38 protein-coding genes and 1 pseudogene (1 of these 39 cut by a window edge) are annotated in these 57,671 nt (G+C 59.9%); 19 read left to right on the top strand and 20 right to left on the bottom strand.

The genetic code is table 11. The features are described 5' to 3' along the window. The 8 genes from pilP to hemE all read left to right on the top strand — a co-directional run. Positions 1-464, top strand: the 3' portion of a protein-coding gene (gene pilP / locus LT42_RS18285) for a type 4a pilus biogenesis lipoprotein PilP (RefSeq protein WP_037016021.1). 64 nt of this gene lie to the left of the window's left edge; the window shows 464 of its 528 coding nt (coding positions 65-528); the start codon falls outside the window, past its left edge; the stop codon is at positions 462-464. A gap of 53 nt (positions 465-517) precedes the next feature. Then, positions 518-2,593, top strand: coding sequence for a type IV pilus secretin PilQ (locus LT42_RS18280; protein ID WP_037017528.1), 2,076 nt, complete (start codon positions 518-520; stop codon positions 2,591-2,593). 4 nt (positions 2,594-2,597) lie between these two features. Further along, positions 2,598-3,116, top strand: a complete 519-nt coding sequence (gene aroK / locus LT42_RS18275) for a shikimate kinase AroK (RefSeq protein WP_037016018.1) — start codon at positions 2,598-2,600, stop codon at positions 3,114-3,116. A gap of 132 nt (positions 3,117-3,248) precedes the next feature. Next, positions 3,249-4,352 carry a 3-dehydroquinate synthase gene (gene aroB / locus LT42_RS18270; protein WP_037016015.1) on the top strand — a complete coding sequence of 368 codons (1,104 nt, stop codon included), beginning with the start codon at positions 3,249-3,251 and terminating at the stop codon, positions 4,350-4,352. 10 nt (positions 4,353-4,362) lie between these two features. Then, entirely contained in the window at positions 4,363-6,000 is a 1,638-nt protein-coding gene (locus LT42_RS18265; protein WP_037016012.1) for an AAA family ATPase, read from the top strand. Between the two features lie 359 nt (positions 6,001-6,359). Next, on the top strand, positions 6,360-10,805 hold the full coding sequence (gene gltB / locus LT42_RS18260; protein ID WP_037016009.1) for a glutamate synthase large subunit: 4,446 nt from the start codon (positions 6,360-6,362) through the stop codon (positions 10,803-10,805). 114 nt (positions 10,806-10,919) lie between these two features. Next, a complete protein-coding gene (locus tag LT42_RS18255; RefSeq protein WP_037016006.1) occupies positions 10,920-12,338 on the top strand; it encodes an FAD-dependent oxidoreductase in 1,419 nt (472 codons plus the stop codon). A 219-nt stretch (positions 12,339-12,557) separates the two neighbouring features. Then, the gene (gene hemE / locus LT42_RS18250; RefSeq protein ID WP_037016003.1) at positions 12,558-13,622 is read left to right on the top strand and encodes a uroporphyrinogen decarboxylase; all 1,065 of its coding nucleotides are present in this window, start codon (positions 12,558-12,560) and stop codon (positions 13,620-13,622) included. Between the two features lie 54 nt (positions 13,623-13,676). On the opposite strand, the gene LT42_RS18245 is transcribed toward hemE, so the two are convergent. The 3 genes and pseudogenes from LT42_RS18245 to LT42_RS18240 form a co-directional block, all read right to left on the bottom strand. After that, positions 13,677-13,976, bottom strand: a complete 300-nt coding sequence (locus LT42_RS18245; RefSeq protein WP_037016001.1) for a HigA family addiction module antitoxin — start codon at positions 13,974-13,976, stop codon at positions 13,677-13,679. Between the two features lie 13 nt (positions 13,977-13,989). After that, positions 13,990-14,268, bottom strand: a pseudogene (locus LT42_RS25380) (type II toxin-antitoxin system RelE/ParE family toxin). Between the two features lie 102 nt (positions 14,269-14,370). Next, entirely contained in the window at positions 14,371-15,636 is a 1,266-nt protein-coding gene (locus LT42_RS18240) for an MFS transporter (RefSeq protein ID WP_052075329.1), read from the bottom strand. Positions 15,637-15,750: 114 nt separating this feature from the next. On the opposite strand from LT42_RS18240, the gene LT42_RS18235 reads away from it, so the two are divergent. Next, positions 15,751-16,644 (top strand): LysR family transcriptional regulator, encoded by an 894-nt coding sequence (locus LT42_RS18235; protein ID WP_037015999.1) that lies wholly within the window; start codon positions 15,751-15,753, stop codon positions 16,642-16,644. Between the two features lie 109 nt (positions 16,645-16,753). Here the strand turns inward: LT42_RS18235 and LT42_RS18230 are convergent, their stop codons facing one another. Then, complete coding sequence (locus LT42_RS18230; RefSeq protein ID WP_037015996.1) at positions 16,754-17,242, bottom strand: hypothetical protein; 489 nt, start codon at positions 17,240-17,242, stop codon at positions 16,754-16,756. Between the two features lie 323 nt (positions 17,243-17,565). Here LT42_RS18230 and LT42_RS18225 point away from each other — a divergent pair, with 323 nt between their 5' ends. Then, positions 17,566-18,348 carry a ParA family protein gene (locus tag LT42_RS18225; protein WP_037015994.1) on the top strand — a complete coding sequence of 261 codons (783 nt, stop codon included), beginning with the start codon at positions 17,566-17,568 and terminating at the stop codon, positions 18,346-18,348. A gap of 28 nt (positions 18,349-18,376) precedes the next feature. Here LT42_RS18225 and LT42_RS18220 read toward each other — a convergent pair whose 3' ends face one another. Both LT42_RS18220 and trxC read right to left on the bottom strand, forming a co-directional pair. Beyond that, complete coding sequence (locus LT42_RS18220; protein ID WP_037015991.1) at positions 18,377-18,757, bottom strand: PAAR domain-containing protein; 381 nt, start codon at positions 18,755-18,757, stop codon at positions 18,377-18,379. A 135-nt stretch (positions 18,758-18,892) separates the two neighbouring features. Continuing rightward, entirely contained in the window at positions 18,893-19,327 is a 435-nt protein-coding gene (trxC, locus tag LT42_RS18215) for a thioredoxin TrxC (RefSeq protein WP_037015988.1), read from the bottom strand. Between the two features lie 369 nt (positions 19,328-19,696). On the opposite strand from trxC, the gene LT42_RS24925 reads away from it, so the two are divergent. The 3 genes from LT42_RS24925 (at position 19,697) to LT42_RS24920 (ending at position 22,123) form a co-directional block, all read left to right on the top strand. Continuing rightward, a complete protein-coding gene (locus tag LT42_RS24925) occupies positions 19,697-20,623 on the top strand; it encodes a hypothetical protein (RefSeq protein ID WP_152597694.1) in 927 nt (308 codons plus the stop codon). Positions 20,624-20,748: 125 nt separating this feature from the next. Then, positions 20,749-21,198: a hypothetical protein gene (locus tag LT42_RS18200; RefSeq protein ID WP_037015982.1), complete on the top strand. Its 450-nt coding sequence runs from the start codon at positions 20,749-20,751 to the stop codon at positions 21,196-21,198. A gap of 67 nt (positions 21,199-21,265) precedes the next feature. After that, a complete protein-coding gene (locus LT42_RS24920; protein ID WP_052075327.1) occupies positions 21,266-22,123 on the top strand; it encodes a hypothetical protein in 858 nt (285 codons plus the stop codon). Between the two features lie 29 nt (positions 22,124-22,152). Here the strand turns inward: LT42_RS24920 and selO are convergent, their stop codons facing one another. Genes selO through LT42_RS18180 form a run of 3 tightly spaced genes read right to left on the bottom strand, consistent with a single transcriptional unit; the run spans position 22,153 to position 28,811 of the window. Beyond that, positions 22,153-23,616, bottom strand: a complete 1,464-nt coding sequence (gene selO / locus LT42_RS18190) for a protein adenylyltransferase SelO (protein ID WP_037015979.1) — start codon at positions 23,614-23,616, stop codon at positions 22,153-22,155. 48 nt (positions 23,617-23,664) lie between these two features. Next, positions 23,665-27,033 carry a mechanosensitive channel MscK gene (gene mscK, locus LT42_RS18185; protein ID WP_037015976.1) on the bottom strand — a complete coding sequence of 1,123 codons (3,369 nt, stop codon included), beginning with the start codon at positions 27,031-27,033 and terminating at the stop codon, positions 23,665-23,667. Positions 27,034-27,068: 35 nt separating this feature from the next. Further along, positions 27,069-28,811, bottom strand: a complete 1,743-nt coding sequence (locus LT42_RS18180; protein ID WP_037015973.1) for a potassium/proton antiporter — start codon at positions 28,809-28,811, stop codon at positions 27,069-27,071. A 294-nt stretch (positions 28,812-29,105) separates the two neighbouring features. Here LT42_RS18180 and LT42_RS18175 point away from each other — a divergent pair, with 294 nt between their 5' ends. Next, on the top strand, positions 29,106-31,649 hold the full coding sequence (locus LT42_RS18175; protein WP_037015970.1) for a dermonecrotic toxin domain-containing protein: 2,544 nt from the start codon (positions 29,106-29,108) through the stop codon (positions 31,647-31,649). 15 nt (positions 31,650-31,664) lie between these two features. On the opposite strand, the gene LT42_RS18170 is transcribed toward LT42_RS18175, so the two are convergent. Together LT42_RS18170 and putA are read right to left on the bottom strand one after the other, a co-directional pair. Continuing rightward, entirely contained in the window at positions 31,665-33,467 is a 1,803-nt protein-coding gene (locus LT42_RS18170) for an acyl-CoA dehydrogenase (RefSeq protein WP_037015968.1), read from the bottom strand. 300 nt (positions 33,468-33,767) lie between these two features. Further along, complete coding sequence (putA, locus tag LT42_RS18165) at positions 33,768-37,721, bottom strand: trifunctional transcriptional regulator/proline dehydrogenase/L-glutamate gamma-semialdehyde dehydrogenase (protein WP_037015965.1); 3,954 nt, start codon at positions 37,719-37,721, stop codon at positions 33,768-33,770. 430 nt (positions 37,722-38,151) lie between these two features. Between putA and putP the strand changes: the two genes are divergently transcribed. Further along, positions 38,152-39,636 (top strand): sodium/proline symporter PutP, encoded by a 1,485-nt coding sequence (putP, locus tag LT42_RS18160; RefSeq protein ID WP_037015962.1) that lies wholly within the window; start codon positions 38,152-38,154, stop codon positions 39,634-39,636. A gap of 56 nt (positions 39,637-39,692) precedes the next feature. On the opposite strand, the gene LT42_RS18155 is transcribed toward putP, so the two are convergent. Continuing rightward, positions 39,693-40,364: a polysaccharide lyase family 7 protein gene (locus tag LT42_RS18155; protein WP_037015959.1), complete on the bottom strand. Its 672-nt coding sequence runs from the start codon at positions 40,362-40,364 to the stop codon at positions 39,693-39,695. A gap of 317 nt (positions 40,365-40,681) precedes the next feature. Here LT42_RS18155 and LT42_RS18150 point away from each other — a divergent pair, with 317 nt between their 5' ends. From LT42_RS18150 to LT42_RS18140, 3 genes are read left to right on the top strand one after another with little or no spacing between them, the layout of a single operon-like run. Beyond that, complete coding sequence (locus LT42_RS18150) at positions 40,682-42,823, top strand: putative bifunctional diguanylate cyclase/phosphodiesterase (RefSeq protein ID WP_037015957.1); 2,142 nt, start codon at positions 40,682-40,684, stop codon at positions 42,821-42,823. 39 nt (positions 42,824-42,862) lie between these two features. After that, a complete protein-coding gene (locus LT42_RS18145) occupies positions 42,863-43,381 on the top strand; it encodes a YgjP-like metallopeptidase domain-containing protein (protein ID WP_037015955.1) in 519 nt (172 codons plus the stop codon). A 31-nt stretch (positions 43,382-43,412) separates the two neighbouring features. Beyond that, positions 43,413-43,709, top strand: coding sequence for a winged helix-turn-helix domain-containing protein (locus LT42_RS18140; protein ID WP_037015953.1), 297 nt, complete (start codon positions 43,413-43,415; stop codon positions 43,707-43,709). 122 nt (positions 43,710-43,831) lie between these two features. On the opposite strand, the gene LT42_RS18135 is transcribed toward LT42_RS18140, so the two are convergent. After that, positions 43,832-44,290, bottom strand: coding sequence for a GNAT family N-acetyltransferase (locus LT42_RS18135; protein WP_037017519.1), 459 nt, complete (start codon positions 44,288-44,290; stop codon positions 43,832-43,834). Between the two features lie 205 nt (positions 44,291-44,495). Between LT42_RS18135 and LT42_RS18130 the strand changes: the two genes are divergently transcribed. Beyond that, entirely contained in the window at positions 44,496-45,233 is a 738-nt protein-coding gene (locus LT42_RS18130) for a substrate-binding periplasmic protein (RefSeq protein WP_037015949.1), read from the top strand. Here the strand turns inward: LT42_RS18130 and yccS are convergent. The 7 genes from yccS to betA form a co-directional block, all read right to left on the bottom strand. Further along, a complete protein-coding gene (gene yccS / locus LT42_RS18125) occupies positions 45,214-47,421 on the bottom strand; it encodes a YccS family putative transporter (RefSeq protein ID WP_037015944.1) in 2,208 nt (735 codons plus the stop codon). The two genes, LT42_RS18130 and yccS, sit on opposite strands and share 20 nt — an antisense overlap. 317 nt (positions 47,422-47,738) lie before the next feature. Next, a complete protein-coding gene (locus tag LT42_RS18120; protein WP_037015942.1) occupies positions 47,739-48,917 on the bottom strand; it encodes a BaiN/RdsA family NAD(P)/FAD-dependent oxidoreductase in 1,179 nt (392 codons plus the stop codon). A gap of 65 nt (positions 48,918-48,982) precedes the next feature. Beyond that, complete coding sequence (dbpA, locus tag LT42_RS18115) at positions 48,983-50,362, bottom strand: ATP-dependent RNA helicase DbpA (protein WP_037015940.1); 1,380 nt, start codon at positions 50,360-50,362, stop codon at positions 48,983-48,985. Between the two features lie 86 nt (positions 50,363-50,448). Continuing rightward, on the bottom strand, positions 50,449-51,891 hold the full coding sequence (mdtD, locus tag LT42_RS18110) for a multidrug transporter subunit MdtD (protein WP_052075326.1): 1,443 nt from the start codon (positions 51,889-51,891) through the stop codon (positions 50,449-50,451). Positions 51,892-52,086: 195 nt separating this feature from the next. Then, a complete protein-coding gene (locus tag LT42_RS18105) occupies positions 52,087-53,412 on the bottom strand; it encodes a TldD/PmbA family protein (RefSeq protein WP_037017513.1) in 1,326 nt (441 codons plus the stop codon). Then, positions 53,412-54,854 (bottom strand): TldD/PmbA family protein, encoded by a 1,443-nt coding sequence (locus LT42_RS18100; RefSeq protein ID WP_037015937.1) that lies wholly within the window; start codon positions 54,852-54,854, stop codon positions 53,412-53,414. The genes LT42_RS18105 and LT42_RS18100 overlap by 1 nt, the downstream gene beginning before the upstream one ends. Before the next feature lie 1,050 nt (positions 54,855-55,904). Further along, positions 55,905-57,608, bottom strand: a complete 1,704-nt coding sequence (gene betA / locus LT42_RS18095) for a choline dehydrogenase (protein WP_037015933.1) — start codon at positions 57,606-57,608, stop codon at positions 55,905-55,907. Between the last annotated feature and the right edge of the window lie 63 nt (positions 57,609-57,671).

The following is a 57,671-nucleotide window of genomic DNA, read 5'->3' as shown; positions in this document are numbered from 1 at the left end:
CGGATGAATTTGACGATCTGAAGCAGTACATGGGCGAGGTTCGCGCGCGTCCGGTCGGCACCATTGAGCCAATGCCCAAGTTCCGGCCATATGAAGCCTTTACCTATGCGGCGGCGAGCCTGCGCAGCCCGTTTCAGCCGCCGGTCAAAATCGATCTGGTCAACCGTCAAAGGGGCTCGCATCTGGTCCAGCCCGATCCGACCCGGGTCAAGCAGTTCCTTGAGGGCTTCAACATCGATTCCTTTGAAATGGTGGGTACGTTGAGTAACGAAAGCGGGACGTTCGCGTTGCTTCGCGGGGCGGGCGGCGTGCATAGGGTGAAAGTGGGCGATTACCTGGGCCGCAACGATGGCCGGATTACGGCAATCAGCGATTCCGCAGTTCAGGTGATGGAAATCGTGCCGGATGGTGAGGGGGCGTGGCTGGAGCGCCCGCTCAGCATCTCGCTCAAGGAACGCTCATGAAGACGGCAAGCAAGCGCAGCACCTTCGAATCTGCACAGTGGTGGAATGTGAACATGAACAGGATTCTTTCGATTATCAGCGTGTCGCTAGGGATGGCGCTGCTTTCACCGATTCTTCAGGCAGCGAACCTCAAGACGCTGGACGTAGCAGCACTGCCGGGGGATCGAGTCGAATTGAAGTTGTCCTTCGATGGCCCAGTGGCGGCGCCGCGTGGTTACACCACCGAGCAACCGGCGCGGATCGCGCTTGACCTGCCGGGTGTCACCAGCCAGTTGGCGATCAAGAGCCGTGACCTGGGTTCAGGCAATGCGCATAGCGTGGTGGTCGTCGAGGCCAAGGATCGCACGCGGGTGATCATCAACCTCACCACGCTCGCGCCGTACAGCTCTCGGGTAGAAGGCAACAACCTGTTCGTGGTCGTGGGCCAGGGTGCGGCTGCGGCGCAAGGTTCACAGCCCAGTACCGCCCTGGGCGCGCCGCGGGTGAGCGTGCCCCCCGCGCAATCGAAGCCTGTTGCCCGTTCCTACGCTCCCGGCCCGCGGTCGGTGAAAAATGTCGATTTCCAACGCGGAGAGCTCGGCGAGGGCAACGTCATCATCGAACTGAGCGACACCGGTATTGCTCCGGATATTCAGGAGCAGGGCGGCAAGATTCGCGTCGACTTCGCCAAGACTCAGTTGCCGGATCCGTTGCGCGTGCGCCTCGACGTGAAGGATTTCGCCACGCCGGTGCAATTCGTCAATTCAAGTGTCAGCGGCGACAAAGCCAGCATTTCGATCGAGCCGTCTGGCGCGTTCGATTATTCCGCCTACCAGACGGAAAACAAGCTGACCATCAGCGTGCGTCCATTGACCAACGAGGATCAGGAGCGCCGTAACTCGGAAAAACTGGTCTATACCGGCGAGAAACTGTCGCTGAATTTCCAGGACATCGATGTCCGGTCGGTTCTGCAGCTGATCGCCGATTTCACCAACCTCAATCTGGTTGCCAGTGACACGGTCCAGGGCGGTATCACCCTGCGCCTGCAAAACGTGCCGTGGGATCAGGCGCTGGATCTGGTGCTTAAAACCAAAGGTCTGGACAAGCGCAAGATCGGTAATGTTTTGCTGGTCGGGCCCGCTGATGAGATCGCCGCCCGTGAGCGCCAGGAGCTGGAGTCGCTGAAGCAGATTTCCGAGTTGGCGCCGCTGCGTCGTGAGTTGCTGCAAGTGAACTACGCCAAGGCTGCCGACATCGCCAAGCTCTTTCAGTCGGTGACCAGTGCGGAATCGAAAACCGACGAGCGCGGCTCGATCACGGTCGATGAGCGTACCAACAACATCATTGCCTATCAGACTCAGGATCGCCTGGATGAGCTGCGCCGCATCGTTTCGCAGCTGGATATCCCGGTGCGTCAGGTCATGATCGAGGCGCGCATCGTTGAAGCGAACGTCGACTATGACAAAGCTCTGGGCGTGCGCTGGGGCGGATCGAGCAATCGGGGGAATTTCACCACTGGCGGCAATGGCACAGTCACCGGCGCAGCGGCGACCAACGGACCTTATGTGGACATGGGCGTGACCGATGCCACCTCGTCGATCGGTCTGGGTTTCCTGACCAATAACACGATTCTCGATCTCGAACTGACGGCGATGGAGAAGAGCGGGAATGGCGAAGTCGTTTCGCAGCCGAAGGTGGTTACGTCGGACAAGGAAACCGCGAAAATCCTGAAAGGTACGGAGGTGCCGTATCAGGAGGCCAGTTCGAGCGGCGCGACGTCGGTGTCGTTCAAAGAGGCTTCGCTGTCGCTGGAAGTAACGCCACAGATCACCCCGGATAACCGCATCATCATGGAGGTCAAGGTCACGAAGGATGAACCGGACTACGTGAACACGGTGCTCGGAGTTCCGCCCATCAAGAAAAACGAGGTCAATGCCAAGGTGTTGGTGGCCGACGGCGAGACCATAGTTATTGGCGGGGTGTTCTCCAACACGCAAAGTAAAGTCGTCGACAAGGTGCCATTTTTGGGCGATGTGCCGTATGTTGGCCGCCTTTTCCGGCGCGATGTGGTCTCGGAGTCAAAATCCGAGCTATTGGTCTTCCTCACTCCGCGTATCATGAACAACCAGGCGATTGCTGTGAGTCGTTGATTCTGTGCGAAATTTAATACTTGTGGGGCCGATGGGGGCGGGTAAGAGCACCATCGGCCGCTTGCTGGCCAAAGAGCTTCGACTGCCGTTCAAGGATTCCGACAAGGAAATCGAACTGCGAACGGGCGCCAATATTCCCTGGATCTTCGATAAAGAAGGTGAGGCAGGCTTTCGCGACCGGGAGCAGGCAATGATTGCCGAGCTCTGCGCGCTCGATGGCGTTGTGGTGGCTACCGGCGGCGGCGCGGTCATGCGCGAAGAAAACCGCCGCGCATTGCACGCCGGTGGTCGAGTGGTGTATCTGCATGCCTCGGTCGAGCAGCAAGTGGGCCGGACTTCCCGGGACCGCAACCGGCCATTGCTGCGCACCGCCGACCCCGCGCGCGTGCTGCGCGAACTGCTGGCTATCCGCGATCCGCTGTACCGGGAAATCGCCGATGTGATCATCCAAACCGATGAGCGGCCGCCCCGAATGGTGGTCATCGACATCCTTGCCCTTCTGGCCGAGCTTCCTCCCCGTTAAAGCGCAGACGGAAATGCGCTATCCTCGGCGACCATAAAAAGCGGGGTCGTGAAATGGCCTTGCGCCATAGCCAGTGTTGGCGTTTCGTGACGCACAGACACAGGCAACCAATTGTTAACAGCGTGGGGACACATGCAGACACTCAAGGTCGAGCTTGGCGAACGCAGCTACCCGATTCACATCGGCGAAGGCTTGCTGGATCAGCCCGAGTTGCTCAAGCCATACATAGCCGGGAAACAAGTGGCGATCGTTTCAAACGCCACGGTCGCTCCGCTGTACATGGAGCGCCTTACTCAATCCCTCGCCGGTTACAACGTCTTGCCGATTGTGCTTCCCGACGGCGAAGCCTTCAAAAACTGGGAAACCCTGCAAACCATTTTCGACGCGCTGCTGACTGCACGCCATGATCGTCGCACCACCGTGATTGCGTTGGGCGGTGGCGTGATTGGGGACATGGCCGGCTTCGCGGCTGCCTGTTATCAACGTGGTGTGGAGTTTATTCAGGTACCGACCACGCTGTTGTCTCAGGTAGATTCATCGGTCGGTGGTAAAACCGGCATTAATCACCCGCTCGGCAAAAACATGGTCGGCGCGTTCTACCAGCCAAATGCAGTCTTGATCGACACAGCTTCGCTGAACAGCTTGCCCGAACGGGAACTGTCGGCCGGTCTCGCCGAGGTCATCAAATACGGTCTCATCTGTGACGAACCCTTCCTGACATGGCTCGAAGAGAACGTGGACAAGCTTCGCGCGCTGGATCAGGTCGCGCTGACCACAGCCATCGAGCGTTCTTGCGCGGCCAAGGCTGGGGTGGTGGGTGCCGATGAGCGGGAATCCGGTGTGCGTGCCACACTCAACCTGGGCCACACGTTCGGCCATGCCATCGAAACGCACATGGGATATGGCGTATGGCTGCACGGCGAGGCGGTGGCGGCAGGTACGGTAATGGCCCTTGAAATGTCCGCACGTCTGGGGTGGATCACCGAGCAAGAGCGCGACCGTGGCATCCGTATTTTTCAGCGTGCCGGTTTGCCGGTCGTTCCGCCTGAAGACATGACGCCCGAGCATTTCCTCGAGCACATGGCGGTGGACAAAAAGGTCATAGACGGTCGTCTGCGCCTGGTGCTGTTGCGTCGCATCGGCGAGGCAGTAGTGACCGACGAATATCCACAAGAAGTACTACAGGCCACACTGGTCGCGGATTACCGCGCCTTGGTGGATCAGCTTAGAGGTTAATGAGAAATCCATGACTAGTTTGCACGCCGATGAGGCCTTCCTCGGTCATTACCAGTTGAGTCATGACCCCTTTGCAACGCGGGTCCCCGGCTTCAAATTCTTCCCTGCACAGCGCAAGCCCGTGCTGGGTCAGCTGCATCATCTCGCACGCTACAGCCAGTTGCTGTTGGTGGTCACGGGCCCCCAGGGCAGCGGCAAGACGTTGCTGCGTCAGGCGCTGGTGGCGAGCACCAACAAGCAGTCGGTGCAAAGCGTCGTGGTCTCGGCACGCGGTGCAGGCGATGCGACAGGCGTGTTGCGCCAGGTTGCGCAGGCGCTGAACGTCGCACAGGCGGAAATGCGCCCGATCCTGTCACAAGTCGTGCAGCTGGCGCTGACAGGCCAGGAGGTCTACATCCTGGTGGACGATGCCGAACAACTGGGCGAATCCGCACTCGAAGCGTTGTTGGGATTGGCGGCAGGCACCCCGGAAGGGCGCCCGCATGTCTTCCTGTTCGGCGAGGCTTCGATCATTGATCGCCTGGATCAATTGTGCGCCGAGAGCGGTACGGAGGAAGAACGCTTCCACGTTATCGAGCTCGCGCCGTATACCGAAGAAGAAACCCGTGAGTATCTGGCTCAGCGTCTCGACGGCGCCGGGCAGGGCGTTGGATTGTTCAGCGCCGAGCAGATCAGCGATATCCATGAGCAGTCCGGTGGATGGCCAGGTGCGATTAATCAGGTCGCGCGTGATTCGATGATCGAAGCCATGATTGCCAGCCGCTCTGCGGTCAAGCGTCCAAGTATGGGGTTCAAGATGCCTAAGAAACACGTGTTGGCTTTGGGTGGGGTTGTTGTCGCGGCGGTCCTCGCTGCGTGGTTGATTCCAGGTCGCAGCAACGCACCCGCTACGGCGCCAGCCAACTCTCAGGCTCAACTGCCTCTGGGTCAGGGCCAGGCGCCGGCTCAACAATCGAACAACGGTGGCCCGGCGATCGAGTTCGCCGGCAATTCGCAGCCAATGCCGTTGCCGATGAACGGGAGCTCGCAACCGGTGACACGCACACCTCTGGCTGAAGCGGCGGGCTCGGGTGAAGGAGACGGTGAAGACGGCGGTGCCGCCGCCAATCAATCGCTGCAGCCGCCGACGGTAACCACCACTGCGCCACCTGCGGGTGCATCGGCAGGGCCTGCTCCAAGCATGGCGCAGCAGCCGGTTCCAGCGCCACGCCCGGCGCCCGCCGCCAAGCCTACACCTGCTCCGGCGCCCGCTCCTGCCGCCAAGCCTGCGCCTGCGCCGACTCAGGTGGCGACTGCCAAGCCTGCTCCGGCCCCGGCAGCCAAGCCTGCTGCTCCGGCAGCTGCAGCGTCTGGCGCAGCGGGCAGTGGCTGGTATTCAGGTCAGGCCCCGACCCATTACGTGGTGCAGATCCTCGGCACCAGCTCTGAAACCACCGCCCAAAGTTACGTAAAAGAGCAGGGCGCCGAGTACCGTTATTTCAAGAAAACCCTGCAGGGCAAGCCTCTGTATGTGGTGACCTACGGCAGTTTCGCTGATCGCAATGCAGCGCTTACCGCTATCAAGGCCTTGCCAGAGAAGGTTCAGGCTGGTAAACCTTGGCCTCGTACCGTCGGCAGCATCCAACAGGAACTCGCTGCCGCACGCTGATGACGCAGGGACCTTATCCGGGTCCCTCGCTTGGCTCCCCCGATTATCACGCATGAGCGTGCTGCCAATGAGCAGCGCGCCTTGCGCTGTCTGCGTCTCAGACACACATTGATCTTCGGGCTCTCATTGGTCAGACTCGCAAAATAGCTCTGGCTAGCACGAGAATCGATATAAAACCTTTCATGAATGCGACATAAATTTGCGACAGTTCGTCGCCAAATTTGTGAGGACTTGTGTCGCTGTGTACAATGACCTCCCTTTTGCTCCCGCAAAGCCGGCGTACGTTCGGCGTGGATGGTAAATGGTTGAATTGAAAAGAAATTTGTCTCGTTAAGAGGCAGCCTGGTGAGAATGTGTCTATGAAAGCAGGTCTGTACCATCCGGAAGAATTCAAGGATAACTGTGGTTTCGGCCTGATCGCCCATATGCAAGGCGAGCCCAGTCATCACCTGTTGCAGACGGCTATCGAAGCCCTGACCTGCATGACCCACCGTGGTGGTATCAATGCCGACGGCAAGACCGGCGACGGTTGCGGTCTATTGATGCAAAAGCCCGACGCTTTCCTGCGTGCGGTGGCTACCGAGCACTTTGGTGTCGATCTGCCGCGCCAGTATTGCGCAGGCATGGTGTTCCTCAATCAGGACGACGCCAGGGCCGAAGCGGCCCGCGAGAACATGAACCGTGAAATCCTGGCGGCCGGGCTGACGTTGATCGGCTGGCGTCAGGTGCCGATCGACACCAGCGTGCTGGGCCGGCTGGCGCTTGAGCGTCTGCCGAAGATCGAACAGGTGTTCATCGGCGGTGAAGGACTCAGCGATCAGGAGTTCGCGATCAAGCTGTTCTGCGCACGTCGTCGCTCTTCGGTGGCCAATGCCGCCGACACCGACCATTACATCTGCAGCTTTTCGCACAAGACCATCATCTATAAAGGCCTGATGATGCCGCGTGATCTCACGGCATTTTTCCCGGACCTCAACGACGAACGCCTGCAAACCGCGATCTGCGTGTTTCACCAGCGTTTCTCGACCAATACCCTGCCGAAGTGGCCGCTGGCTCAGCCATTCCGCTTCCTCGCCCACAACGGCGAAATCAATACGATCACCGGTAACCGCAACTGGGCACAGGCCCGTCGCACCAAGTTCAGCAACGACTTGATGGACCTCGACGAACTGGGCCCGTTGGTCAACCGCGTGGGTTCCGACTCTTCGAGTATGGACAACATGCTGGAGCTGATGGTCACCGGCGGAATCGACCTGTTCCGTGGCGTGCGCATGCTCGTGCCGCCTGCGTGGCAGAACGTCGAGACCATGGACCCGGACCTGCGCGCATTTTACGAATTCAACTCCATGCACATGGAGCCGTGGGACGGCCCGGCGGGCATCGTCATGACCGAAGGCCGTCATGCGGTCTGTCTGCTCGACCGCAACGGCCTGCGCCCTGCACGCTGGGTCACGACCAAGAATGGCTATATCACTCTGGCGTCGGAAATCGGCGTCTGGAACTACAAGCCCGAGGACGTGATTGCCAAAGGCCGGGTCGGGCCGGGTCAGATCTTTGCCGTGGACACCGAAACCGGTCAGATCCTCGACACCGATGCCATCGACAGCCGTCTGAAGTCGCGCCATCCCTACAAGCAGTGGCTGCGAAAAAATGCGCTGCGCATTCAGGCGACGCTGGAAGACCACGACCACGGCTCGGCGTTTTACAACCCGGATCAGCTCAAGCAGTACATGAAAATGTTCCAGGTCACGTTCGAAGAGCGTGATCAGATCCTGCGCCCGCTGGGTGAGCAAGGTCAGGAAGCGGTCGGATCCATGGGCGATGACACGCCAATGGCGGTGCTGTCGCGTCGTGTTCGGACCCCCTACGACTATTTCCGTCAGCAGTTCGCGCAGGTCACCAACCCGCCGATCGACCCGCTGCGCGAAGCCATCGTCATGTCGCTGGAAGTCTGCCTCGGTGCCGAGCGCAATATTTTCCAGGAGTCGCCGGAGCACGCTTCTCGCGTGATTCTCAGCTCGCCGGTTGTTTCTCCGGCCAAGTGGCGCTCGCTGATGACCCTTGATCGTCCGGGCTTTGATCGTCAGATCATCGACCTGAACTACGACGAGGCCATGGGCCTGGAAGCGGCCGTGCGCAACGTCGCGGATCAGGCTGAAGAAGCCGTGCGTTCGGGCAAGACCCAGATTGTCTTGAGCGACCGCCATATCGCGCCGGGCAAGTTGCCGATCCACGCATCGCTTGCCACCGGCGCGGTTCACCACCGCCTGACCGAAAAAGGCCTGCGCTGCGACAGCAACATCCTGGTCGAGACCGCTACAGCACGCGACCCGCACCATTTCGCCGTATTGATCGGCTTCGGTGCGTCGGCGGTGTATCCGTTCCTGGCCTACGAAGTGCTGGGTGACCTGATCCGCACCGGTGAAGTGCTGGGCGATCTATACGAGGTCTTCAAGAACTACCGCAAAGGCATCACCAAGGGCCTGCTGAAAATTCTCTCGAAAATGGGGATTTCCACCGTGGCGTCGTACCGTGGCGCGCAACTGTTCGAGGCCATCGGGCTGTCCGAAGAAGTCTGCGAGCTGAGCTTCCGGGGTGTGCCAAGCCGCATCAAGGGTGCTCGTTTCGTCGACATCGAAGCTGAGCAAAAAGCGCTGGCCTTCGAAGCCTGGAGCGCGCGCAAGCCGATCCAGCAGGGCGGCCTGCTGAAGTTTGTCTATGGCGGCGAGTACCACGCCTACAACCCTGACGTGGTGGCGATGCTGCAAGCCGCCGTACAGCAGGGCGATTACAGCAAGTTCAAGGAATACACAGCGCTGGTGGACAACCGTCCCGTGTCGATGATCCGCGACCTGCTCAAGGTCAAGGAGCTTGATACACCGCTGGGCATTGATGAGATCGAGCCCCTCGAAGGCATTCTCAAGCGTTTTGACTCGGCGGGTATTTCGCTGGGCGCACTGTCGCCTGAAGCTCACGAGGCGCTGGCAGAAGCGATGAACCGTCTGGGTGCGCGCTCCAACTCTGGCGAGGGCGGCGAAGATCCGGCGCGCTACGGGACCATCCGCAGCTCCAAGATCAAACAGATCGCGACGGGTCGTTTTGGCGTGACGCCTGAATACCTGGTCAATGCCGACGTGCTGCAGATCAAGGTTGCGCAAGGCGCCAAGCCGGGCGAGGGTGGGCAGTTGCCAGGCGGCAAGGTCAATGGCTTGATCGCCAAGCTGCGCTATGCGGTACCGGGCGTGACGCTGATTTCGCCACCGCCGCATCACGACATCTACTCGATCGAAGACCTGTCGCAGCTGATTTTCGACCTCAAGCAGGTCAATCCGGCGGCGCTGGTATCGGTCAAGCTGGTCGCCGAGGCGGGTGTGGGCACGATTGCGGCAGGTGTGGCCAAGGCCTACGCCGACCTGATCACTATTTCCGGCTACGACGGCGGCACCGGTGCATCTCCGCTGTCGTCGATCAAATACGCAGGTTCGCCGTGGGAAATCGGTTTGGCCGAGACCCACCAGACCCTGCGCGGCAACGACCTGCGCGGCAAAGTCCGTGTGCAAACCGACGGCGGTCTGAAAACCGGTCTAGACGTGATCAAGGCCGCCATTCTCGGCGCTGAAAGCTTCGGCTTCGGCACCGCGCCAATGATCGCGCTGGGCTGCAAATACCTGCGCATCTGCCACCTGAACAACTGCGCCACCGGCGTGGCCACGCAGAACGACAAGCTGCGCAAGGATCACTACATCGGCACGGTCGACATGGTGATCAACTTCTTCACCTACGTGGCCGAAGAAACCCGTGAGTGGCTCGCCAAGCTGGGTGTGCGTTCGCTGGAAGAGCTGATCGGGCGTACAGACCTGCTGGAAATCCTGCCGGGCGAAACCGCCAAGCAGCAGCATCTGGACCTGACGCCGCTGCTGGGCAGCGATCACATCCCGGCCGACAAGCCGCAGTTCAGTCAGGTTGATCGCAACCCGCCGTTCGACAAAGGTCTGCTGGCCGAGAAAATGGTCGAGCTGGCGATCTCGGCCATTCAGGGCAAGAGCGGTGGCGACTACGAACTGGATATCTGCAACTGCGACCGCTCCATCGGCGCGCGGATTTCTGGCGAGATTGCCAAGCTGCACGGCAATCAGGGCATGAATGATGCGCCGGTGACGTTCCGCTTCAAGGGCACCGCCGGGCAGAGCTTCGGCGTGTGGAATGCCGGCGGCCTGAACATGTATCTGGAAGGCGACGCCAACGACTACGTCGGCAAAGGCATGACCGCGGGCAAGTTGGTGATCGTGCCGCCAAAAGGCAGCCCGTTCAAAACCCAGGACAGCGCGATCATCGGCAACACGTGCCTGTACGGCGCAACCGGCGGCAAGTTGTTCGCGGCGGGCACGGCGGGCGAGCGTTTCGCGGTGCGTAACTCCGGCGCTCACACGGTTGTCGAGGGCACTGGCGACCATTGCTGCGAGTACATGACCGGCGGTTTCGTCTGCGTCCTCGGCAAGACCGGCTACAACTTCGGCTCTGGCATGACCGGTGGCTTCGCTTACGTGCTCGATCAGGACAACACGTTCGTTGACCGGGTCAACCACGAGCTGGTCGAAATCCAGCGCATCAGCGGTGAAGCGATGGAGGCCTATCGCAGCCATCTGGAGCGCGTGCTGGCTGAATACGTCACGGAAACCGATAGCGAGTGGGGCCGCAATCTCTGGGAAAACCTGGATGACTATCTGCGCCGCTTCTGGTTGGTGAAGCCGAAAGCTGCGAGCTTGAAGTCACTGTTGTCCAGCACCCGCGCGAATCCGCAATAAAGCAGCCGCAAGCTGCAAGTTTGGAGCGTCAAACTTGTAGCTCGTGTACCGAATGAATTTGATTTTCTTGCAGCTTGAAGCGTGTCGCTTGAAGCTGCCGCGAAGAGGCTCCAAATGGCTGAACGTCTCAGTAACGACTTCCAGTTCATCGAAGTCGGGCGTAAAGACCCGAAAAAGAAACTGCTGCGGCAACGCAAGAAAGAGTTCGTGGAGATCTACGAACCCTTCAAACCTCAGCAGTCGGCCGATCAGGCCCACCGTTGCCTGGGTTGCGGCAACCCTTATTGTGAATGGAAATGCCCTGTGCATAACTTCATTCCCAACTGGCTCAAGCTCGTCTCGGAAGGCAACATCCTGGCGGCGGCCGAGCTGTCGCACCAGACCAACACGCTGCCGGAAGTCTGCGGCCGTGTCTGTCCGCAGGACCGTCTGTGCGAAGGTGCGTGCACCCTTAACGACGGCTTCGGTGCTGTCACCATCGGGTCGGTCGAGAAATACATCACCGACACCGCATTTGCCATGGGCTGGCGCCCGGACATGTCCCGCGTCGTACCGACCGGCAAGCGCGTGGCGATCATTGGTGCAGGCCCTGCGGGGCTGGGCTGCGCCGACATTCTGGTACGCGGTGGCGTGGCACCGGTGGTCTTCGACAAGAACCCGGAAATCGGCGGGCTGCTGACGTTCGGCATTCCCGAGTTCAAGCTTGAGAAGAGCGTATTGAGCAACCGCCGCGAAGTCTTCACCGGGATGGGTATCGAGTTCCGCCTCAATACCGAGATCGGCAAAGACATCACCGTCGAGCAGTTGCTGGAGGAGTACGACGCGGTGTTCATGGGCATGGGCACTTACACGTACATGAAAGGCGGCTTCCCTGGCGAAGACCTGCCGGGGGTGCACGACGCGCTGGATTTCCTCATCGCCAACGTCAACCGTAACCTGGGTTTTGAAAAGTCGCCGGAAGATTTCGTCGACATGAAGGGCAAGAAAGTCGTTGTACTCGGCGGTGGTGACACAGCAATGGACTGCAACCGCACCTCGATCCGTCAAGGCGCCAAGTCGGTAACCTGCGCTTACCGCCGCGATGAGGAGAACATGCCAGGTTCGCGCAAGGAAGTGAAAAACGCCAAGGAGGAAGGCGTGAAGTTTCTTTATAACCGTCAGCCTATCGCGATTGTCGGCGAAGACCGGGTCGAGGGTGTGAAGGTGGTTGAAACGCGTCTTGGCGAGCCTGACGCACGAGGCCGTCGCAGCCCCGAGCCGATCCCCGGCTCCGAAGAGATTATCCCGGCCGATGCCGTGGTCATCGCGTTCGGGTTCCGCCCGAGCCCGGCGACCTGGTTCGATCCGCAGGGTATCCAGGTCGACAGCCAGGGCCGCGTGGTAGCGCCGGAACAGGGCCAGTTCAAGCACCAGACCAGTAACCCGAAGATTTTCGCGGGCGGCGACATGGTGCGTGGATCTGACCTGGTGGTGACGGCAATCTACGAAGGCCGTAACGCCGCGGAAGGGATTCTGGATTACTTGGGCGTCTGACGACGCTGCCGTCTGTAGGAGCCGGCTTGCTGGCGAAGAAGGCCGACGCGGTTCGCCAGATGCACTGCGTCAGTTGGGTTCGCCAGCAAGCCGGCTCCTACAAAACCAACGCCGCGCATTGATGCGACAAATCGCCCCGATAAATAAAAGGCACGGCACCGACCGTGCCTTTTGCGTTGGTGTCTGAGAAAATGCCCGCACTTTTTTCCGGATACCAACATGACTGCCCTGAAGAACGACCGTTTCCTTCGCGCCCTGCTCAAGCAGCCTGTTGACGTCACTCCCGTGTGGATGATGCGCCAGGCCGGCCGCTATCTCCCCGAGTACCGCGCCAGCCGCGCCAAGGCCGGGGACTTCATGAGCCTGTGCATGAATCCGGCGTTCGCTTGTGAGGTAACCCTGCAGCCACTTGAGCGTTATCCCCTCGACGCTGCCATTTTGTTTTCAGACATTTTGACCGTGCCCGACGCCATGGGCCTGGGGCTGTATTTTGAAACCGGCGAGGGCCCGCGCTTCCGAAAAACCGTCACTACCCTGGCTGACATCGAGGCCTTGCCAATTCCTGACCCTCAGAAAGACCTGGGGTACGTCATGGACGCGGTCAGCACCATTCGCCGCGAGCTCAATGGCCGAGTGCCGCTGATTGGCTTCGCCGGCAGCCCGTGGACCCTGGCGACGTACATGGTCGAAGGCGGCTCGTCCAAAGACTTCCGCAAATCCAAAGCCATGCTCTACGACAATCCGCAGGCGATGCACTTGCTGCTCGATAAACTCGCGCAATCGGTGACGGCTTACCTCAATGGCCAGATCCTGGCAGGGGCGCAGGCGGTGCAGATCTTCGACAGTTGGGGCGGAAGCCTTTCGGCCGCGGCGTATCAGGAGTTTTCACTGGCCTATATGCGCAAAATCGTTAACGGCCTGATCCGCGAGCATGATGGCCGTAAAGTGCCGGTTATCCTGTTCACCAAAGGTGGCGGCATGTGGCTTGAAAGCATCGCCGACGCCGGCGCCGATGCTCTGGGTCTGGACTGGACCTGCGACATCGGCGAAGCCCGCCGCCGCGTTGGCAGCAAAGTCGCGTTGCAGGGCAATATGGACCCGACCGTGCTTTACGCCAACCCTCAGGCCATCCGCCAGGAAGTCTCCAACATCCTCGCCAGCTACGGCAGCGGCACTGGCCATGTCTTCAACCTCGGCCACGGCATCACACCGGAAGTTGATCCGGCCAATGCTGGCGCTTTCATTGAGGCCGTTCACGAAATGTCGGCGAAGTATCACCAGTAAGCGGTTCCCCAACATGAAAGCGCCCGGCACATGCCGGGCGTTTTTGTATAGGGTTCAGGCTGCGGTGATCGTCGGAGCAACATACAGCGGCGTGATGGGCGGCTGCTCGCGGTGCTCGGCTTGCCAAAGGTCGTGGCTCATTTGTACCGCTAGCCAAAAGCGAGCGGTGCTTAGACCTGCGCGTTCCAGTCGTACCGCTAAATCTGGACTGATCGGCGCACGGCAGTTAATGACCCGCGACAACATCTCGCGAGAAAAATGAAGCCGCCGTGCCATTTCGGCAATCTTGATGTTCATCTCCGGTAGCATTTCCTGGATCATTTCGCCAGGGTGGGGAGGGTTGTGCATTCTCATGCAGGAACTCCTGTCAGTGGTAATCGAGATAGTCGACGAGCTCAACATCCTTCTCGATGAATCTAAAAATAATTCGCCAGTTCCCGCTCACTGATACTGACCAAAACTGCGTCAAGTTGCCTTTCAGTGGATGCAGTTTCAATGTGGATTAAGCCAGTTCATTAGGTCCCTCAGCGATTTCTAGCGCTCCCAAAATAAATCGCAGGCGGTTCGCATGAGCCGCGCGAATCCCTCGCGTCGTTCCGGTGTGGAAAAAAGCCCTGAGGCCTTTATGTTTGAAGGTTCTGATCATCGCAGCTAAGCGTGAATTAACTGTCCACGCTTAGCTGTCAGGCGATATGGATGGGAAGGATGTGAAACGATGCCGCGATTTGTATGAAAACGCACGCCTTCATCAGACCTGCACATTCACCGCCAACGGCTTCACTTTCGCCAGTTTCAGCGCGACACCGAGCGCGATCAGCAGCAGCAGGCCAATAAAGGCGCCGATACCGTTCCAGCCCGCGTAGTGCCAGAACACGCCGCCGCCTGTCCCGGCAACGCTGGAGCCGACGTAGTAGCTGAACAGGTACAGCGACGAGGCCTGGCCTTTGGCCTTGATGGCGCGGCGGCCGATCCAGCTGCTCGCAACAGAGTGTGCGCCGAAGAAGCCGAAGGTGAACATCAGCACCCCAATGACCACGACCGCCAGGGGCGTGAACAGCGTCAGCACCACGCCGACAAGCATCAGCACAATCACCGCCCACAGTACGTTGCGCCGGCCCAGTTGGTCAGCCAGCGCACCGATCTTTGCCGAGCTGTAAATGCCCGACAGGTACACGACCGAAAACAGGCCAACCACGGCCTGACTCAGGTTGTACGGGTCGGCCAGCAGGCGGTAACCGATGTAGTTAAACAGCGTCACAAACGCGCCCATCAGCAGGAAGCCTTCCAGGAACAGCCACGGCAGGCCGGCGTCACGAAATTGCAGAACGAAACCTTCCAGCAGGCTACGGCCATTGAGCGGGCGGGCGCGGAAGTTGCGCGAAGGCGGCAGGATTTTCCAGAACACACAGGCCGCGCCCAGCGCGATCACGCCCATGATCAACAGCGCCGTATGCCAGCTGACGTAGTCACTCAACACCCCGGTAATCACCCGGCCGCTCATTCCGCCAATCGCGTTGCCCCCGATGTAAAGCCCCATGGCCAAACCGATGTGCTGCGGGTGAATCTCCTCACTGAGGTACGTCATGGCCACGGCAGCGAGCCCGCTTAATGACAGACCTACGAACGCACGCGTAATCAGTACGCCTTCCCACGTCGGCATCAGCGCGCTGGCGATGGTGAAAAGGGCGGCGGAAAACAAGGAAAAAACCATGACCGACTTGCGGCCGAGGCGATCAGAAACGGGGCCGGTGATCAATAGCCCGATGGCCAGCATTGCGGTAGACACTGACAGTATGAGGCTGCTCTGGGCTGCATTGATGGAGAAGTCCCGCGAGAGCACGGGCATCATCGGTTGCACACAGTAGAGCAGGGCGAACGTCGCGAAACCGCCCGAGAAAAGGGCCAAAACGGTACGAAGGAAAGCGGGGGTGTCTTTTTCGATATACATATCACCCAGCGGGATAGCCGCTTCGACGGTATCGGCAGGCGTGGTGGCGGATGCAGCAGTATTCACGGGTGACCTCAGACAGGGAGCGGACGCAATGGCAAAAGAATATAGTCGGCCAACGATTGCTTCCAATATATTGTTCGACCTGTTTGATAGGTTTGACGACTCAATGAGGTGAGTGTGGAATTACGCCATCTGCGTTACTTCATCGCAGTTGCTGAAGAGCTGCATTTTGGTCGGGCTGCTCACGCGCTGGGCATTTCACAGCCACCGTTGAGCCAGCAGATTCAAGCGTTGGAGCAGGAGCTGGGCGCGCGTTTATTCGAGCGGACCAATCGTCGGGTCGAGCTCAGCGAAGCGGGCCGGCTTTTCCTCGACGAAGCGCGGCTGGTGCTGGCGCAGGTTGGAAAAGCGTCGGACGTGGCTCGCCGTGCACAATTGGGCGAGCTGGGCGAACTGAAAATCGGTTTCACAGCGTCCGCGCCGTTCACGTCGAGCATCCCGCAGGCGATCTTCGCGTTTCGGCAGCGCTATCCTGCTGTCCACCTGGCGCTTCAGGAAATGAGCAGCCGCGAAGTTGCCGAGCGGCTTGAAAACGAGTCGATGCAGGTCGGCATCATGCGGCCCCTGCCGTTACCGGACTCACTGGTGGCCGTGGAGTTGCTGCGCGAACCGTTGGTGGCCATCCTGCGCTCGGATCATCCGCTTGCCGAAGGTTCGGAGCGTGGTATTCATTTGCGCGAACTGGCCAGTGAACCGTTTGTGTTCTTCCCGCGCAGCTACGGCAGCGGGCTCTATGCGCAGTTGCTCGATCTGGCACGCGAAGCGGGCTTCAGCCCGTTGTTCACCCAGGAAGCGGGCGAGGCAATGACCATTATCGGGCTGGTGGCCGCAGGGCTGGGAGTCACGGTGCTGCCGGCGTCTTATCAACGCATGCGTATCGATGGGGTGGTTTACCGCACGCTGCTGGATGCTCAGGCCACCTCGGCGGTCTGGCTGGTCCAGCGCAAGGATCAGAAGTCGCCGATGGCCAAGGCATTTGTCGAACTGGTGACGCGAAAGGCGGGTGACTGACCACTGAAAACAACGCTATCCATGGATGCTTGCCTGGCCCAGGTTCAGTCTGCCGGGCCAGGTTTTTCGGGGGGCGTCCAAGGGGCAGGCATGCTGCCGAGACGACAGGTTACTTTCGCGCCTTGCCTTCAAGCGGACTGACCACGTATTTCAGCTCGTCACTTTCCATGCTGATCCGGAAGAAGCCCTCCGACGCGTAGTCGACGAACCAGCGATCATCCAGGCTGCGCCCGTAGGGTCGCAACTGCACACCGGGATAGTCAAAACGCACTTCTTCCAGGGATGTCAGGGCAAATAACACCGCGGCGAAGAGCTCCCGTGCTTCGTGATTCGCGGGGAGCGAGGGGTCAGCCTTCCAGCGCTCCTCGCGCAGTTGCTGGCGTGCAACCAGCACGCCCTGAGGGTCCGTTAAAGTAAAACGCAGGCCCTTGCGTTCCTTCTGGATCTCCATCTTCCAGTCAAACCGTTCGCCAGCCTGGTCTCGCGTGACGTGAAGCTGCACGGGGAATTTGATATGTGGCGTCTGCGCCGGCAGCGGCGCATGGCTGACGCAGCCGCTCAGCACCAGGACGCAGACAAGGAGAAGGGTACGAATCATGGGAATTACCTTCTGGGTACCGCTAATGGTTGCAAGCGTTTAAGGTGGATATCGGCAGTTCACACCGCCGAAATCCTTGAGTGCGCACAGTTTCACCGAGTTAACCGTTGAAACAAAAGACTTGTTTACTAACCGATGTCCTATTGGAGAGTCGGCGACATCTGACATCGTTCTGCGAGGCGCCACCAGCCCAGGTGCGAACTTGATCATGACAGTCAGATTTCCAGAGAGGCTCGCCCTATTCATCGTGATTGCCTAGACTCGAGACCATTCATCGGGTCGCGGGCGATCCTTACGGCTAGACAGCAACGGGGAGTTATTGCATGCGGCGTGTGGTGTTCAATCAGAAAGGCGGCGTTGGCAAGTCCAGCATCGCCTGCAACCTGGCAGCGGTCAGTGCGCATGAAGGTTATCGAACGCTGTTGATCGATCTTGATGCCCAAGCGAATTCGACGCAGTACCTGACCGGTTTGACGGGTGACGAGATCCCCATGGGCATCGCCGACTTCTTCAAGCAAACCTTGTCCTCCGGCCCCGGCGCCAAAAAGAACCAGGTCGATATTTACGAAACACCGTTCGACAACCTTCACGTCGTGACCGCCACCGCCGAGTTGGCGGATCTTCAGCCCAAGCTCGAAGCCAAGCACAAGATCAACAAGCTGCGAAAGCTGCTGGACGAGCTGAGCGAGGATTACGACCGCATTTATCTGGACACGCCTCCCGCACTGAATTTCTACGCGGTCTCGGCGTTGATCGCAGCCGACCGTGTCCTGATCCCGTTTGATTGCGACAGTTTTTCACGACAGGCGCTGTACGGGTTGCTCAAGGAAATCGATGAGCTAAAGGAAGATCACAACGAACAGCTGGAGGTGGAAGGCATTATCGTTAACCAGTTTCAGGCACGCGCAAGTCTGCCTCAGCAGATCCTCGACGAACTGATTGCCGAGGGGCTGCCGGTGCTGCCGGTATACCTCGGCAGTTCGATCAAGATGCGTGAATCCCACCAGGCCAATATGCCGCTGATCCATCTAGAGCCGCGGCACAAGCTGACCCAGCAGTTTGTTGAGCTGCATCACTTGCTGGAGAAGGAAGCGGGCCATCGCTGATCACCCATGCAGGCGAGGCTGCAACGCGTCAGTCAGCTAAAGGGCATGGGCTGTCCTTGCGCGCTTTGGTCATCTGTTTGACTCGCTTGCGCGCCTTGTCGGCCATGTCTTTCGGGATGTCGATGGCAGCCTCCATGTCGGCCTGGAGCTGGTCCTGACTGGCGATCAGGCGGTGGGTGCCTTCCGCACATGCACACCGCACAGCATGACCGTCCGTTGCCACGGCCACGAGGTCATCAATGAAGGTTGGATTGCCTTGCCCAATAAAACCGACCTGAGCGCACCGCTCACACCACACCGGGTCTCCCATGCGCGCCAGGCGCCGGTCCTCCCACGTTTGCGAGCCGGAGGCACTCAGCACCATGCCGCCGGTCGTTGTTGAATCGCCCTCTCTGACCACATATGTCATCGCTAGCTACTCCAGGGTACCGATAGGAGTGGCCAAGCCTAGACGCAGATTTCGACGCCTATTGACCCAGGTGACGCTTTCAGAACATGCCTACAGCATTGGCTGACATGCACTTCAATCGCTGGCGAAACGGCCTCAAAGCCCTTGGCCATTCAGCCAGGCCAGCAACTGTTGCAGCGGCATTGCGCCACTTTGCCGGGCAACCTCTCGACCGTCCTTAAACAGGATCAGGCTCGGAATCGACCGAATTCCCAACTGAGCGGAAAGCTGTTGGTTAGCCTCACTGTCCAACTTGGCCAGCCGCACCCGCCCGCTTAGGTGAGCCGCCGCTTGTTCAAACGTAGGCGCAAAGGACTTGCATGGGCCGCACCATTCGGCCCAGACATCGACCAGCAGAGGGAGATCGCCTTTGATCTGGCTGGCGTAGGCGGCCTGATTCAGATTGAAGGGTTTGCTCAGCAACACAGGCTGCTTGCAACGACCGCATTTTGGCTGGTCAGCCAAACGCCCGGCGGGAATGCGATTGAGTCCATTGCAGTGTGGGCAGGGGATCAGCAAAGATTCGGACATTGTAAAAACCCTTGATAGGTAGGATGACTGCTACGTGGTGACGGTGGGCAAGGTTATCAAGCTGGCAGTTGGTTAAGACGACGGGCACTGATAAAACTAAACTGTGACCCGCTTCCAAGTCTGCGCTTGAACTTGGTTGCAAAGCGGCTGAAACCTCTGGCTTGCAAACGCAACAAACTCCCTGATTAGTCTCTGCCTGAACCTTTGGCCATAGGGCTCGAACGACGTTCTCCAAGCATGATCTATCCGAAAGTACTGCCCGATCGCCCAGCTGGTCGTCATCCCCGACCCTCGCTAGTGTCAGCGCGAGGGGTCGGTTGACGACCATGCGCAATGGCCCCTGCCATCATCATTGCCAGGGAGTCGTACATGATTAGCCAGATCCAGGCCGCTGTTGCAGCGATCGTCTCAACCAAAACGCCTGTCCTCGGCTCTGTCACCGATAGTGCAGCAAAAACGGTGGGTGAGGCCGCAAAGCCAAGTGCCGACAAGGCCTCTTTCTCGACACTCGCCGCCCAACTTAACGAGAGCGCCGCGCGGGCGGCAAAGCGGGATGCCGGAATGACCCACGCTGAACTGGGACGATACGGACGCACTCACATCAACGAGTTTTTGATCGAATCCCGTGAGGCCAATAGCGGTACACGTGCGATGGAAGTACCGAAGACAAATGACCCGGAATTGCTGGACCGGGCGCGCGAGGCCAGTGCGTTCGTGACCCGAACATTGGCCGGTGACAAAAACGCCAGGAGCCCGTTCGAGAACCTCTCCCGCGAGCAACTGAATTTGATCACCTTTGACGACAGTGGAGCCTTCACGCTCAACGAGCGGCGTGCAGCCTGGCAGGGCGTGCAGAAGATGGACGACCACTGGCGCTCAGTGGCAATCGGCGAGGGCGTGATGGAGCAAGCCCGGACAGAAAAGGCGTCCCGGTTTTATGACGCCACTCTGAATTACCTTAAATCGCTGCCGACCATCGAGAGGGCAGTGAGCTACCCCAAAGACGTCGAGTCGATGGTGCGGGCCAGGATGCAGTCTGACCCCACGCTGCCGAGTTTGCCGGGCGCGTTTGAGCGCGCGGCGACGAACCGCAAATTGACGCTCTACGACATCCTCGCGGGTATCTCGAACGCCAAAGACAAGAAAGCCGATTCGAACACTGTCGTTACTGCCGGGAAATTTACGCCCCGCACCTCGCCGGCGCCAACGACAGCGGCGCAGACCTTCGAAAAGACCTCGGCTTCTCCAATCGATACCCAGCCTTGCGGTGCGCCGAGCCCTTCGGTACGAACGTGACAGTTTCGGCGGAGTTGATGCTGAATATTCACATCGCTCTAAAGCGCCTATCCGATCGGGTAGTTGGCATTGAGCGTAATGCCTGATTAGCTTTTTTTAGATCTAATAAAAAGGAGGATCTAAAAATGAGCACTATAAAGAAAGCTAATGTATGGCTGGCACTTTGCGCGTTAGCGATGGGGGAGCTGGTTTACGCGGCACCCAAGGTAGTAGTGAACTTCAAAAATAATACTGCTGATGACGCCTTGTACGTGCGTGACAACAGCCGTAATGACGTAGCAACTTACCTTAACGCATCGCCCAAGCCCGGAAAGGTAGTCGCGGGTGGTTCATCCAGTTTTACAGTTAGCGCAAACGGGACTTCGCCAATCACCTATGCCACCGTTCGATATCAGGCAGGGGTCAAATCCTGCCAATTTACGACCAGCTATTTGATGAGCACTACCCTGGGCGGCGTTCGTATGCCCAAGTGGAACAGGAGTGCCATTGCCAGCGGCGGGGCGATATGTGACGTCAATGTGACTTCCGTTAATTATTCAAACCACGACTGGAACGTGAGTTTCGTCATGCGCTGATCGTATCTTGGGGCTCGCACGCCTGGCCGTGCGGCCTCATTGAGGTCAGCTTCAAGAAGGAGTTTTCATGCACATAACCGTGAGTTCGTCGTCCGGCAACTTTTCTGTACCTCTTGAAGTTCCAAAAACAAATGGGATCAAGCTGCCGAGCGTGAATGCCGAAACTGAACTCCCTGTTTTGAACGCTTCGGTGACGACAGTCGAAAGCCTGTCAGTTATGGCGCGGCAACTCAGCGCCAGCGCAGATAGAGCAAGTGAGCGAGAGCTAAGTATGTCTCGGGATGAGTTGGCAGCTTATGCGGTGAAGCAACAAAGCAAATTCCTGTTTGACGGATATAAGGTCGGTAAGGCGCGGCATGATGTAGAAATGCCACAGACCGATGATCCGGATATTTTGCAACGCGCCAGGCTTGCTACGGAGTACGTCAATAGCTCAAGTCGAGGCGATACAGACCTGAAAAGCCCGTTTCCAGGGCTTTCTCGGGATCAGTTGCTATTGATTGCTTATGACGACCGTGGTGGCTATACGATCAACGAGAGGCGAGCTGCGTGGTGCTCGAGTGCTCAAATGGAATACAAATGGGCCAGCGCCGCCGTCGCTCGAAGTCAACTTGAAAGCAGCGCCACCGGCAAGGTACCCGTATTCCTGCGGGAGGTTCTGGATTATTACAAAGCGTTGCCGATGATCGAAAAGGTCCAGAATCGGTATCCCCCCAATTACGAGGCCGAGATGGAAGCAAGAATTGCGGAAGAGGTGGCGCGCACGCCTGACAATCAAGACAAGTTGTTAATGGGAGAAATGAACCTGTTCGATATCCTGGCGGCGGCGCTCGTCCCGCAAGACAAGCGCCTCAATGCCGGGGATCGCTCCAACGAAAAGCCCACTCCATCGCAGACGCCGGCAGAGGTCAAGTCGAGTGCCTGAACCTGCGCCACGCCGTTGCTGCTGCGCACTCAAGACGAACAGCTGATCTCCAGATGCTTGCCCCAATCTGGCGGGCGCTGTGCGTAGCTTTCCATGCCGGGCTGCTCTTCGAACGGTTTGCACAATACCTGATGCAGGCGGCGGACTTCGCTGTAATCGCCTTGTTCAGCGGCCTCGATGGCGCGTTGGGCCAGATAGTTGCGCAGGATGTACAGCGGATTGACCGCATGCATGCGTGTGCGCCGGTCTTGCTGGCTGGACGCGGGTTCGCGCGCGATGCGAGCTTTGTAGGCGTCGGCCCAGGCGTCAAAACCGAGCATGTCGACAAAGTCATCACGCAACTTGCCCACGGCGACCTCGGCTGTTTCTTCCCCCAAATGGCGGAAAAACAACGTGTAGTCGACTCCGCTGTTCTGCATCAGTTGAAGCAGGCGGGCAATCAAGTCGGCATCGTCATCTTCGGCTGTGGTCAATCCCAACCGGCGGCGCATCAGGTCAAGGTAGTGCGCCTGATAGATTGGCAGGAAAAGCTCCAGCGCCTCACGCAACGCCTCGACACTGACGAACGGGGTGAGCGCCTGGGCCAGCGCGCTCAGGTTCCACTGCCCGATAGGCACCTGATTGCTGAAGGAGTAACGGCCTTCATGGTCGGAGTGGTTGCAGATGAAATGCTGGTCGAAGTCATCCAGAAACGCGAACGGCCCGAAGTCGAAGGTGATGCCCAGTATCGACATGTTGTCGGTGTTCATCACGCCGTGACAGAAACCATAAGCCTGCCACTTCGCAATCAGTTCGGCCTGACGCTCGACGATGGTGCGGAACATGGCCAGGTGGGGCTCGGGCTGCTCAAGGCATTCCGGATAGTGCATGGACAGCACGTGCTCAGCCAGTTGCTTCAATTGCTCGGGTTGCTTGGTGTAGAAGAAATACTCAAGGCTACCGAAGCGCACGTGGCTTTGCGCCAGGCGCAGCACCATCGCCGCGCGCTCTTCCGTTTCTCGCCACACCGGCGTACTGGAGCCGATCACACAGGCGGCGCGGCTGGTCGGAATGCGCAAGGCGTGCAGGGCTTCTGAGGCCAGAAACTCGCGTATCGAGGAGCGCAACACCGCCCGACCGTCGCCCATGCGGGAATAGGGTGTTTGCCCGGCACCTTTCAGATGCAGATCCCAGTGCTCGCCGGCGTCGTTATACACCTCGCCGAGCAACAGACCACGACCGTCACCCAGACGTGGATTGTATGAACCGAACTGATGCCCGGAATACACCATCGCGCGCGGTTCTGCTTCAGCCCACAGTTTGTGGCCACTGAAGAGTTCGGCAAACAGAGGCTGATCTGCCTCGGCGGGAGCCAGATCGAGCAAGCCGAGGGCCGCTTCGCTGGCGACCACCAGCCGCGGCTCGGCAATAGGCTCGGGCAGAACGGAGGTCGAAAACGCATCGCCCAGCCGGGCGAAACGATTATCGAAGGTCAGCTCATCAAGGGCTTTCATGGGATGCCTCCAGCAGAATGTCCGACCATTCTGTTAGGTTTTTCCAGGTCAGTCGAGCCTGACTTCCGGCGGCTCCGGTGCGTCCTTGGGCGCAGGCGGAACGGCGGCAGGGGACGAAATGGTTTTCTGTTCGGACTCAATGGGCACCATCTTGTACTCCTGCCCCTGCATGTTCTTGAGGTAAACCTCCATCTGCCGGAACGAGATGTTGATGTGCTGCTTTTTGAATTCCTTGTTGATAAATCGGTTGATCTCGTCGAGCACCGGATTGCGGTCGCCCAGATCGCGCACATGCATACGCAACTCGTGATCAAGAGTGCTTTCGCCAAAGTTGAGGAAGTAAACGATCGGCTCGGGCTCTTTCAATACCCGCGGGTTTTCCCGAGCGGCCTTGAGCAAGAGGTTGCGCACCAGGTCCAGGTCAGAGCCGTAGTCAACACCCAGCTTCAATGTCACACGGGTGATGGTGTCGGTCAGCGACCAGTTGATCAGTTGCCCGGTGATGAAGGTCTTGTTCGGGACAATGATGTCCTTGCGGTCGAAGTCGGTAATGGTGGTCGCGCGGATACGGATCTTGCTGACGGTGCCCGACAGATTGCCGATGGTGATGGTGTCGCCGATTCGTACCGGGCGCTCGAAGAGGATCATGATGCCGGAGATGAAGTTCGCGAAGATCTCCTGCATGCCGAAGCCCAGGCCGACCGACAGGGCGGCCACCAGCCACTGCAACTTGTCCCAGCTCACGCCAAGTGCGGAGAGCGTCGAGACAAAACCGATGCCGGCGATGGTGTACGACAGCAAGGTCGTGGTCGCGTACGAACTGCCCTGCTTTAGATTGAGCTTCGACAGCACGAGCACTTCCAGCAGGCCCGGCAAGTTGCCCGCCAGCACGAAGGTGATGCCGATGATCACCAGTGCCCCAATCAGGTCGCCAAGGCTGATCGGCACCATGCTGATGTTTGTGCCGGTGCCGCTCGTGTATTCGTACAGCGTGATGTTATCGAGGTAAGAGAAGACCGAAATCAAATCGGCCCAGACGAAGTAAAGAGCGCCGATGAAACCGGCGATCAGCGCCAGGCGAATCAGGCGCAGCGACTGCTGGTTGACCTGTTCGATATCCAGCGTGGGCTCTTCGATCAGGGTCTCGCCTTCGCCCGCTTCCTTGGCTGCCTGACGTTTGCTCAACGCGCGTTGATATGCCAGTCGGCGTGCAGCCACACTCAGCCCGCGGACGAACGCCGCCTCGATGACCAGCCACAGCATCAGCAGGTACAGCGTATCGATCAGACGGTCACTGAGTTTCAGAGCGGTGTAGTAATAGCCGAAGCACACCGCAACAAAGAGCGCGACGGGCATGGCAGTAAAGGCCAACCCTACTGCGCGACGGAACAGTGAAGCGTTCTGGTGAGTGGGGCTGGTCAGCAACAGGCGCGCCAGCAGCCAGGTCATCAGCGAGTAACAGGTGAGGACCACGCCGATGCCAATGACGTCATCGGCAAGGGCCGAGGGCTCGTGCTCGGCCACTGCCACCACCGTCACCAACGCCAGCACCACCAGACCCAGACGGCGGATCCAGCCGCGCAAAAATTCGACCTGAGGTTTTTCCCAGCGGAAGTGCAGTTGCGCGACGCCGCCCGGCGCAAGAATCCGGTAGGCGGTGTAGAACAGCAGCCAGGCCAAAGCGATCTGGAGAAGCGCCGAGCCCAGATTGACGTTTTGGCCTCGCGCATCGATCTGCAGCGCGAACGCGCACACCGCCAGGGTGAGCGACAACGGCATGGCCAGCAGAACGTTGATAAAAATCGCCAGCGGCGTTTGCCATTGCCGATCCCGCTTGAAGTGGCCGATGTCAGCGTGCAGGCGGTTGAGCTTGTCGTACAGCGCTTTGCGCTTCCACATCAACGCGCCGATCACCAGAAACAGCGGCAGGAAGATCAGCGGTCGTTGCGCCAGCCCGTCGTAGAGTTCGCTGATGCTCGACGTCCACGGCAATGTGGTCAGCTGCTTGATCAGGCGCGGCTTGATGCGTTCAAACCACTCCAGGTCCAGCGGCTTGTTGCTGGGGATCCAGAACATCTGCTCGTCGAGGGTTTCGCGCAGGCTCATGGCCGTGCTGACCAACTGCTTCTGATTGAGCTGCAGGGTGATGGATTCGTTGAGAAGCGCACTCAGCTCTCGATTCAAGCGTTCCAGCAAATCGCTGCGGGTGGTGGCCAGATCCAGCAGGGTTTTGCGCAACGCGGGCGTGACGTCTTCCGGTTTTTGCGTGGCCAGGAGTGTATCGACATACGCACTGGGGCTGCTCATCTGCTCGCGTTGCTGGTTGACCTCGAATTGGTACAGCCGAATGTCAGCGATTTCGTCAGCCAAGCCACTGTCGAGCTTGAGCTTGGGCAGCGACTGCTTCTGTTTGTAGAGGATTTTGGACAGCAGCAGGCTGCCGCTCAAGACGTTGATCTGTTCATCCAGCGCTTGATCGGTCTGGGTCAGCGCATCGAGCTGGGTCTTGGTTTTCAGGTTCTGCTGGGTAAGGTCGTTGAGTCGGTCAGTGCCTCGCAGCAGGTAATCCGAAAGCTTGAGGTTGGCGTCGCTCTCACTGGTCAAGAGGCTGCTGCCCCCGGCTTTCTGGGCTTCAAGAGATAGCTGCGTCACGGTTTCCTGTGACTGGGCGCGGCGCTTCTCATTGATCAGCGTCTGCAGGTCCTGAATTTCCTGATCCTGACGATTGACCTTTTCCGTGAGCAGGTCGCGCTGGCTCCCGCCGAGGTCCTGCAACTGGCTATTGCCGGCAAGTTCCTGGCGGCGCAGGGCGATCAAGGCGTTGATCGACGCGAGTTCGGCATTCAGGGCGTTGCGCTGATCGGCGTTGATGGCTTTGCCGCCGTCCTTGCCGGATTTGAGAATATTGTTGATCGCCTGAGTGCGTGTCTGGCTGCTGCTGATCTCGGCCTGGGCACGTTCGGGGCGGGTCTGCGCGGTGATGGTCAGGCTGTTGGCATCGTTTAGGGCCTTTTGCAGGTCAGCCTGCTGGGCGCTGCGCTGACTCAGCATCTGCTCAAGTTTGGGCACGTCCAGGCTGGCGTAGCGCTGAGCCACAGGAATGACCTTACTGGCCTTGAGCTGGGTCAGCTCCCGCTGGTTTTCGGTCGTTTGCCGGGGGGCGTCGGCGAGCTGCTTTTTCAGGTCTTCAAGCTTTTGCTGGTTATCCTTCTGGCTGGCCAGAAATGTCAGCGTCTGCTCCAGCACTTGCTGCAGGGCTTTCTGGTCGTCAGCGGACAGTTTGCGATCGGCGATTTTGTCCAGGCTGCGCTGTACGGCCTCGCTGGACAATGGGGGCGTATCGGCGGCGAGCGCCGGTACGCAGAAGAGGCATAGCCCAAGCAGGGCCGAGGCAAAAACATTACGCAGCGAGAACATAGACACCGGGTCAAGCGAACAGAATGGGGGGCAGTTTAAAGGAACAACCCTGGACCCGGGCGGCTACCTTCGGGGAATCTGACGCCCACTTTGAGGATCTTGTTCCCGTCCATAACGGCGACGGTCCAAATAGTTCCATTCCATTCGACCTGGTCGCCGACAATCGGCGCGCCGCGGTTCTTCTGAATGATGAACTGACTCAGCGGCATTCCAGGGTCCAGCCCGTCGAGCTTGAGGCCGTAAAGCGCCGCGACAGCCCCCAGTTCAGCGTCTCCTTCGAGCACGAAGTCGCCGAAGAAGCGCAGATCCAGACCGCGTTGCGGGGCTTGGCTGAATAGCTTGCCCAAGGCAGGAAGGTCATGTTCGTGGCCGATAACGCAGAGCAGGTCGCCGACCTCCAGCACCGTACTACCCGACGGATGGAGCAGTTGCTGACCGCGAAAGAGGGCGGCGATACGCGTGCCTTCCGGCATTTTCAGCTCGCGCAATGCAGCGCCGATGCACCACTTTTCGGCGCCGAGACGATACACGAACAACTCCCACTCGCTGGTGACATGCACTTCCAGCGCCGCGCGCGATATCGGCGCGGGGTCTGGCGGTACGGTGACTTTCAGCCACTTCGCCACCCACGGCAGGCTGGTGCCTTGCACCAGCAGTGACACCAGCACGATGAAGAACGCGAGATTGAAGTACAGCTGTGCATGGGGCAGACCGGCCATGAGCGGAAACACCGCCAGAATGATCGGCACCGCGCCGCGCAGGCCGACCCAGGCGATGAACGCCTTTTCCCGGCCGTGGAACACTCGGAAAGGCAGCAGGCCAGCCAGTACCGACAGTGGCCGCGCCACCAGGATCATCCACAGCGCCAGACCCAGGGCGGGAAGCGCAATTGGCAGCAGATCGTGTGGCGTGACCAACAGCCCCAGCACGAGGAACATGCCGATCTGCGCCAGCCACGCCATGCCGTCGAGCATGTGCAGGATGCCGTGACGGCTGCGAATGGGCTTGTTGCCCAACACCAGACCACACAGGTACACCGCAAGGAAGCCGCTGCCATGAATGGCGTTGGTCAGGGCGAAAACGGCCAGACCGCCGGCCACCACCAGAATAGGGTAAAGACCGTTGGCCAGGTTTATACGGTTGACCAGCTGGAGCATGATCCAGCCACCGCCCAGGCCAATGATGCCGCCTATTCCGAACTCCTGAATCAGATGACCCAGCAAGCCCCAGTGCAGACCGGTCTGGCCGCTGGCGAGCATGTCGATCAACGTCACGGTGAGGAACACCGCCATGGGGTCGTTGCTGCCTGACTCGATTTCAAGGCTGGCCGTGACCCTCTCGTTCAGGCCTTTGCCGCCCAGCAGCGAGAACACCGCTGCGGCGTCGGTCGAGCCGACAATGGCGCCGATCAGCAGGCCCTGAATGATATTGAGGTCAAATAACCACGCGGCGACCATCCCCGTCAGGCCCGTGGTAATCAACACCCCCACCGTCGCCAGCGACAAGGCCGGCCAGAGGGCAACCCGGAAACTGGCCACCCGTGTGCGCAAGCCGCCGTCGAGCAGAATCACCGCCAGGGCCAGGTTGCCGACCAGATATGCCGTCGGGTAGTTATCGAAGATGATGCCGCCGCCATCGACCCCCGCCACCATGCCGACGGCCAGGATGATCACCAGAATCGGGATACCCAGGCGCGAGGACAGCGAGCTGACGAGAATACTTGCAGCCACCAGCAACGCGCCGATCAGGAACAGGCTGTTGATGGTCGTGGCATCCAAGGGCGGTACTCCAGAAAACGAATTCAAACGAACGAGGGCGCGAACTGACCATGCAGTCCGCGTGCCAAGGGATTTAACCCGTTGAATTGGTTGGCTGTCAAAGCGTAATTCGTGATGGCGCGCTGTATGGACCCGTGGTCAGGTTTGAACGGCGTTGCGCGATAGCACCTCAACTCCCTGCTGATCCCTTTCCAGGCGAGTCATCGACTTTTGGCCGTCATAAATATGTATGTCACATGGCGATTCGACTTCTGATCACGTCGGGCTTCCTTTTAGCCAGAAGCGATTCACGCCATGCAGGGTTCAAACACGGCAGTTGCCACATCCGATGAACGACAGCTCAAGCAAATAGCCAGGCGTTACGCCGCGGCATATCCCGACCTTCACGAATTGGCCAGGTCCGCCGCACAACGCATCATCTTCAAACACACCGGTCAGCATCTCGATCCCGGTCAGGTGTACTGGCACCGTTTCTCGACGGCCAGCAGCAGTTCGCGGTCGTTCACGGGCTGGAGGCATGGTGGTAAGCCTGTCCAGTCGATGACCATGATCGAGTTACTGCTTCATCGTTTTGATGCCGCCGATCAGCAGTCTGTGGATGAACTGTCGCTTTACGGCGGTTTTTACACGGACGGGCCGACCCATGAGCGTTTTGATGAACGCAATGAGGTGCGCCTGTTACCGGCGGAGGTCCTCGAAGATTTCTGGGCGCTGGATTTCAGTGCAGGCTACCGGCGCCAGATGGACCGGTTCTGGGCGCAGCACAGTGATGACTTCTGCCTGCTCGCCAAAGCCAGTTTCCTCGCTCATGCGGGTGAAAGTGTCGGCCGGCACCGTCTTTCCCTGGCTGACTTCCATGTGCTGCGCCGCGCAATCACGCCAGACCCCGACCCAGTACCAAGTCTTGCGCAGCTTCGCTTGCCATCGCTCGGCATGTTTTATCTGGAGTTGGGCGAGTTCAAGGCGCGGGACGTACTGCGCATCGCTGGTGAGGGCGGGCGGCAGATGATCTATCTCTGTGGGGATGAAGAGCCCTTCCGCTGTTTCGATACCCATCAGCAGCTTTACGAATGGTTGAAGGGGCAGTTCCTTTCCCTGAGAACCCGTGTCGCCATCTGTGCCCGGTTTTTGCGTTCGCCGGATGACTGGCAAGCACATCGCCAGGCGTTTCAGCGCGACGTAGCCCTGCTGCTAAGCCGGGAGCAAGACCTTGACGGCCCGGCCCGGCTGGTCAATCGCAGTGCTGATCCCATCCCGGGTGATCCATTTGCTTATCTACGGGACATGGCGCGCAGGGACATGATGCAGGACGCCGACACCTTGTTGACCAGCAATGGCGACCTGCGCAAGCAAATCTGGCTCGGCTATTTGAACGCCTTCCTGTCAGTGTCCGGCAACCTCGCCGTCCTGGGCTGGCCGATGGCGCTGGCGGTGGTTGGTGCCAGCGCCATCGGCGTCGGCCTGAGTATCGATCTGGCCGCCAGTGGCAAAACCGCTGAGCAGCGCCGGGCGGGCGTGCAGGGTGCAATCAGTAGCGCCATATATTTGCTTTTTAATCTGCCTTTACTCACTCGAATGAGCGCGGATATCTGTGTGGCGGCGCCGCGAATCCGGCCACCGCTGGGCGAGTTGGCTGGCAACCCTCTGGCGGGCATGAGTGGGGATGTCGTGCTTGAGCCGGCAATTCCAGAGCTTGGGGAGGCGCGTTTTGAAGGGATTCACCGACTGGACAACGGCGAGATGTGGATATTGATCGGGGCCGAGGCGCATCGCGTCAGCTTCGATGAAAGCCTGGGCGGTTGGGTGGTTGTCGACCCAGGCAACCCGTTTGCTTTCAACGGCCGCTATGGGGTGGCATACGACGCGCACGCTGGCTGGAAAGGACTGTCACCCCTGCGCCTCGCCGGAGGATCGCCCATGGACGGTGCGATTGTCGCTGTTTCCCAGCCCCGATTTGTCACCGTGCAGTCCGCGTTCTGGGACCGCTTCATGCAGCTGAACCTGTTCGACGAAAAGCTCTACTCCGAGGCTGCAATGGCGCGTCAGGAGACCGTCGTCGAGGCCTTCCGAATGGACCCCTACGAAACCGTCACCACCGATTCCGAAGGTGAAGACGTTCACTTCGACGAATGGGGTGCCAAACACCGCGTGTTCCGCACCCATGAAGGCGACCATTTCGCCGCCAGTATTACGCAATACACTCAGGAAGATGACGCCTACAACCAGTTCCTGCGCACAGGAGTGCCGAAGTATCCCGATCAGGTCGACATGCTCCAGCGGTTCGTGGACGACGTCGTCACCGTGGGCAGGAACAACGATGTCGCTCTATACCGCGGTGGCAGCGGGGCGCGCGGGACGTCCGGTGCGTTTTTCCGCACGGGCGATGTTCGGGCGGGCGATGTGCTCGTTACCACCGACATCACATCGTTCAGCGAAAACCCTTACATGGCGCGTACGTTCGCCAGCAATCAGGAGGGGATACATGCCAGCGCGACGACGGCACCGATCCGCTTCGACGACACCAGCGTGGTGTTCGTGCTGCCGGAAAAGGACTACTTGAACGCTGTACCCGTTGCGCCTTTTTCGGCAAATCCGGAGGAGGCCGAGGCGATCTTTCTGCCGGGCCATTACTTCCGCATCGAAAGTATCGAGCAGGTGCTCGGTACGTTTTATCAGTTCATGAAAGTGCAGCTGCGCGAAATCGAGGGCCCAATAGAGGGACGCCAATTGCTGGATTTGCGCACCGGAGAGGCGTTCAGTCGCGCGCAATATGCAGCGCGGCTGGGCAGCAGCGCGCAGCAACTGACTGAACGTTTTTTTCCGACGCCGGCGTTTTAGCGGAACAACGATCGGTCAGAACCAGCTTTCCTGCATCGAAAGGCACGCGTCATCGCGTTTTTCGAGGATGGCCAGCTCATGGTGACAGCCCGGTACTTCCCACGTCAGGAAGTAACGGGCCGCCTGCAGTTTGCCTTTGTAGAAAGCAACGTCCGCCTCGCTGGCATTATCCAGACCCTCCTGGGCCCGAATCGCCTGCTCCAGCCAGCGCCAGCCGATGACGGTATGACCGAACGCTTTAAGGTAGAGAGCCGAGTTGGCCAGCGTGGCATTGACCTTGCCCTGGCTCAGGTCGGTCAGCAAACCGAGGGTGACGGTTTGCAACCGGGCAACCAGTTGCTCAAGCGGCTGGCGCAAAGGGACAAGCGCGTCATCCGCCTTGGCGCGCTCGCAGGTGCCGACAATCAGCCTCAGCAGTTGTTTGAGTCCGGCGCCGCCGTTCTGCGCCAGTTTGCGCCCCAGCAAGTCGAGCGACTGAATCCCGTGAGTGCCCTCATGGATAGGGTTCAGCCGATTGTCACGGTAGTACTGCTCGACGGGGTATTCACGTGTGTAGCCATGGCCTCCGAGCACCTGAATCGCCAGTTCGTTGGCCTTCAGGCAGAACTCCGAGGGCCAGGATTTAACGATGGGCGTCAACAGATCAAGCAGTTCGTGAGCATGCTTTCGCACGTCCTCGCTTGCGCCTGTCTGCGTGTCGTCGAACAGCCGGGCGGCGTACAGACCCAGGTCGAAGGAGCCCTCGACATAAGCCTTCTGCATCAGCAGCATGCGTTTGACGTCGGCGTGCTGGATGATGGAAACGGGCGCACCGTCCGGCGCCTTGCTGTCGGGCAGCCGACCTTGCGGGCGTTCGCGTGCATATTCCAGTGAATACAGGTAGCCGGCGTAACCCAGCATGACCGCTCCCATGCCGACGCCGATGCGTGCCTCATTCATCATCTGGAACATGCAGCTCAGGCCCTGATGCGGCTGACCCACCAGATAACCCACGCACTGCCCGTTGTCCCCGAAGTTCAACGCGGTAGAGGTGGTGCCGCGCCAGCCCATCTTGTGGAAAAGCCCTGCCAGCGCAACGTCGTTACGCGCGCCCAGGCTGCCGTCTTCATGAACCAGAAACTTCGGCACGATGAACAACGAGATACCCTTCACGCCCGGCGGCGCGTCAGGCAGTTTCGCCAGGACCAGATGGACAATGTTTTCGGAAAGCGGGTGATCGCCCCCTGAAATAAAAATCTTGTTGCCGCGCAGGCGGTAGGTGCCGTCCCCAGCAGGCTCGGCGCGGGTGCGAATGTCTGACAGCGAGGAGCCGGCGTGGGGCTCCGTCAAGGCCATGGTGCCGAAGAAACGGCCCTCGATCATCGGCTGTAGAAAGCGCTGTTTTTGTTCGTCTGTGCCGAAGTTCTCGATAAGGTTCGCCGCGCCCATCGTCAGAAACGGGTACGACGCCGTGGCGGCATTGGCGGACTGGAAATGCGCGAAGCACGCCTGAGACAACAAGGTAGGCAGCTGCATGCCGCCGACGTCGAAGTCACGCGCTGCGTTGAGAAAACCCGCTTCCAGGAAGGCATCGACGGCGGGCTTAACCTCAGGAATCAGAACCGCTGCGCCGTTCTCGAAGCGAGGCTCGTTTTCGTCATTTTTACGATTGTGTGGCGCGAAGTATTTCTCTGCGATGGTGCGTGCCGTGCTGATCGCCGCATCAAAGGTCTCCCGGCTGTGCTCGGCGAACCGCTCACGTTGTGTCAGCGCCTCGGCATCCAGCACTTCGTACAGCTCGAAAGCCAGATTTCGGGAACTGAGCAGCGTCTCGGACATGACGGCGTACCTTTTTTTGGGTTGGCTTGGGCTCATGAGCCCTGTGCGTGATGTGCCGTCGAGTCTAGGGGGGAGGGATTGGGGTGAACAGGATGATTGATGCGCGTGATGGGCGTATCAAACGGTAAAAGCATGCTGGCCGCATCGGGTTCACGAACGCGCTTGCCCCCGAATGCTGCAAGTCATACCCGCTGGGGTTTTGACTTGGTTCACTCGCAGGCAAGCGCGCTTCTGCACTCGTACACCGTTATCAGGCCGGACCCCCGACATTTTCAAAAACGCCGGGTTCACACTGCCGGTTTATCCGATGGTCATCAGGCTTGCGTTGCCGCCTGCTGCTGCCGTGTTCACGCTCAGCGCGCGCTCGATCACCAGACGTTCCAGTGCAATGTTGGTCTCGCCTTTGGAGAGGCCATGCACGCCGATGATAGCGCCGCTGCGCTGGGCGACCTGTTGGCAGATCGCGCGCAGTTGGTCGGAGTCCCCGTGATGCAGCACCGCATCAATCGCGACCTCGTCCTTGTTCCAGTCGGCAACCAGTTTGAGACGTGCCTGCACCTCTTTAGGCAGACGGCTACGCAGCGATTTGCCCGGCTCTCCGTCCGGGATGATCGCCGTGCTGCCCACTGCCATGACTGCTGCCAGTTGCGCCAGCAGGTCCGTCTCGTCTTCGGCCAGACACAACACGTGTTCGCGCGGCAGGATGCTGTAGCTGTTGCGCTCGCCGGTCGGGCCCATGAGCATGCGTGTCACGCCACTCTGCGACTGTTCGGCGAACTGATTGCACAAGGCTTCCAGCTCATTGAGCTGGTGCTTGCCCGCCCACGCCTTGAGCGCGATCAACGGCTTGAGCATCGACTCCTGCATGCGAGTGTCCGGCACCTGTTGCGCATCCCGCGTCGCGAAGGACTTCTGCACGGCGTCGGCGGGGCGCGTTGACAGCAAACGGTAAAGGTACAGCGGGCCACCGGCTTTTGGCCCGGTGCCCGACAGCCCTTCGCCACCAAACGGCTGCACACCGACGACAGCACCCACGATGTTGCGGTTGACGTACATGTTGCCGGCGTTGACGTTGTCGATGACCTTGGCAATGGTCTCGTCGATGCGTGTATGCACGCCGAGTGTCAGGCCGTAACCCGACGCATTGATTTGCGCGATCAGTTGGTCAAGCTCGCGGCGCTTATAGCGCACGACGTGCAATACCGGGCCGAAGATTTCGCGCTGCAGTTCGTCGAAGCTGTCGAGTTCGATCAGCGTCGGCATCACGTAGGTACCGCGCTTGATCTCGTCGCTGTCGGCAATGGCAACCTGATACACGTTGCGGCCTTTGTCGCGCATGGCCTGAATGTGCTTCTCGATGCCGGCCTTGGCTTCCTGATCGATGACCGGGCCGATGTCTACCGACAGTCGCTCCGGGTTACCCAGACGGCTCTCGGCCATCGCGCCTTTGAGCATTTCAATGACGCGATCCGCAGAGTCTTCCTGCAAGCACAGGACGCGCAAGGCGGAGCAGCGCTGGCCGGCGCTGTCGAACGCAGACGACACGACGTCGATGACCACTTGCTCGGTGAGCGCCGAGGAGTCGACGATCATTGCGTTCTGGCCGCCAGTTTCGGCGATCAGCGGAATAGGGCGGCCCTGTGCATCAAGACGGCCGGCAACGTTGCGCTGCAGCAAGCGGGCAACTTCGGTCGAACCGGTGAACATGACGCCCTTGACGCGATCATCGCCAACCAACCGCGCGCCAACGGTTTCACCGCGGCCAGGGAGCAGTTGCACCACGCCTTCCGGAATGCCCGCTTCGAGCAGGATGCGTACGGCCTGCGCGGCAATGAGTGGTGTCTGTTCGGCGGGTTTGGCGAGCACCGGGTTGCCGGCCGCCAAGGCTGCAGCCACCTGACCGCTGAAGATGGCCAACGGGAAGTTCCACGGGCTGATGCACACTACAGGGCCCAGTGGACGGTGAGCGTCATTGCTGAAATCGTTGCGTGCCTGGACCGCGTAGTAGCGCAGGAAATCCACAGCCTCGCGCACTTCGGCGATGGCGTTGGCGAACGTCTTGCCGGCTTCGCGAGCCAGCAGGCCCATCAAGGGTTGTATCTCGGCTTCCATCAGGTCCGCGGCGCGCTCCAGGATCGCGGCACGCTCAGCCGGTGGCGTCGCTTGCCAGATCGGCCCGGCGCTGAGGGCGCTGAGCAGGGCGTTATCAACGTCTTCCAGGGTTGCTTCCTGGACGTGGCCGACGACGTCACGCAGATCCGACGGATTCAAGACCGGCGTTTCAGTGCCGGCGCTGACCGGGCAGCCCAGCATCGGACCGGCCTTCCAGGCGTTATGCGCAGTGGCGAGGAGTGCCGAAGACAGTGATGCCAGGCGGTGCTCGTTGGCCATGTCGATACCGGCCGAGTTGGCGCGCTCGGCGCCGTAAAGGTCGCGCGGCAATGGAATGCGCGGGTGTGGCAAGCCAAAACCGCCTTCCTGCGTTGCCATGCGCTCGATGCTGGACACCGGATCGGCTACCAGTTCCTGAATCGAGATTGACTGGTCCGCGATCCGGTTGACAAAAGAGGTGTTGGCGCCGTTTTCCAGCAGTCGACGAACCAGATACGCCAGCAGCGTTTCATGGGTACCGACAGGCGCGTACACGCGGCACGGTCGGTTCAACTTGCCGTCGGCGACTTTGCCTACGACCTGCTCGTACAGGGGTTCGCCCATGCCATGCAGGCACTGGAACTCGTACTGGCCGGGGTAATAGTTCTGCCCGGCGATGTGATAGATGGCGGCAAGCGTATGGGCGTTGTGCGTCGCAAATTGCGGATAGATGACTTCCGGCACCGACAGCAGTTTGCGGGCGCAGGCGACGTAGGAAACGTCGGTGTACACCTTGCGCGTGTAGACCGGGTAGCCTTCCAGTCCTTCAACCTGGGCGCGTTTGATCTCGCTGTCCCAGTAGGCCCCTTTCACCAGGCGGATCATCAGGCGGTGGCGACTGCGGCGCGCCAGGTCGATGACGTAATCGATCACGTACGGGCAACGCTTTTGGTAGGCCTGAATCACAAACCCGATGCCGTTCCAGCCCGTCAGTTGCGGCTCGAAGCACAGGCGCTCAAGCAGGTCCAGCGACAGCTCAAGGCGATCGGCCTCTTCGGCATCGATATTCAGGCCGATGTCGTATTGCTTGGCCAGAAGCGTCAGTGACAGCAGGCGCGGGTACAACTCGTCCATGACGCGCTCGTATTGTGCGCGGCTGTAGCGCGGGTGCAACGCGGACAACTTGATTGAGATACCGGGGCCTTCGTAGATGCCGCGGCCATGGGAGGCCTTGCCGATGGAGTGAATCGCCTGCTCGTAAGACGCCAGGTATTTCTGCGCGTCGTGCTCGGTCAGTGCCGCTTCGCCGAGCATGTCATAGGAATAGCGGAAGCCTTTTGCCTCGAACCTGCTGGCGTTGGCCAGCGCTTCGGCGATGGTTTCGCCGGTGACGAACTGCTCGCCCATCAGGCGCATGGCCATGTCCACGCCTTTGCGGATCATTGGCTCGCCGGATTTGCCGATGATGCGGCTCAGCGAGGAGGTCAGGCCGGCCTCGTTGTGAGTGCTGACGAGTTTACCGGTCAGCAACAGGCCCCATGTGGCGGCGTTGACGAACAGCGACGGGCTGTTGCCCAGGTGCGGGTGCCAGTTGCCGGTGCTGATCTTGTCGCGGATCAAGGCGTCACGGGTGCCTTTGTCAGGTATGCGCAGCAAGGCCTCGGCGAGGCACATCAGCGCCACGCCTTCCTGCGAGGACAGCGAAAACTCCTGCAACAGCCCCTGGACGATGCCAGCGCGACCCCCGGCGCTTTTCTGATTGCGCAATTTTTCCGCTATGGAGGCGGCGAGCTTGTGCGTGGCGTCGGCCATTGGAGCAGGCAATCGTGCCTGCTCGATGAGCATGGGCACTACTTCAGGTTCGGGACGGCGGTAGGCCGAGGTGATTGCGGCGCGCAACACCGACTGAGGAAGAATACTCTCGGCGAATTCAAGGAATGCCTGATGGCCGACGTCAGCGGGCAGGTCGCCCTGATCATCGGCATCTTTGCCACCCAGACCGCTGAGTTCACTTAGGGTCGCACCGCCCTCGAGCTTCTCGAGATAGTTGAAGATCGCCTGCTTGATCAACCAATGGGGTGTACGGTCGATGGATTGAGCAGCCGATTTCAGTCGCTCGCGGGTAGGATCGTCGAGTTTGACGCCGAGGGTGGTGGTGGCCATTGCTAGTCCTCATGACAGCCACGGTCATGTGGCTTAACTGGGGCAAGATTAGCCTTGGCATCGCAAGGGTGCAACCGGGTGCAACCGCTTTTTTCAAAGTGTTTCGACCGCTCTTTGGGTGGAGCGCTTTAATCCGACCGGGCTGCGTCCTATGCGGCATAAGCTCCCAGCCAGGGTTGGGCTTCTTACCGACAAATACCGGGCGTGGTGGCCTTTCAAACTTATTTGTAAAAAAGCCAGGTATTACCGGTTTTCGGGTTGCACCTGTTCTGGAATGTCCTCTAGGATGCGCCGCTTTGGTGCATTCAAGCGGGGTGCAAAGGCGTACTTCGTCTGCCCGCGACACACGCGAGCGGCTTTGCGCGAACCTGATGCCTCAGGGGAGTTTCGCATTGCTCGCGCTCATAAAAACAACACCGGGATATTACCCATGAGTGTCAGCAATCCAACCCTGATCACCTTCGTGATCTACATCGCCGCAATGGTCCTGATCGGGCTCATGGCCTATCGTTCCACCAATAATCTCTCGGACTACATCCTCGGCGGTCGCAGCCTTGGCAGCGTGGTCACGGCGCTCTCTGCGGGTGCTTCAGACATGAGCGGCTGGTTGCTCATGGGCCTGCCGGGTGCCATCTACATGTCGGGGCTGTCGGAAAGCTGGATCGCCATCGGCCTCATCATCGGCGCCTACCTCAACTGGCTATTCGTTGCCGGGCGCCTGCGAGTGCAGACCGAGCACAACGGCGATGCGCTGACCCTCCCGGACTACTTTTCCAGTCGCTTCGAAGACCACAGCGGCTTGCTGCGGGTGATCTCCGCTATCGTCATTCTGGTGTTCTTCACGATCTATTGCGCTTCCGGCATTGTCGCCGGCGCACGGCTCTTCGAAAGCACATTTGGCATGTCCTACGAGACGGCTTTGTGGGCAGGCGCGGCGGCGACCATTGCCTACACCTTCATTGGTGGGTTTCTGGCGGTCAGCTGGACCGATACCGTGCAAGCGACGCTGATGATTTTTGCGCTGATCCTGACGCCGATCATCGTGCTGTTGGCAACAGGCGGAGTCGACACGACATTCATGGCGATTGAAGCTCAGGATCCGAGCAACTTCGACATGCTCAAGAACACCACCTTCATTGGCGTCATCTCGCTGATGGGCTGGGGCCTGGGCTACTTTGGCCAACCGCATATCCTGGCACGCTTCATGGCGGCTGATTCGGTCAAGTCGATTGCCAAGGCCCGTCGCATTTCCATGACCTGGATGATCCTTTGCCTGGGGGGCACTGTTGCCGTGGGCTTCTTCGGGATCGCGTATTTTTCGGCGCACCCGGAAGTCGCGGGTCCTGTCACCGAAAACCATGAGCGTGTCTTCATCGAGCTGGCCAAAATCCTGTTCAACCCATGGGTCGCCGGTGTGCTGCTGTCGGCCATTCTTGCGGCGGTCATGAGCACCCTGAGCTGTCAATTGCTGGTCTGCTCCAGCGCGTTGACCGAAGACTTCTACAAGGCGTTCCTGCGCAAGAGCGCATCGCAAACCGAGTTGGTGTGGGTGGGGCGAGCGATGGTTCTGCTGGTGGCACTGATTGCTATCGCCCTGGCCGCCAATCCGGAGAACCGCGTGCTTGGGCTGGTCAGCTACGCGTGGGCCGGCTTTGGCGCAGCGTTCGGTCCGGTGGTGCTGATCTCGGTGATCTGGAAAGGCATGACTCGCAACGGCGCGCTGGCAGGGATTCTAGTGGGCGCGATCACGGTAGTGGTGTGGAAGCACTTTGAGCTGCTGGGTCTGTACGAAATTATCCCGGGCTTCATCTTTGCGAGCATTGCCATTGTGGTATTCAGCGCTGTCGGCAGAGGGCCGACGCCGGGCATGTTGACGCGCTTTGAAGCAGCAGAAAAGGAATACAGGGCGGCGTAATCGCTGCTTTGTACAAGCGCCCGAGCAACGCGAATGCTCGGGCGCTCCAGCCCACATCAGCTCTTGTTGTGGTCGGCGTCCAGGTTGAAGAACATCGTCTTGCCGCCCTCGCTGGTATACCCGGTGTTGTCCTGGGTGTAGACCCCAGCCTTGAAATACAGCTGCTGCTTGCTCCAGGTGGCGCTGATGCGGTCGTTCCAGGCCATCCCGTGAGCCGTCACGCTGAGCAGTCCGGCTTTGTTCAGGTGGATGACGTAGTTGAAGGTTTCGTTCAGGGCCACGTTTTCAGCAACGGTGATCACCCGGGGCTTCTTGTCGTTGGGGTGGTAGCGGACCTTGGCAACGATGTTGCCCATGTGCGTCGCTTCCTTGTATTGGTACTCAACCTTCAACAGCGGCTGGGTGCTGTCATAAACGTGGATCTGACCGATGACCACTTTGCCGGACGACGGCACTTGCAGCACCTTGAGCTTGGCGTTGAGGAAGTTATCGGCGTCCTGGTAGTACCAGTTATGCAGCGTGCCGTTGGACCAGGTTTCACGCAGTTCGGTACGTGGATATTTCGCGTTGGCGGTCTTCGTTCCGGTGACCGGCGCCCAGAACGTAATATTCGATGCGCCTGACTTGAAGTATTTGCCGTCGTACCCGTTAAGCAGTTGTTGCGTTTCGACAGTGGCGGGGGGCGAGCCCACGGGAATGCTCAGATTCCAGGTTCCCAAATCAATCATGTCTAGTCGTCCGGTATGTCTCATTGCCAGCAAAAAGGCTGGCGCAAAAGGGTGAAAGGGGCGCTGTTTATACGATTCGCCGCTGCGTTTGTTAATGCGAATCTGTCGGATGGTTGACGTCAAAGTGCCGCTAATTGGGCTGCAGCGTAGGTCTGACCTGAGTTCGAGAGGCCTGACCGTTAGTCGGCTGAACGGCACTTTCTCGGCAAGGGCGTACTCGCTTCCTTCTTTTTTTCTCAATCGAAGCTAGAGTAATGGCCTACCAGAACATCGGCGGGGACACTCCCCGGGCAGTAAAGTGAATGATGAGTAGCAGCATGGAATGCGTGCAGTCCCCGCCATCAAGTGGCAAATCAGTATTGTTGGTCGTCGACGATTACCCGGAAAATCTGGTGACCATGTGCGCTGTACTTCAGCGTCAGGACAGGGAAATCATCACCGCCAGCGGAGGCATGGAAGCGCTGAGCATTTTGCTGGACCGGGATGTTGATCTGGTACTGCTCGATGTCCAGATGCCGGACATGGACGGCTTTGAAGTGGCCCGCCTCATGCGCGGCAGCCAGCGAACACGACTGACGCCGATCATCTTTCTCACCGCCAACGAACAATCCCGCGACTCAGTGCACAGGGGCTACGCCAGTGGCGCAGTCGATTACCTGTTCAAGCCGTTCGATCCCAATATTCTCAGGCCCAAGGTCCAGGCGCTTCTGGAGCAGCAGCACAACAGGCGTGCGCTGCAAAAGCTGAGTCGCGAACTGGAGTCGGCGCGGGCGTTCAACGCATCGGTACTGGCGAACGTCGCTGAAGGCATCCTTGTGGTGACGGAGGACGGCATCATCAGCTTCGCCAACCCGGCAATCTGCCGCCTGCTGGGTATGACTGACGGTGAGTTGCGCGGCACCGAGCTGCGTACTTACCTTCAAGAACCCAGCGTGGGCGAATGGACCGATTCCGGGTTCTACCACCACTACCGCCGTGCCGACACTTACCGCGTACACGACGCTGTGATGCGCACGCCGGAGGGGCGCCAGGTGCCGGTCGCGCTGTCCTGCGCGCCACTGCCCGCCGAGCAGCGCGCCATGGTGCTGAGCGTGCTCGACATGTCGGTGGTGCGTGACCTTTATCGTCAGCTCGAGCACCAGGCCGTGACGGACTCCCTGACCGGCCTGCTGAACCGGCGCGGCTTCTATCAGACCGTCGAAGGGATGCTGCTGCGCAACGAACATGCGGGCAAGTATCTGGTGGTGCTGTACCTGGACCTCGACGGCTTCAAGGAAGTGAATGATTCCCTCGGCCACGACGCCGGCGATCAAGTGCTGCAATGGGTGGGCGCGCAGCTGAAAGACTGCCTGCGCCCTTACGACGTGCTTGCGCGCATGGGGGGCGACGAGTTTGTGGTGGTTATCGACGGTCTGGACTTCCCCGAACACGCCGCCAAAGTCGCCGAAAAACTCATCGAGCGGGTGTCTACGCGGCGCATGGTTGACGGTGTAGAAGCGACGCTGGGGGCAAGCATTGGCATTGCCGTGTACCCCGACTGCGGCACCAATCTGGACGGTTTGTTGCGCGCGGCCGACATTGCGATGTACGAAGCCAAGCGGGCGGGACGCCAGCAATACCGATTCTTTGACCAGTACATGAACGGCCGCGCGCGGTCGCGCCTGATGCTTGAAGAAAGCGTTCGTACCGCGATCGACGGTAAAGACTTTTCGATGGTCTACCAGCCGCAAGTCAATGTGGTCACCGGAAAAACCCGAGGCTTCGAGGCCCTGCTGCGCTGGCATCATCCAGACGCGGGCGACGTGCCGTCTGGCGTGTTCATCCCGCTGCTGGAAGAGACGCGCCTGATCAACAAACTGGGCAGCTGGATTTTCGAGCAGGGTGCGGCGCAGCGCAAACGCTGGGGCGATGTGTTTCCCGACGATCTGGTCATGAGTGTGAGCGTAAGCCCTGCGCAATTCAGCCTGCCCAACCTTGCGGCCGAATTACAGCGAGCGATGCAGCTGCATGGTCTGCAACCGCGGCAGCTGGAAGTGGAGATCACCGAGCCATCGCTGGTTCACAATCTGGTCCACAGCCGCCAGCAATTGCAGAACCTGCACAACATCGGCGTGCGCGTATCGCTGGATGACTTTGGCGCCGGCGACAGTTCGCTTGCTCACCTGCGCAACCTCGATCTGGACACCCTCAAACTCGACCGACACTTCATTGGCGGCATGCTCGGGTCGCCCAGGGATCTTGCCGTTGCACGCAGCATTATCGATCTCTGCCGCATGCTGGACATCGACGTGATCGCCGAAGGGGTTGAAACCGTCGAGCAGTACGAATGGCTCGTCGACAACGGCTGTCAGATTATTCAGGGATTTCTGATTGCCCATCCGATGCCGCCGCTCGAAGCCGAGCGTTTCGTGCAGCCCGTGGAATTGCCAGTCGCATTACAGCTGCTGGGGCAGGACTGACGCGGTAGACTCCTGCCTTTTCCACGACCCGATCCGATCATGACCGTCACGCTTCCCATTGAGCTCAAATACCTGCAGGCCTATCCCGAAGGCTTGCAGGATCAGGTGCGCCAGCTGATTGCGCAGAATCGCCTTGCCGATTACCTGCAGCAGCGCTACCCGGAGCGCCATGAGGTGCAGAGCGACAAGGCGCTTTACGCCTATGCGCTGGCGCTCAAGCAGACGTATCTGCGCAATGCGCCGAACATCGATAAAGTCTTGTTCGACAACCGTCTGGACCTGACCCATCGAGCGTTGGGACTGCACACCACGGTGTCGCGGGTGCAGGGCGGCAAGCTCAAGGCGAAGAAGGAAATCCGCGTGGCGGCGTTGTTCAAGGAAGCTGCACCGCAATTTCTGAAAATGATCGTGGTTCACGAACTCGCACATTTCAAAGAGGCAGAGCACAACAAGGCTTTTTATCAACTGTGCGAGCACATGCAGCCGGGCTACCACCAGTTGGAATTCGACCTGCGTATCTACCTGACCTGGCGTGACATGCAGACCGCCTTGCGCTGAGCGGCGCATCACCACATTCAAGGAAGTCTCGATGGACGTCAGCAAGACCAAAAGCAGTTTTTACCGCCGTCTGTACGTGGCTTATCTGATCGACAGTCAAACGGCCAGCAGTGTTCCGGCGCTCACTGAGATCACCGGCATGCCACGTCGCACGGCGCAGGACACCATCGCTGCGCTGGCAGATCTGGACATTGTCTGTGAGTTCGAGCAACAGGACGGCGGCCGCAACCATGCAGGCGGCTACCGGATTCGTGACTGGGGTGCGATCGAGCCAGCGTGGATCGAGCGCAATCTAAAGTCCATCAAGACTGTGCTGGGGTATCCCTGACGACGCAAGGTGATTCAGAAGCTTCCCGGCTAAAGCCGGTCCCACGGGTTGCGAGCTCGGCTAAAGCGGTCCCACGGGTTAAGAGCTCGGCTGAAGCCAGTTATGCCATCTGACTCCCCGGCTCAATCTAGATCGCGGCGCATGCTGATGTGCGGTATGCCGTCTTCGACATAAATCTCGCCTACCGGATTGAAGCCATAGCGGCTGTAGTAACCCTGCAAGTGCGCCTGGGCCGAAAGAAATATCGGCTGGTCCGGCCATTGACGCTCGGCATGTTCCAGCGCCTGCACCATCAGCTCGTGCCCCATGCCCTTGTTGCGCATTGACGGGGCAGTCACGACTCGGCCAATGGTCACGTCGCCGTTCTGCTGAATGGGGTCCAGCAACCGCAGATAAGCGACCAGTTGATCACCCTGCCACGCCATGAGATGGCAGGTATCGCCCAGTAAATCCTGGCCGTCGACGTCCAGGTACCAGCACTTCTGCTCCACCACGAACACCTGCGCCCTGAGCTGCAAAATGGCGTACAGCTGCTCTTTTCCAAGCTCGGTATGGTGTTTGCAAATCCAGTTGATAGACATGACGCCGGCCTGCGAGAAGAAGTGGATGCCGGATACTAAACGCATAACGTCGCCAGCCCAAGTTCACCGCGCGCAGCGCCAGATGTGTTGCGTTGATCCGTACGTCATTTAGTTGAACGCCGGCACAAAACATCCTGCTTTTATGAGTTGTGAAAACGGCAAAAGGCGTCTTCACTGAAGGCCAGTTGCCATAAGGAAGCTGAGCATGTCGCGTTTGCTGTGCGCCGCAGTGCTGCTGGGAATGCTGCTGATAGCCCAAGGCGCAGTCGCGCAAACGCTACGTCTGGCTGGCGATGCGTGGGCGCCTTATGCCGATGTCTCGCTGCTGCACGACGGGCTCTCCACTGACCTGATTCGCACTGCGCTGGGTCGCGCAGGTTATGACACCGAGTATGAGCAGGTCCCGTGGGCACGAGCGATCCACGGCCTGAGCGAGGGGCGATACGACATTGTGATCAATGCCTGGTACAGCGAGGACCGAACGCGGATTGGCGTGTTCTCCGCGCCCTATCTGATCAATCACCTGCGCTTTCTGAGGCGCAAAGACTCCACCATCGTTTACCAGACCCTGTCACAGCTGCACCGGCATTCCATTGCGGTCGTGCGCGGCTATGCCTATTCACCGGAGTTTGACGCGGATGTCGAGCTGAAAAAGGTACCGGTTGCAAACTTCTCGACCGCCGTCAGGATGCTCGCTGCGGGGAGGGTCGAATTAACCGTGGAAGATGAGTACGCGGCGCGCTTCGCGCTGCTTCACGAGCCTGCCGAGGTCCGGGATAACGTTGAATTCCTGCCCAGGTCGCTGATCGAGAACAGCCTGCACATGCTGGTCAGCGTCAAGCTGGCGGCCCATCAGCAAATCGTTATGGACTTTGACAAGGCCATCGCCGAGATGAAGGCCGATGGCACCTACGACAAGATGATCAAGCTGCACGGCCTGTGATTTGCGGCTCACTGTCCGGTGCTTTGATCAGGTGCGCTGCCAGCGTACGCAACGGGCCCAATTGTCGGCAGATCAGCGCCAGTTGGGTTTGCACCAACCGTTGGCCTTCGTCGATTTCTTCAGGCATCTGCTCCAGGCTAGTGGCCAGGGCTTCCTCGGCATCGCTCTGCACCGCTACTGGCTCGCGCAGCATGAGGCTCTGCGCGATTTCATCAATGCTCGCGGCCAGGCTAGCGCCAGCGCCCTCAATCAGTTGCTCGCGCACCTCAGCAGGCAGTGGCGTATCCCGATGCGCACCAAGCCCGGAGAGGTAGCTGAGCAACGTGTGTGAAAGCACCAGAAAGCGGAAGCCCACATCGGCTTCCTTTCGGAAATGCCCGGGCTCCATGAGCATATTGGCGAGCGTGGTGGACAGCGCGGCATCAGCGTTGTGGGCATTGCGGCGGGCCAGCCGATACGCCAGATCGTCGCTCTTGCCATTGGCGTATTGCTGCATGATCTGGCGCAGGTAAATGCTGTTGCACGACAGCGTGTTGGCCAGCACCTTGTTGAGCCGGCGACCCTGCCAGTCGGGCAGGAACAGGAACACCGCCAGCCCTGCGATCAGACTGCCCAGCAAGGTGTCCAGCAAGCGCGGCAGGAATACGCCGTAACCGTCGCCTACCTGATTGAAGCAGAACAGGATCATCACCGTGATCGCTGCCGTCGACAGCGTGTAGCGCGTCGTGCGGTTGACGAAGAACACCACGCCGGCGAGTACCGCGCACATCGATTGCAGTACCGGGGTGCTAATCAGGTCGAAAAGTATCCAGCCGGCCGTCAGACCAATCGCTGTGCCTATGATCCGCTGGCCGAGTTTACGTCGCGTCGCGCCATAGCTCGGCTGGCAGACAAATACCGTGGTCAGGATGATCCAGTAACCCTGCGACGGGTGAATCAGGTGAACCATGATGTAACCGATGACCAGCGCCAATGGCAGGCGCAGGGCATGGCGGAACAACAGCGAGGTGGGCGTCAGCTGCAGGCGCAGGCGCGTCCAGACATCCTTGAGATTGCGCGGCGAGCGATCCAGCAGGCTGCTGTCAGTGGCGTCGGCCAGCGCGTCGGGATTGCTTGCATCGCTGAGCAGGCGGTCGAGTGTGCCGAGGTTGTTGGCCAGCGCACGCAGGGAACGCAGCAGCCCGCGCCACGCCGGATTGCTCTGGATGCGCAGGTGCTCGAGGGAGGCACGCAGATCGTCCAGGGCATGGGCGAAGCTGTCATCGTATATAAACGGCTGGCGCAGCTGGATGGAAGCGGACAGGTCGCGGCAGGCACGGCCCTGCTGGCGCAACAGACGCTGACAGCGGAACAGCACATCGCTGTGAAAGAATGCCTCGGCGAGGGAGTTGTAAGGATAGTGCGACGAGCTGGCCCGCTCATGGATGTCCTGGGCAAGGAAGTACAGCTTCAAGTAGCGGCTGACCTTTGAGCCGGGCCGCCCGCTGCCCACGCGGTTTAGGATGATTTCCTTGGTCACGTTGAGCGCGCCGACAACCTTGCCGTTCTGTTTGGCAAGCTGCAGCCGCTTGGCTTCGACGTCCAGGGTACGAATGGGCTCGAACAGATCGGATTTGAGTTTGAGGTACAGACCGAGCTCGCGAAACAGCCGGGCCAGCGCCTGCTGCACCGGCTGATTGGAAAACAGCATTTGCCACAGCACTGAGAGCAACCCGTACCAGGCTGCGCCTGCGACGAGCAGCATGGGCTCGTGCCAGAAGTCGGTGACTTCGCCGCCGCGCTGATCGACGCCGATCATGGTGTAGACCGACAGAATGAGCGTCGCATAGGCAATCGCGCCGTAACGCTCGCCCAGCGCGCCGAGCATCGTCAGGCAGAACGCGGCGAAGGCAAACGCGCAGATGAACACCACGGGGTAGGGAAACAGCAGCTCCACCGACAACGCAGCAATGCTGAAGCACACCAGCGTCACGGCCAGCGCATTGAGGCGGCCTTGCCAGCTGTCGTCGGTTTCTGAAAGGGCGCTGGCGATGATCCCGAGGAACAGCGGGATCAGCTGAGACATTTCGTTCTGGTACCAACACAGCGCCATGCTGCCGGTCAGCGCGATGAAAACCCGCACGCTGTAGGAAAACTTGTCCAGCGCCCAAAGGCGGCGGAATGTGTTGCGCAACGATGTCGATGCCATGAACGCTGACGGCCTTGTTCGCGATTGATGTGCTGAAGGATATGTACAGCGCCGGATGCCCGCTGTACATCCGGGTAGCAAGATTTATTCCGGAGCGGATACCGAAACCTCAAGAGACGCCTTGACTCCAATGGCACCTCTTTGATTTGCGACACCGCGCTGTAGGAGCGTTCGGAGGTCGACGGTCGCGAACGCGCAGGCTAGGGCACTGAACATGTATTGCCTGTCCCGGCCTCTTCGCGACCGTCGTAACCTCCGATTGCTCCTACAGGAATTGTGTGCGGTTAAGCCGGTGTGAGCTCGCCCGCATGATCTGCTCAGGCGTACTGCGCTGCCGCAAACGCTGATGCCCATGCCCACTGGAAGTTGAAGCCTCCCAGATGGCCGCTGACATCCAGCACTTCTCCGATGAAATAAAGCCCGGGCGATTTCAGGGACTCCATGGTCTTGGATGACACTTCGCGGGTGTCGATGCCACCTAACGTCACCTCGGCCGTCCGGTACCCTTCGGTGCCAGCGGGCACGACTTGCCAGCTCGCCAGTTTGGCCGCGATGTCGGCCAGTTCGGCGTGGGTGTATTGCTTCATCGGCTTGGACACAAACCATTGCTCGGCAATCAGGGTGGCCATTTTCTTGGTAAAAATCTCGCCGAGCAGCGTCTTCAATTCGCTGTTCGGGCGTTCGGCCTGTTGTTCGGTCAACCAGCTGTGGGCGTCGTGGTCGGGCATCAGGTTGATTTCGACCGTGTCGCCGGGATGCCAGAAGGAGGAGATCTGCAAAATGGCCGGCCCGCTTAGCCCGCGATGGGTGAACAGGATGTTCTCGCGAAAGCTGACGTCGTTGCAGCTCACCAGGCAATCAACCGACGTGCCGGTCAATTCGGTACACAGCTCTTTCAACTGATCGGTGATGGTGAACGGCACCAGCCCCGCTCGTGTGGGCAGAAGCGTGTGGCCGAACTGCTTGCCCACCTGATAGCCGAATCCGGTGGCGCCCAGCGTCGGGATCGACAGGCCGCCAGTGGCAACCACCAGCGACTCGCATCGGAGCTCACCAAGCGTTGTTTTCAGCAAGTACCCGCTTTCGGCTTTCTCGATGCTCTGCACCGAGGTGTCCATGTGCAGACTCACGCCTGCGGCGTCGCACTCGCCCAGCAGCAGATCGAGGATGTCGCTGGATTTGTTGTCGCAGAACAGCTGCCCGAGTTTCTTCTCGTGGTAAGGCACGCCGTGTTTGCCGACCAGTTCGATGAAATCCCACTGGGTGTAACGGGCCAGCGCCGATTTGCAGAAATGCGGGTTCTGCGAAAGAAAATTGGCGGGCTCGGTGTACATGTTGGTGAAGTTGCAGCGTCCCCCACCCGACATGAGGATCTTCTTGCCCGGCTTGTTGGCGTGATCAATCAGCATGACCTTGCGGCCGCACCGGGCTGCGGTGAAAGCACACATTAAACCTGCGGCGCCGGCGCCAATGATCACAACGTCAGTAACGGGCAAAGCGGTGTCCTCGGGTGTAAATAATCCAGGGGGTGGTGGTAAACCTGCAAAGAGGGCTGCGGACCTTACAAAATCCGGACGCGCAGCGATTTGCCCTTGATCTTGCCGTTGTTCAAACGCTCCAGGGCCTGCTTGGCCATGCTGCGCTCAACAGCGACGTACGCCTGGAAGTCGAAGATCGCGATCTTGCCAACCTGCGTGCCGGGAATGCCTGCTTCGCCGGTCAGGGCGCCGAGAATATCGCCAGGGCGCAGTTTGTCCTTGCGGCCCGAGCCAATGCACAGCGTGGTCATCGGTGGCAGCAACTTGCCGCCTTCCTTGCGTTCCAGTTGGTCGTACTGCTGCCAGTTGAGCGGCGCTTTCTGCAACTCTTCAACCGCGCGGGCACGCTGGCTTTCACCGGGCGCCACGAGGCTGACGGCGATGCCCGTCTCACCCGCACGACCGGTACGGCCGACACGGTGGATATGGATCTCCGAATCGCGCGCCAGCTCAACGTTGATGACCATGTCCAGCGCATCGATGTCCAGACCGCGCGCGGCGACGTCGGTGGCCACCAGCACGGAAGTGCTGCGGTTGGCGAACATCGCCAGCACCTGATCGCGATCGCGCTGTTCCAGATCGCCATGCAGACCGACAGCGGACATACCCTTGGCGGTCAGGTGATCGACCACTTCCTGAACCTGTTGCTTGGTGAAACAGAACGCCACGCAGGACTGCGGACGGAAATGATCCAGCACCTTGACCACTGCTTCGAGGCGTTGCTCAGGGGCGATTTCGTAGAAGATCTGCTCGATCTGGCTGTCGGCGTGCAGTGCTTCGACTTTGACGGTTTGCGGATCGCGCATGAACTTGGAGGCCAACTGCTTGATGCCGACCGGGTAAGTGGCCGAGAACAACAGGGTCTGCCGACGCGTGGGGGTTTGCTCGATGATGTCGGCAATGGCGTCGTAGAAGCCCATGTCGAGCATGCGATCGGCTTCGTCCAGCACCAGCGTGTTCAAGCCGTCCAGTACCAGCGAGCCCTTGCGCAGATGCTGCTGAATGCGTCCTGGCGTGCCAACGATGATGTGCGCGCCGTGCTCAAGCGAGGCGATCTGCGGGCCGAATGACACGCCGCCGCAGAGGGTCAGCACTTTGATGTTGTCTTCGGAGCGCGCCAGGCGACGGATTTCCTTGGCCACCTGATCGGCCAGCTCACGGGTCGGGCAGAGCACCAATGCCTGGCAGCCGAAGTAGCGCGGGTTGACCGGATTGAGCAGGCCGATGCCGAATGCAGCGGTTTTGCCCGAGCCCGTCTTGGCCTGCGCGATCAGGTCCATCCCCTTGATAATCACCGGCAGGCTCTGCGCCTGAATCGGCGTCATCTCGGCATAACCAAGGGACTCCAGGTTAGCCAGCATGGCAGCGGAAAGGGACAGTGAGTTAAAAGCGGTGTTAGTCACGGGACGGGCCTGCAAAACAAAATGTCGCGCAGTGTATCAGGTCGCAGCCCCTGCCTTGGGGCTGCGCGCGATAAATGGTGAGTGCATCACGCCTCGATCTCAGGCTCCGGTTGCGGCTTGCGCGCAGGCGCTTCGGGCGCCATTCGTGGCGACAGCTGCAAGAAAATCGACGCCGCCAGCATGGCCAGCACGCCGACGCACAGGAAGGTCAGCTGGAACGCGCCCAAGACGTCGCTGACTTCGCCCGTCGCCACGTCGTCGCTGAATCCACCCAGCAAGGCGGCCGCGCAGGCGACGCCGAGACTCAGGGAGAGCTGCGCGACCACCGACAGCAGGCTGTTGCCGCTGGCGGCACTGGCATCGTCGAGATCGATCAGCGTCACTGCGTTCATCGCCGAGAACTGCAGCGAGTTGACCCCGCCCAGAAACGCCAGGTGAATCAGCAGAAGCCAGTAGGGCGTTTCGGCAGTCACCAGCGCCATGCTTGCCAGCAAGATACCCAGCAGCAAGGTGTTGCCGGTCAACACGATGCGATAGCCCAGTCGCTCGATGGCTTTGGTTGCCAGCGGCTTGGCGAACATCGCTGCGAGGGCCAGCGGAATCATGCTCATGCCCGCATGCGAAGGCGAGTAACCCAGCGCGACTTGCAGCATCAGCGGCAGCAGAAAGGGCAGGGCGCCGCTGCCCAGTCGGGCAAACAGGTTGCCCATGATTCCCACCGCAAAACTGCGGGTTTTAAACAATTGAGCCGAGAACAGCGGTGCTTCCACGTGACTGGCGCGCAACCAGTACGCGGCGAGACACGCCATACCCCCGAACAGCAGCATCACCACCCGCAAGTGCGGCAGGTTCAGTTCGCCAAGGCCTTCCATTGCAATCGTGATCAGCACCATCGACGCGCCGAACAAGCCAAATCCCACCAGATCAAAACGCGTACGCCCGCCGCCCTGCAGATCAGGGATGAATTTGCGCACGGCGAAGCAACCGAGAATTCCCACCGGAATGTTGATCAGGAAGATCCAGTGCCAGCTCAGGTACTCCACCAGCCAGCCGCCCACTGTCGGACCCATCAACGGGCCCAGCAACGCGGGCATGGTGATGAAACTGAGCGTGCGCACCAGCTCGGTCCGGGGATAAGCGCGCAACACGATGAGCCGCCCGACCGGCATCATCAATGCGCCGCCGAGGCCTTGAATCACCCGAGCGCCGACCAGCATGCCGAGGGAGTTGGACACCGCGCACAGCAACGAGCCGAAGCTGAACAGCAGGATGGCGCTGAAGAAGATGCGCTTGATCCCGAAACGGTCGGAAATCCAGCCTGATGCCGGAATCAGCAGGGCGATGGTCAGCATGTAAGCGATGATTACGGATTGCATGCGCAACGGATTTTCCGCCAGCGAGCCGGCCATGGAAGGCAGCGCAGTGTTGAGAATGGTGCCGTCGAGGCTTTGCATGAAAAAAGCGATGGCAATGACCCATGGCATCCAGCGCAGGGTGCGGGCGTCCAGCTGCGGTGTTGAGGTCGGCATGTGAATCGAGGGTCCTTATGGTTCGGGTGCTTGATCTGTTGTGGCTATCGCGTGCTGCCTGTTGGTCCGCCGGTGCCGCTCCCTGCGGCCGACCGTAGGAGCCGGCTTGCTGGCGAACACGTCATGTCATTCTCCCAGAGGTGACTGACAGACTGCTTTCGCCAGCAAGCCGGCTCCTACGGATCGATGTCTGTGTTACAGGGTCAGCGTCAACGCACTCAGCAATGCGCCGGGCAGCAGGCACGAGGCTGTCTGGCGCTGACTGTAGGTACTTGTGGACAGCAGGAGTTCCCTTTCGCAGGTCAGTTGCTCCAGCGCCGTGCCCAGCAGGCTGAAAATGCTGTCGTCGAAGCGCATGGTGTTGACCGGCGCAATGATTTTGCCGTCTTCAACCCAGAACGTGGCGAAGCGGGTCATCCCGGTAATGCGCCCGGCAGTGCGGTCTGAAAAATTCAGGTACCACAGGTTGCTGATGTACAGGCCTGTGCCCAACGCCTTCAACACGCTGTCCAGTTCAAGCGAGCCGCCGTCCATGCTCAGCGCGCTCGGTGACTCCCCCCAGCCCGCGCCGTTGGCCACCAGGCCGTATTCCGCGGCGCTGCGTGAATTGATCATTCGATCCTGGGCAGCGCCGTTGGCCACCAGAGACAGGTCCACGCGCGGATAACCCTCGCCGGAAAACGCGGGCGACAACGAGCCGCTGACATGCTCCTTAAGGCTTATCAGTGGGCTCAGCGAAGCCTGTCCATCGTAAAGCCGCTGAAGGGGGCTGGTTTTGTCGGCGAGCGACTGCGCCGAGAACCCACCCCAGCACAGCATGCCCATGACTTCTTCCAGGGCAGCGGGCGCCAGATACGCGCGGTACTGACCGGGCGCAAGGACATGCGCCGGCCGCCCCAGAAATGCCAGTTGCTCACGGGCCAGCGCAAAACGCCGTGCGAAGCCGTCGTCGCTCCACGTGTGTCCGGCATAGTTGGCTTTGACCGCTTGGCCGTTCTCGTGAAACAGGCTCCAGTCGAAGTTGAAACTGTTGGCCTGATGCCAGCCCAGCGCGCCGCTGGAGCTGGCAAAGCCGCGATAGATAGGCCCGGCGGCGTAGATGCCGACCAGATCCAGCCCCTCGCCCAATTGAGCGATCTGCTGGACCACATGCGCGCTGTCCGGCAGCGGCATTTCCTGCACGTTGCTGCTCTGCCAGGCCTCATCGTTCAGCTGTAAGTAAGGATCTTCTGGCAGTAACGTCAGCGTCTCGCGCAGCTGTAGCAGGGCTTCGCTAAGTCGCTCCTGGTCTACCTCTGCATCGCCCGACAGCGTGAGGTTCAGGTTGGCATGGCGTCCTTCAGCGATCAGCTTGAAGTTCACGCTGGCCTGCTGGACGTGGCCGGCCTGACGCACTTTGGCGTGGTTGAAGCGGATAAAGTCCGATTCTTCAGCGTCGTAGCCGAGCGTGTACCGTTCTTCGGACGTGACTGCACCTTGCAGCCACGCCGCCAGTGCCTTGAATTGCGCCTGATGGGACATCATGCGTCACCTCCGAAAACGTCAACGCTTGAGAACACGCAAGCGGGCGAGGCATGCCCAACGCGGATCACTTGATTGGGTTCGCCTTTGCCGCAGTTGGGCGTGCCCAGCACTTTGAAGGTACTGGCATCCCCGACCGCGCTGAGGTTGCGCCAGAACTGGGCGGAAATGGCCCGGTAGTTCGGGTTTTTCACCACGCCCTTGAGCTCGCCGTTCTCGATCAATTGCCCCCATTCGCAGCCGAACTGAAATTTGTTGCGCGCGTCGTCGATCGACCATGAGCGGTTGGTGCTCATGAGGATGCCGTTTTCGATACCGCCGATGAGCTGCGCCATCGACTTGTCGCCCGGCTCGATGTTGAGGTTGGCCATGCGGTCAATGGGCGCGCGGTTCCAACTGGATGCGCGGCTGTTTGCGACGCCTTCCATACCGCTGCGGTACTGCGACAGGGCACCTCCGAGCGGCCTCACCAGCACGCCGTCCTTGATCAGGAACTGCTTGCTCGCGGGCGTACCATCGTCGTCGTAGCCATAGCTCGCCAGTTGCTCGGGGATATCGGGATCGAAGGTCACGTTGAGCAGGCTTGAGCCGTATTGCAGGCTGCCAAAATCGCTGGCCTTGACGAAGCTGGTGCCGGCGTAATTGCGCTCATCACCCAGAATGCGGTCCAGTTCCAGCGGATGACCGATGGATTCGTGGATCTGCAGGGTCATCTGGTCAGGCGTCAGCAACAGGTCGCGCGCGCCAGTGGGTGTGTTGGGCGCCATGACCAATTGCAGCGCCTGATCGGCGACATTGACGGCCGCGCCGATGATTCCGCACGAAGCAAGCACCTCCGCACCGCCTTGCTGGCCGAAGTTCTCGCGGCCCAGGCTGCGGGTCTGGCTGTCTTGTCCGTCATAGGCCGTGACGGTCAGACCGGGAAATACAAACCGCTGGGCCTGACGAATTTCGGCGCCGGCATTGTTGAGGTAGATCTGCTCGACGTTTTCCAGCCCCAGCCCGACCTGCCAGTTCACCAGCCGCTCGTCCTTGGGCACCGAAGCCGATTCGGCATTGAGCAACGCGTAGCATTCGCTGAGCGACGGAAAGGCAGTGTGCAGGTTAGGGGAGAGGTAATCGGCGCGCGCGGTGGCCACGGCCTGTTCGCTCAGGTCCAGAAGCGAGTGCGGGGCCAGGCGTCGCGCCTGAACCTCGGCCTGTTCCAGTGCCGTCTGGAGTCCGCGCTGGGAGATGTCATTAGTGGCCGCGTAGGCTTCAACGCCATTGATGCGCACCGTGAGCATCGCGCCTTCGTCGATACTCAGTTGCGGCGGTTCGGCGACATTCTTGCGCACCGACAAATGCTGGCTGGTTTGTTTGACGTAACGCAGTGAGAAAAACGGTGCGCTGCTCTGCAGGGCAGAGAACCGCTGCTTGAGCTGAGCGGAGAAGTCGAACATGCAGGAAGGCTCCTTGATGACTCGGGCAGGCAATGGCCTGAATCATAGCGCGGATGTCCGCTGCGGCGGGGGAGGAAGAGCAACGCGGACAAACCGCGCAACCATTGTGAAACCGCGTGCGAATTGTGGGATCGGCTATAGCCGGGAAAGCGGCAGGTGCCACACCGCAGAATCGAGGGTGTACCCAATGGCCTCTTCCCGGCTGAAGCCGGTCCCACTGAACCACCGCGCGCGGATTGTGGGACCGGCTATAGCCGGGAAAGCGGCAGGTGCCACACCGCAGAATCGAGGGTGTATCCAATGGCCTCTTCTCGGCTGAAGCCGGTCCCACTGAACCACCGGGCGCGGATTGTGGGACCGGCTTTAGCCGGGAATGCGCTAGGTGCCACGCCGGAGAATCGAGGGTGTACCCGCTGGCCTCTTCCCGGCTGAAGCCGGTCCTACTGACACACCGCGCGATCATTGTGGGACCGGCTTTAGCCGGGAAAGCGGCAGGTGCCACACCGCAGAATCGAGGGTGTACCCAATGGCCTCTTCCCTGCTGAAGCCGGTCCCACGGAAACACCGCGTCCGCACTGTGGGACCGGCTTTAGCCGGGAATGCGCAAAGGCGCCACACCGCAGAATCGAGGGTGTACCCAATGGCCTCTTCCCGGCTGAAGCCGGTCCCACTAAAACACCGCGTGCGAATTGTGGGACCGGCTATAGCCGGGAAAGCGGCAGGTGCCACACCGCAGAATCGAGGGTGTATCCAATGGCCTCTTCTCGGCTGAAGCCGGTCCCACTGAAACACCGCGCGCGGATTGTGGGACCGGCTTTAGCCGGGAATGCGCAAGGGGCGGCACTGCCGATCGGGGCCGTACCCAAGGGCTTGGTCCCGCCGGCATTGTAGGAGCGCGCTTGCCCGCGAACGCGATCTGTCTGGGCCATTTCAGGTGACTGACACACCGCAATCGCGGGCAAGCGCGCTCCTACAAGTTTTGCGCTGCCTGCCGTGCAATACAAATGAGTTGCGCGGGTTACCACGCCCGGCCTGGAAGACCCAGGCGGGTTACTGCGCCAACGGACCCACTTCACGCATCGGCTTGCCGCGCACCGGGGCATCGCCCGCTACATAGTAATCGGCGTTGCTGCGGGGCAGCGGATTGCGGCCGCGGATTTTGTCGGCGATCTTTTCAGCCATCATGATCGTCGGCGCATTAAGGTTGCCCGTGGTGATCAGCGGCATGATCGACGCATCCACCACACGCAGCCCTTCCATGCCATGGACGCGGCCCTGGCCATCCACTACCGCCATCTCGTCGGTGCCCATTTTGCAGGAGCAGGACGGGTGATAGGCGGTCTCGGCGTGCTCACGGATAAACGTGTCCAACTGCTCGTCGGACTGCACATCGATGCCCGGGCTGATTTCGCGGCCGCGGTATTGGTCAAGTGCAGGCTGCTGCATGATTTCGCGGGTCAGGCGAATGCCATCGCGGAACTCCTGCCAGTCCTGCTCCGACGCCATGTAGTTGAAGAGGATGCTCGGATACTCGCGCGGGTTCTTCGATTTCAGCTGCACGCGACCACGGCTAGGCGAACGCATGGAACCCACGTGCGCCTGGAAGCCATGTTCCTGAACGCCCTTGCTGCCGTTGTAGTTAATCGCCACTGGCAGGAAGTGATACTGAATGTTCGGCCACTCGAATTCCTTGCGCGAACGAATGAAGCCGCCCGCCTCGAACTGGTTGCTGGCGCCGATCCCTTTGCCGAGGAACATCCACTCTGCACCGATGGCCGGCTGGTTCCACCACAGCAACGACGGATACAGCGATACCGGCTCTTTGCAGGCGTACTGCAAATACATTTCCAGGTGGTCCTGCAGGTTTTCGCCCACGCCGGGCAAATCATGCACAACCGGAATGTCGAGCTTCTTCAGCAGCGGCGCAGGGCCGACGCCGGAACGTTGCAGAATCTGCGGCGATGCGATTGCGCCACCACACAGCAAGACTTCCTTACGAGCGCGGGCTTCGATGCGCGTGTCGCTGTCGCCGACCATGTAGGCCACGCCAACAGCACGCTTGTTATCGAACAGGATCCGGTCGGTCAGCGCATGGGTGACGATGGTCAGGGTGGTGCGCTTCTTCGCTTCGTCCAGGTAGCCACGTGCCGTGCTGGCACGACGGCCGAACGGGGTGACGGTGCGGTCCATCGGGCCGAAACCTTCCTGCTGATAACCGTTGAGGTCGTCAGTGCGCGGATAACCGGCTTGCACACCTGCTTCAACCATTGCAGCGAACAGCGGGTTATTGCCTGCTTTCGGCGTAGTCACGCTGACCGGGCCTTCGGCACCGTGGTAGTCGTTGGGGCCGATGTCGCGGGTTTCGGCCTTGCGGAAGTACGGCAGGCAGTCGAGATAGGACCAGTCTTCCAGCCCTGGATTTTTAGCCCAGCCGTCATAATCCATGGCGTTGCCGCGGATGTAGCACATGCCGTTGATCAGCGACGAGCCACCCAGGCCCTTGCCGCGACCGCACTCCATGCGGCGATTGTTCATGTGCGGTTCCGGCTCGGTTTCGTATGCCCAGTTGTAGCGGCGACCTTGCAGCGGGAAGGCAAGCGCGGCGGGCATTTGCGTGCGGAAGTCGGCGCGGTAATCCGGTCCGCCGGCTTCGAGCAGCAGGACGGTGACGCCCGCGTCTTCGGTGAGGCGGGCTGCCAGGGTGTTACCGGCCGAGCCGGCGCCGATGATGATGTAGTCGAATTCTTGGGACATTGAAATGCTCCCTCTTTGGGATGTGTCAGATATGGAGCGGATGTATATGGATCACGGCCTGTA

Source organism: Pseudomonas lutea (assembly GCF_000759445.1).
In the GTDB taxonomy this organism is placed as follows: domain Bacteria; phylum Pseudomonadota; class Gammaproteobacteria; order Pseudomonadales; family Pseudomonadaceae; genus Aquipseudomonas; species Aquipseudomonas lutea.
This window is presented reverse-complemented; position numbering and strand designations above follow the sequence as displayed.

What these genes read in the sequence shown, in the direction of transcription:
- LT42_RS18175 (WP_037015970.1), top strand. Translation starts at nt 29,106, where the DNA reads ATGCAGGGTTCAAACACGGCAGTTGCCACATCCGATGAACGACAGCTC.
- LT42_RS18150 (WP_037015957.1), top strand. Translation starts at nt 40,682, where the DNA reads ATGGAATGCGTGCAGTCCCCGCCATCAAGTGGCAAATCAGTATTGTTG.
- LT42_RS18105 (WP_037017513.1), bottom strand. Translation starts at nt 53,412, where the DNA reads ATGTCCCATCAGGCGCAATTCAAGGCACTGGCGGCGTGGCTGCAAGGT.
- LT42_RS18155 (WP_037015959.1), bottom strand. Translation starts at nt 40,364, where the DNA reads ATGATTGATTTGGGAACCTGGAATCTGAGCATTCCCGTGGGCTCGCCC.
- LT42_RS18130 (WP_037015949.1), top strand. Translation starts at nt 44,496, where the DNA reads ATGTCGCGTTTGCTGTGCGCCGCAGTGCTGCTGGGAATGCTGCTGATA.
- gltB (WP_037016009.1), top strand. Translation starts at nt 6,360, where the DNA reads ATGAAAGCAGGTCTGTACCATCCGGAAGAATTCAAGGATAACTGTGGT.
- aroB (WP_037016015.1), top strand. Translation starts at nt 3,249, where the DNA reads ATGCAGACACTCAAGGTCGAGCTTGGCGAACGCAGCTACCCGATTCAC.
- LT42_RS18230 (WP_037015996.1), bottom strand. Translation starts at nt 17,242, where the DNA reads ATGATTCGTACCCTTCTCCTTGTCTGCGTCCTGGTGCTGAGCGGCTGC.
- LT42_RS18225 (WP_037015994.1), top strand. Translation starts at nt 17,566, where the DNA reads ATGCGGCGTGTGGTGTTCAATCAGAAAGGCGGCGTTGGCAAGTCCAGC.
- mscK (WP_037015976.1), bottom strand. Translation starts at nt 27,033, where the DNA reads ATGTTCTCGCTGCGTAATGTTTTTGCCTCGGCCCTGCTTGGGCTATGC.
- LT42_RS18255 (WP_037016006.1), top strand. Translation starts at nt 10,920, where the DNA reads ATGGCTGAACGTCTCAGTAACGACTTCCAGTTCATCGAAGTCGGGCGT.
- mdtD (WP_052075326.1), bottom strand. Translation starts at nt 51,891, where the DNA reads ATGCCGACCTCAACACCGCAGCTGGACGCCCGCACCCTGCGCTGGATG.
- LT42_RS18145 (WP_037015955.1), top strand. Translation starts at nt 42,863, where the DNA reads ATGACCGTCACGCTTCCCATTGAGCTCAAATACCTGCAGGCCTATCCC.
- LT42_RS18200 (WP_037015982.1), top strand. Translation starts at nt 20,749, where the DNA reads ATGAGCACTATAAAGAAAGCTAATGTATGGCTGGCACTTTGCGCGTTA.
- LT42_RS18100 (WP_037015937.1), bottom strand. Translation starts at nt 54,854, where the DNA reads ATGTTCGACTTCTCCGCTCAGCTCAAGCAGCGGTTCTCTGCCCTGCAG.
- LT42_RS18170 (WP_037015968.1), bottom strand. Translation starts at nt 33,467, where the DNA reads ATGTCCGAGACGCTGCTCAGTTCCCGAAATCTGGCTTTCGAGCTGTAC.
- yccS (WP_037015944.1), bottom strand. Translation starts at nt 47,421, where the DNA reads ATGGCATCGACATCGTTGCGCAACACATTCCGCCGCCTTTGGGCGCTG.
- selO (WP_037015979.1), bottom strand. Translation starts at nt 23,616, where the DNA reads ATGAAAGCCCTTGATGAGCTGACCTTCGATAATCGTTTCGCCCGGCTG.
- betA (WP_037015933.1), bottom strand. Translation starts at nt 57,608, where the DNA reads ATGTCCCAAGAATTCGACTACATCATCATCGGCGCCGGCTCGGCCGGT.
- LT42_RS18220 (WP_037015991.1), bottom strand. Translation starts at nt 18,757, where the DNA reads ATGACATATGTGGTCAGAGAGGGCGATTCAACAACGACCGGCGGCATG.
- LT42_RS18135 (WP_037017519.1), bottom strand. Translation starts at nt 44,290, where the DNA reads ATGTCTATCAACTGGATTTGCAAACACCATACCGAGCTTGGAAAAGAG.
- LT42_RS18265 (WP_037016012.1), top strand. Translation starts at nt 4,363, where the DNA reads ATGACTAGTTTGCACGCCGATGAGGCCTTCCTCGGTCATTACCAGTTG.
- putP (WP_037015962.1), top strand. Translation starts at nt 38,152, where the DNA reads ATGAGTGTCAGCAATCCAACCCTGATCACCTTCGTGATCTACATCGCC.
- hemE (WP_037016003.1), top strand. Translation starts at nt 12,558, where the DNA reads ATGACTGCCCTGAAGAACGACCGTTTCCTTCGCGCCCTGCTCAAGCAG.
- putA (WP_037015965.1), bottom strand. Translation starts at nt 37,721, where the DNA reads ATGGCCACCACCACCCTCGGCGTCAAACTCGACGATCCTACCCGCGAG.
- LT42_RS18140 (WP_037015953.1), top strand. Translation starts at nt 43,413, where the DNA reads ATGGACGTCAGCAAGACCAAAAGCAGTTTTTACCGCCGTCTGTACGTG.
- LT42_RS18280 (WP_037017528.1), top strand. Translation starts at nt 518, where the DNA reads ATGAACAGGATTCTTTCGATTATCAGCGTGTCGCTAGGGATGGCGCTG.
- LT42_RS18245 (WP_037016001.1), bottom strand. Translation starts at nt 13,976, where the DNA reads ATGAGAATGCACAACCCTCCCCACCCTGGCGAAATGATCCAGGAAATG.
- LT42_RS24920 (WP_052075327.1), top strand. Translation starts at nt 21,266, where the DNA reads ATGCACATAACCGTGAGTTCGTCGTCCGGCAACTTTTCTGTACCTCTT.
- LT42_RS24925 (WP_152597694.1), top strand. Translation starts at nt 19,697, where the DNA reads ATGATTAGCCAGATCCAGGCCGCTGTTGCAGCGATCGTCTCAACCAAA.
- trxC (WP_037015988.1), bottom strand. Translation starts at nt 19,327, where the DNA reads ATGTCCGAATCTTTGCTGATCCCCTGCCCACACTGCAATGGACTCAAT.